A 57,067-nucleotide genomic window follows, 5' to 3' on the forward strand; every position below is an offset into this window, starting at 1 on the left:
CCCGGAAAATTGACTAAGGAAGAGTTTGAGGTTATTAAAACACATCCAAAAGTTGGTGCAGAGGCGATTAAAGATGTAAGTGGCCTTGGAAACAATATAGAGATAGTGAAATTTCATCATGAGAGATGGGATGGTAAAGGATATCCTAATCAGTTGAAGGGGAGTGAAATTCCTTATCTAGCAAGAATTGTCTCAATTGCAGATGCTTTTGATGCAATGACATCTTCTCGATCTTATCGGTCAGCCCTACCTGTAGAAGAAGCTTATAGACGTATAGTCGAGGGTAAAGGAACTCAATTTGACCCTGAGATGGTAGATTTATTTAAAAAAGTTTTTTCTGAGTGGATTATTTTTCACGAAAAATATGAATGGGAAAGTAACTTTCCTCTTAATAAAGCCTTTTTAAGAGAGGAGGTGACATTATGAAAATCCGTAAGTTAAAAAAAATAAGGACTACCTGCTGGTGGTGCTTGATTAGACCTTAAGTAATAAACGGGAGGGGATGTAGGTGTAACTACATCCCTTATAATAGCTAATTGAGGCGTGGTTTAATGAATATATCATATGAGACTCAAGTGTCGTTGAATCCCTTGAAAATTCGTGAAGAATTAAAACACTATATTGTTGAGGATGAAACCACGGGAAACTTCTACGAAATGCCGAGAGTTTGCATTGTTGCCATCGAGTTAATCAACCAGGGAAAACCGATGGAGGAAATTGAGAAATCCTTGATTACTGGGTTTCCGGACGAAGATATTAATTTTTTGGAGTTTGTAAACCAACTGATCGAACTTGAACTCGTAAACGAAATTAATGGTGAACCTATAATTAGATGCGTAGCCTCAAAAACGCATTCTGGCTTCACCTGGATCCCACAAACCCTTGGCCAGTTCTTCTTCAATTCAATCTGTTCAAAGTTGTACATCCTTTTATTTATGGCAAGTACAGTTTTGATCCTGTTCCAACCGGACTTATTCCCACGCTACTCGGATCTATTTGCGTTTGATTTGATGTTTCAAAATGTCCTAGCCTTGCTTGTGATTAGCTTCTTCCTTGTAATCCTCCACGAATTCGGTCATGTCCTTGCGGTCCGTTCGGAAGGTTTGCCGGCAAAGATAGAAGTGGGTAACCGTTTGTTTTTTGTTGTGCTGGAAACAGATATGTCCCAGGTGTGGAAATTGCCGGCTGAAAAGCGCAATAAGCTTTATCTTGCCGGGATGAATTTTGATCTTGCAGTATTGTTCCTGGCATTGGCAGCCCAGCTTTTTGCGAGTGATAATACCATAACTATGGGATTGCTGAAGCTGGTTGTACTGGACACGTTTATCCGTCTTATTTACCAAACTGCCGTATTTATGAAGACAGATCTTTACTATGTCATTGAAAACTTAACAGGCTGTTATAATTTAATGGAAAATGGGCGCAACTTCTTGGCGAAATGGCTGCCTTTTCTGAGAGTGCCAGAAACAGAGACCTTCGCCGGAGAAGAGAAGTTCGTTCGCAGATACGCCTATTTCTACCTTGCAGGCATTCTGCTCACACTCATCATCACCGCCTACTATTACATCCCGCAAATGATCTTCGCGGTGAACGAAATCATGCTTCCGGGATTCTTGGAACCAATCACCAGCATTCGTTTTTGGGATTCGGTTGTCTTTTTGCTGCAAATAGTGTTAGTTTTGGGTTTATTGCTATATTCATGGACAAAGAAATATCGTTATAGCAGTTAAAAAGACAGCCGGGTGGCTGTCTTTTAATTTTGGTTCAGTATGATTTAACGTAATCTATCAAAATTTCTTTATACTTTTCCAGCGATTCTAGCTCAATGTATTCGTCGTCTCCATGCCAGTTTGCTCCGCTTGGACCGAACTCGATTGCCGGGATTCCGTGTGCTGCGAAATACTGGGTGTCTGCTGCTCCGTGCTGGCCGAATATCACTGCTTCACCAGCAATATGTTTTTCCAAAACGGGTTTCAGCTGGGTGATGAATGGATCATCCTGTTTTGTCGCCACAGGGATTCCCTTCAAACCGATGGTAACTTTAGCTTCTGATATCCCTTCGATTTGCTGCACGATCGAAGCGGGATCTTGTCCAGGAAGATAACGGATATCAAGGGACATGACACAATGATCAGGTACCTTATTAAAAACTTCGCCACCGGATATGATGGCAAGATTAACAGATGGTGATGGATAAAACTCCGAGCTTTCTTTTATAAAAGGCAATTCAAGCAGTTTTTCGTAAACTCGATACGCCTTGACAATCGCATTATCGCCTTCCCACGGCCGGCTGCCATGAGCGGATTTTCCGGTGACTTCGACTTCTAGCCTCAATACACCTTTTGCCTGCAGGGCTATCCCCAGCTGAGTTGGTTCAGAGGAGATGACAAAATCCCCGCGATAATCATTTTCTACAAGGTAGCCAGTACAATTCATCCCGCCGATCTCTTCGTCGGAAACAATCTGCAGCTGGATTTTTACCCCGATTTTTTGATTGCGCAACTCTTTCATCGCGACCATCATCGCAGCAACTCCAGCTTTCATATCAGCTGCGCCTCTGGCGTAGATTCGGCCATTCTTTTCAACGGGTACGAATTGCTCTTTTTTCCCGCTGACCACATCAACATGTCCGTTGAACACAATCGTTTTATCTCCTTCGCCTATCTCGCAGACTACCATTTTATATCCATTGTTTTCAATCAAACTCGGCTGCAATTCATGCTCAATCAACCATTGTTTGCAAAACTCGACCGCCTGATTGGCACCTTCCTTCGTGGAGCTGTCAATCAGGATCAATTCTTTCAATAATTCCTTCATAGCACAAACACTCCTTGAAAAGGTTCTACTTAACATTACCACACTAGTATATTTTCAATCTCAATAATATATGGCAGTGCCTTATCAGGATATATTTATTTTAAATCATTCGAATGGGAATATAGTTATAAGGGTGTGTATTTAAAATAGGGTGAAATAGGCCTAAATGCAAGCGTTTTTATGACAAAATGTTTAGAAAAATCAGGTCTATCAGTCCATTTCCGATTTCGTGAATCCTACTATAATTAAACACGTATCTACCAATCTAATCACTGAGGAGATGGATTTCTTGAAGAAGCCTTTGCGCAAGATAGGAAAGACTGTTGTCGCCACAACAATGGCATTGTCTGTGTTAGCAGGTCCTGTTTCTTATAAATCATTTGCAGCTGGCAAGCCTGATCAGGCAGGGAAGCATGAAGTGCAGCTGCGTATTATGGGAACAACAGATATTCATACAAATTTATATAACTACGATTACTATAAAGGAGTGGCGGTTCCGGACTTCGGCCTGGCTAAAACAGCTACTTTAATTAAAGAAGCAAGAGAAGAAGAAGCTGGGAAAAACAGCTTGTTATTCGATAATGGTGACCTGATCCAGGGAAATCCGCTCGGCGACTATAAAGCCAAGGTTGATGTACTTGAAGATGGGGAGATGCACCCTGTCTTTGAAGCTATGGAACTATTGGATTATGATGGTGCGACAGTTGGAAACCACGAGTTTAACTATGGATTGGAATACCTTGATGAAGTGCTGGATGACGCACCAATGCCGTATGTAAATGCGAACGTTTACAAGTATGATGGCGATGACAATCCTGACAATGACGAGAACTATTTTAAGCCTTACACGGTCTTTAATAAAAAGGTAACGGATGCAAATGGCAAAACCCAGGTGATTAAAATTGGGGTTGTCGGTGCGGTGACACCGCAAATCGTTCAGTGGGACAAAGCGAATCTTGACGGGAAAGTGATTACGAAAGATATTGTAAAATCGGTAGAATCCCAAATTCCTAAAATGAAAGAAGAGGGCGCTGATATTATCATTGCACTTGCCCACTCTGGAATCGGCGACGAAAAAGTAGTTGAGATGGAAGAAAACGCTGCCTACGATCTGACAAAAGTCGAAGGAATCGATGCCATCATCTCCGGCCATAATCACCTGAACTTCCCAGGCAACTTCATCGGATTGCCAGGCGTTGATGCTGAAAACGGCACAATCAATGGAGTTCCGGTTGTCATGCCAGGAAGCTGGGGAAATCAGCTTGGTGTCATGGACCTTACCATTGTAAAAGAAAAAGGTAAATGGAATGTGAAGAGTTCCAAAGCTCAATTAAGAGCTGTCTATGATAAAACGACTAAGACAGAGTTGGCGAAACCCGATTCAGAAATTTTAGAAGCGGTAAAAGAAGATCATGAAGGTACGGTGGAGTATGTAAACCAGCCGGTAGGCAAAACGACTGCCGATATCAACAGTTACTTTGCTTTAGTCCAGGATGACCCATCTATCCAAATCGTTACGAATGCACAAAAATGGTATGCTGAGCAAAAAGTAAAAGGCACTGCAGATGAGAATCTACCAATTCTTTCAGCAGGAGCTCCTTTTAAAGCAGGCGGACGCAATGGTTCAGAGTACTATACGTATATCCCTGAGGGAACAATTGCAATCAAGAACGTAGCAGACCTTTATCTGTATCCAAACACAGTGGCTACAATCAAGGTGACAGGTGCGGATGTTAAGGAATGGCTTGAAATGTCTGCAGGACAGTTCAACCAAATCAACGAAAATAAAACGGATGAACAAGAGTTAATCAACACTAGCTTCCCAACTTATAACTATGATGTCATCGATGGCGTAACTTACGAAATTGATGTTACCGAACCAGCAAAATATGATAAGGATGGCAAAGAGGTTAATCCTGATGCAAACCGTATTAAAAACCTGCAATATAACGGACAGCCAATCGATCTTGAACAGGAATTCCTTGTTGTAACGAATAACTATCGTGCAAACGGCACCTTCCCGGGTGTCAGAAATAAAACGGCAGTGGAAATGTATCCGGATGAAAATCGCCAGGTAATCATCGATTATATCAGTGAACTGGGAACAATTGATCCATCTGCAGATAATAACTGGAGCTTTGCAGGAGTAGAAAAAGAGCTTAATGTAACATTCACCTCTTCACCTGCTGCACAAGAAGCGCTTCCGGAGTCAGGTCTGATTAACTATGCTGGAGATGCTGCAGATAGTTTTGCTAAATACCAGCTGCACCTGCCAATCGAGCTTCAGCTTCTGGGGATCAATGATTTCCATGGCCAGCTGGACACTTATAACTCAAAAATCAATGCAGGCGGTGTTGAATACCTCGCTGCATATTTGAAAGAACGTGAAGCGGAAAATCCTAATACATTGATGCTTCATGCAGGCGATGCTGTTGGAGCAAGCTCCCCGGTATCCGCTTTGCTTCAGGACGAGCCTACTATCAAAATCTTGAACGAGCTTGGTTTTGACGCAGGTACTGTCGGCAACCACGAGTTTGATGAAGGTGTAGATGAAATGCTGCGCTTGATCTATGGTGGAAGCCACCCAAAAACAGTGGAGAAGTATGGCGTTTTTGAAGGTGCCAAATTCCCATATGTTGCAGCTAACGTTGTTGACAAAGCTACAGGTGAGAATATTTTAGATCCGTATACAGTAATTGATGTAAATGGAATTCCAGTTGGAGTCATCGGTGTAGCGTTATCTGATACCCCAAACATTGTGATTCCAAGTGCAGTACAGGATGTGCAATTCACCGACGAAACCGAAGCAATCAACCTCTATACTGAGGAGTTAAAGGCGCAGGGTGTTGAAACAATTGTTGTTTTAGCGCATAACCCATCTTTTTCAAAAATGGATGGATCTGATGCTGGTGAAGAACTTGTTGAGATTGCTCAAAATGTAGATGATGAAGTAGACGTGTTATTGGGCGGGCATAACCATGCTTTTACTAACACTAAAGTTGACGGCAAACTTGTCGTTCAGTCTTATTCTTCAGGTACTGCTTTTTCAGATGTAGACTTATTGATTAACCCTGTAACGAAAGATGTTATGGTAGGCAGAGCAGAAATCGTCACAACATACCGGGATCAAATTGAGCCGGATGCTGAAATCAAAGCCATGCTGGACACTTATGTAGCAGATGTTGCACCAATTCTGAATGAAGTGATCGGGACAGCATCAAACCGTATCAGCCGTGATACAAGTGCTTCTGGTGAATCTGCAATGGGTAACCTCGTGGCAGATGCAATGCGTTGGGAGACAGGAACTGATTTTGCCTTCATGAACTCAGGCGGGGTCCGTGCTGACATTGATGCAGGTGAAATCACGTGGAAAGAAGCTTTCACCGTTCAGCCATTCGGTAATGATCTTGTAAAAATGAATGTGACTGGTGAAGTCATCAAGACATTGCTAGAGCAGCAATGGGGCAGTAAAGTCCGTATCATGCCAATTTCAGGCTTGAAGGTAACTTACGATGATTCAAGAGCTGCCGGAGACCGTATTGTGTCGATAACGAAGAATGATGGAACACCAGTTGAAATGGATCAAACCTATTCAATCACAGTCAACAACTACATGGCTGGAGGCGGGGATGGATATGCAATCCTTGCGACCATTACTGACAAGACAATCGATGTAGTCGATTTGGATGCATTGGTCAACTATATCAAGGCTCACGGTGAAGTGAATCCGCAAATTGAGGGTCGTGTAACGAAATTAAATTAATAGTTTAGAAGGGGAGCGCAATATTTGCTCTCCTTTTTTTGCGTAAACCACTATTTTCCTGATAGTCCATTTGAATCAAATTTAGATACACGAAGAAAATTTCCCAATATAACGCTTTATTAAAATAGTTTTATTGACACTTCTTTTTGAGATGGAAACAGGATGATAGGCTCATTTTTATTTTAAAAGTGAGCTTTTTTATTAAAAACGAGTAATTTTATAGGTAAATATTATTATTTTATAAAAATTTACAATATTTCAAAACCTTGCTACAATTTCAATCAGATTCTTCTGAAAATATGAAAAATCGAAACTTGGAAAATAGCAGGGGGTTATCTTTTTGAAGAAGAAAAGTTCGTTGAAGGTTCTATCCAGCGTCGCGGCAAGTGCTGTCTTCGCATCAACATTATTTGCGGGTTCGTTTGCTGGGCCAACTGCAGCACCCAAGAGTGTGGCAGCTGCGACAGCTCCTGAATCTGCACCAATAGACTTGAACATTGTTGACCAGGATCGCCTGGCAAAGGCTTTGCAGGAGCGAGGCCTGATTGCGAAAGGTGCTTCACCTGAGGAAGTCAATAAAGCGGTAACAGAATATATTAAACAGAAGCAGGGAGCAAAAGCAGGCAAGACAGATGATCACGCTGCTGAACATGAAATGGCAAAGAAGTCCAAGGACTTTTTGACAAAGCAAAAGGACAAGCTGACTAAGCAGCTTGAAAAAGGGCATGACAACTACAAAACGGGCAAGCCAACTGGATATGCGAAAGTAGATCCTGCGAAACAAGCTGCTTACAATGGTACAGTCAGGGAAGATAAGGTTCTTGTTCTTCTGGCTGAATTTGCAGACTTCAAGCACAATAACATTGAGCAAGAAGAAGGCTATATGTATTCAGACGACTTCAGCCGCGAGCATTATGAAAAAATGCTGTTCGGTGACGAAGAGTTCACATTATTCAATGGTGAAAAGGTTCAAACGTTCAAGCAATATTACGAAGAACAGTCTGGCGGCAGCTACACAGTTGACGGACATGTTACGGACTGGGTGACGGTACCTGGAAATGCAGCAGATTATGGTGACGACAATCCAGAGGGCGGACATGATAACCTGAATCCTAAAGGACCGCGTGACTTTGTAAAGGATGCATTGAATGCTGCTGTTGAAAACGGCCTTGATCTTTCTCAGTTTGATGAATTCGATCTTTATGATTTAGACGGCGACGGAAACCAGAACGAACCGGATGGACTCGTTGACCACTTGATGGTCCTTCACGCTGGTGTTGGCCAGGAAGCTGGCGGCGGCAAGCTTGGTGACGATGCTATTTGGTCACACCGCTGGGTATTGAATGGAGTCCACAGAGTCCCTGGCACTGAAGGAACTGCTCAAGTACCTTACTGGGGCGGATCAATGGCTGCCTACGACTACACAATCGAGCCTGAAGATGGAGCAGTTGGTGTATTCGCACACGAATTCGGACATGACCTGGGTCTTCCAGATGAGTACGATACACAGTACACTGGACAAGGTGAGCCGGTTGCATCATGGTCGATCATGAGCGGAGGCAGCTGGAATGGAGCAGTAGCAGGCACAGAGCCGACAAGCTTCTCTCCACAGAACAAGGAGTACTTCCAAAAGATCATGGGCGGCAACTGGGCTAACATCACGGAAGTGAATTACGATGAAATTGACGAAAATGGTTTATCTGTTGTTATCGACCAAAGCGTAACGAAGTCGAAGAATAACGGTATTGTAAAAGTTAATCTTCCTAAGAAGAAGGTAAAAGGCATTGAGCCTGCTTTCGGTGAAAAGTACTACTACAGCAAAAAAGGTGATGACCTGCACACTGCATTGGAAACGCCTGTATTTGACCTGACAGCTGCAACGACAGCAACTTTCGACTACAAAGCATGGTATGAAGTAGAATTCGATTATGACTATGTATATGTAAATGCTGTGACTGAAGACGGCACGGAAGTTCAATTGGATCTTATCGGCGACGAAAACACTGCTGGCGGCATGGAAACAACTCAAGGGCAGTGGGAAGACAAGTCTTATGACTTAAGCCAGTTCGCAGGACAGAAAGTGAAGCTTGTGTTTGATTATGTAACAGACGGAGGACTTGCTCCTGAAGGTTTCGCAATGGATAACCTTAGCCTGACTGTTGACGGCGAAGTTGCTTTCTCTGACGATGCAGAAGGCACTCAACAAGTGACTCTTGATGGTTTTATTTCTACAAACGGTTTATTTGATAAAGACCACTACTACTATCTTGAGTGGAGAAACTACGCTGGTGCTGACAAAGGCTTGATTGAAGGCCGCGGCGTGAAGTACAACACTGGTTTGGTTGTCTGGTATGGTGACGACAGCTTCACAGACAACTGGGTTGGCGTCCACCCGGGCGAAGGCTTCATCGGGGTTGTTGACTCTCATCCAGAAGCAATCGTCGGCACGCTCAATGGACAGGATTCTGTAAAGAGCAGCACACGCTACCAGATCTCTGACGCAGCATTCTCACTTGATAAGGCACCTGCCTGGACAGTTGATTCTCCATCACGCGGAGTGTTCGATTATGAAGGCCTTCCAGGTGTGGCAACATTTGATGACTCACACAAGTACATCAACGAACTGATCCCGGATGCAGGCAAAAAGCTGCCTAACTACGGATTGAAGTTCCAGGTCATCGGCGAAGCGAAGGATAACTCAGCTGGTGCAGTTTGGATCCATAAATAAGATTTAGGTTTTGAAGACATCGGGCGAATTCTCGCTCGATGTCTTTTTATGATATTCGGAGACAGCACACGCTCGATGTCTTTTTATGAATTGGAAAAAATCGCTCAGAATTCCCAACTCGCCAATAAAATAGGAATTTCGCCAATATAATAAAAATTTTCGCCAATAAATCTGTAGAATCGCCAATATAATAAAATTTTCGCCAATAAAGTTGTGAAAACCGCCAATAAAACACAATCAGCCCAAAACAATCTATAATAAAAAGTGCAAAACGCCAATTTTCAGGGGAATACTGGACTTATAATCGTGTTTTAGCTAGTATCAATACTAGAATGTTTAACTGAAGGAGAAAATCATGTCAGAAACTCAACAAATTATCGCACAACTACAACCGTTCCTGCAGCAGGCCTGGGAGAAGGCCGGATTCGAGACGATGACTTCTGTCCAGACGACAGCAATTCCGCTAATAATAGAAGGAAAAGATGTTGTCGGAGAGTCACCGACTGGTACTGGTAAAACTTTAGCGTACCTGCTTCCTGTTTTAAATAAAATCGATCCTAAAATGCAGAATACACAGGCAGTCATCCTTGCTTCGTCGCAGGAGCTTGTTATGCAGATCCTGTCCGAAATCCAGAAATGGGGCGAAGGCAGCGGAATCAAATCGGCAAGCTTGATCGGCGGTGCGAACCTGAAGCGCCAGATTGACAAGCTGAAAAAGAGCCCGCACATCATCGTCGGAACTCCAGGGCGGACGAATGAACTGATCAAGCAGAAGAAACTGAAAATGCATAAAGTCCATACAGTCGTCCTAGATGAAGGCGATCAGCTTCTGACCCCCGAGCATAATGAAACGGTAAAAAGCATTGTCAAGTCGACACTTGCTGATCAAAGACAGCTTCTGCTATTTTCAGCCACTCTTCCAGAGACTGTCGAAAAATCAATCAAGAGATTGGCGAAGGATCCAGAGATCATCAATGTCAAAAAGGACGAAACGATCGATGCTGCCAAAGTTGAGCATATTTATTTTCTCAGCGAGCAGCGTGACAAGATCAAAGTCCTTGAGAAGATTGCCCGCCTGGATGGAACCAAGTCACTTGTTTTTATTAAGGACATCCCTAACCTGATCATCACTGCCGAAAAACTGAAATTCAAGGACATCCATGTCGGCCAGCTGCACAGTGAGCTCAACAAGCAGGATCGTCAGCGGTATTTGAACAAGTTCCGTGATGGCAACAGCGAAATGCTGCTTGTCACCGATATCGCAGCACGCGGATTGGATATTAAAGGTGTCACACATGTCGTCCACTTCGATTTCCCGAGGGAGCAGGACCAATACGTCCACCGCTCCGGACGCACAGGCCGATTTGGCGCGGAAGGAACCGTTATCTCGATCGTCAACGAACGTGAAGAACGCGATATGAAAAAATACTGCAATGCCCTAAATATCACTCCAGTGCAAAAAGAATTTTACGGCGGTAAAATTGTCGACCCAGAATAATGAGTTGAAGCTATAGGATCTACTTCTATAGCTTTTTTACTGCAAACAAAGGGTTTTTTGAAAAAGAGTCAGAATATATATTCCGTAGATTATTTTGAAAGGCTATGAAAAAGCGGCTGTTATCACCAGCCGAATTCACATAGCCTTTTTGAAAGGAAATGTTGAACGTGAAAAATCCACATTTGAATACATTGATGGCAGAGTGGCTGCCGGAAGCGACGATTGATGAGATGCAGGAGAAAATGGAGAAGGGCGAGCTGTCTTCCCATGATCTTGTTCTGATGTATCAGGGCCGAATCGCGGCTTTTGATGAAACAACCAAATCAGTGCTTGAGGTGAATCCGGATGCCCTTCAGATTGCGGTTTCACTGGATGCTGAACGAAAACAGAAAGGTCCCAGAGGCCCTTTGCACGGTATTCCGGTCCTTGTAAAAGATAATATCGATACAAACGATAAAATGCATACTAGTGCTGGATCGCTGGCATTAAAGGACTCCTTTGCGCAGAAAGATTCCTTTGTCGCTGCAAAGCTAAGGGAAGCAGGCGCCGTCATTCTTGGCAAGACAAAAATGACAGAGTGGGCAAACTTCATGGCGAATGGCATGAAGAGCGGATACAGCTCCCGCGGTGGCCAGGTGCTGAATCCGTACGGTCCAGGGAAGTTTGATGTCGGCGGCTCGAGTGCAGGTTCCGGCGCTGCAATTGCCGCTAATTTGGCTGCGGTTGCGGTCGGAACAGAAACAGATGGCTCGATTTTAAATCCTTCTTCCAAAAATTCATTGGTGGGCATCAAGCCGACAGTCGGACTTGTCAGCCGCAGCGGCATCATCCCGATTGCCCACACTCAGGATACAGCCGGCCCGATGGCGAGAACTGTAAAGGACGCGGTTTACCTTTTGGAAGCGATTGTCGGCCAGGATCCGCAAGACCCGGCAACGATGGTCAGCTTTCCGGAATTCAGTCACGACTCTCTTTTCGATGAACATGCACTAAAAGGAGCCAAAATCGCTGTTGTCAGGGAAGAGTATATTGGCAAGTGGACCCAGGAGCAGGAGCATATTTTTCAAAAAGCGGTTGAAAAACTGGAAGAGCTGGGCGCAGAGATCGTTGAAGCAGAAATCCCGGCGGCGAAAGCAACCTGGGGCTACAAAGTTTTGAGCTATGAATTCAAAGCGGATCTGAATGCTTATCTGAACGATCTGGCACCGAATGTTCCAGTCAGGACGCTTGCTGACGTGATTGCTTTCAATTATGAGCATGGTGAGAAAATGCTGAAATACGGGCAGGAAGTGCTGCTCGAATCGGATGCGACAAGCGGGACACTGACCGAGGCTGAGTACCTCGAAGAGCTCGAATACAATCTTTATATGGCAAGGGAGCAGGGAATTGACTATGCATTGAAAGAATATGGAGCGGATGCGGTGCTGTTCCCGATGGATGGCTCAACAATCGGCTCAAAAGCAGGGTACCCATCCGTTACGGTCCCGACTGCTTTTACTGAAGATGGAGAGCCAGTCGGCATCACCTTCACAGGTACCGCCTTCAGCGAACCATTGCTGATCAGGCTTGCCTATGCATACGAGCAGGCAACTAAGGTGCGTCAGGCGCCTGAACTTAGAATAAACGCCGGAGAAAAAATCCATACTACTTCATGAATCCATCAAAAGGAGCGAGGTAGAATGGGTAGACAAAAGCTTGGCAACGGAAACGCCCAGCGCAACAACAACAAGAAGAAGGGCAACAATACACCCGAAGAACTAGTCGAATTCACAACAGGCCAGAAAGAAAAGAAATTCAACAATCCGATTGATTGACAGCAAAGTGCCCCGGCGATTCTTCGCCAGGGCACTTTTTAAAAATTGTCCTCATTCACAAGGCTGATGCCGCCTTATTAATGTCCGCTGCTCCTATCAAAGTTGCTTCCTGAAACGTCGGCGACATTTTCAATGGCGACAAGCGCATTTGGATCGATTTCGTTGACAACTGAGCGCAGTGTGGACAATTCGATCCGGCTGACGATGGTGTAGATGATTTTCTTTGGTTCACTTGAAAAAACACCCTGGCCCTGGATGTAGGTCATGCCCCGGCCTAATTGTTTTAGCAATGCTTCGGCGATTTCTTCAGGAACATCGGAAATGATTGTGACGGATTTTAGCTCCTCCATCCCTTCGACGACGACGTCGATCATCTTGAAGGCAATGAAATAGGTGATGATGGAGTACATGGCCGTTTCCCAGCTGAACACTAGCAGGGCGGCTAAAATGAAGATGAATAAGTTCATGACCATGACAATCTGACCGACAGAGACGGTGCGCTTTTTGCTGACAAGGATGGCGATGATTTCGGTTCCATCCAGTGCGCCGCCTGCCCGGATGACCAGACCAACCCCTGTTCCAAGGATTACCGCTCCGATGATCGTTGCTAAAAATAAATCATCCGTCACAGGTTCAAAATGGTGTAAATAAGCAGTAGCGCCGGATAAAATAATGACTCCATATAAGGTGCGGAGCGTAAATTTCAATCCCATTCTCCGATACCCGATATATAGGAAAGGAAGGTTAAACACTAACAGGAATATACTCATCGAGATGTTCGTCAGTTCCGCTGCGATGATTGACAGCCCGATGACCCCTCCGTCAAGGATCGCGTTAGGAACAAGGAACAGATCGAGCCCGAATGCCGCGATAACCGCGCCGATTGTGATCGTCACAAGCTGTATGACCTCTTTGATTATTCTTTTTTTCTTCGTTGTTGCCACTAAAGATCAAACCCTTTTCTATTAAGAATGTTTTCGCATTGATTGTTGCTTTTCGTTATTAATCTATCAACCGCATTTTGGCTAGCTTCGAGGGGCCCTTTTCTAGCAGATCCTTAACTGAAAAAGCATAAGAAAACGTAAAAATTCATAATCTGATTTTTACGTTTGACTATGAAAGCAACAAAGTTTACGAAAAGAGACTCTATAAAAACTCTACTATTAATTAGTAATGTATGTACTATACTTATTGTATCAAACATTAAAGCTAGCTGGTATTTTTTCATTATATATCCATGATTAGTAAAACCGGTAAATGGGGTAATGAGAAGGGGGAAGTTATTTGAAATTACGGAGGGGCTTTTTTTGGCTAACAATACTCAAGCTAAACATAAATCAAATAATCAGTCAGATTCAAAAAATAAGAAGAATCATCAGACTGGTAAAAATAAGAGAAAGTCATATATGAGAACTAACCCTAAGCCGCAGGAGAATGAGGAAAACAGATTGAAGCGGGCTGATGAAAGAAATCAAAAGCATGATGGTAATAAAGGAAACGAAAATGGGAAGCCATCACATCAATCAAAAAAAGAGAAGGGCAATTCTTCTTCAAATCATTTAAAAAACGATAAAAGCAGGTCTTCCACCCAACAGGCCGGCAATGGCAGTGGAAAAGCATCTTCCAATCAATCCAAGAATGGTAAAGAAAATGGCAAACCAGCCTCAAATCAATCGATAAACGGCAATGGGAATAAGGGTGGGAATGAAGGCGGCAAGAATTCATCAAACAAAAATCCTGATTCAGGAGCGAAAACTTCAGAAGACCAAGAAGTAAAGCATAAAGAGCAATCCAGTAAGTTCGAGACGGCCTTTAACAGGATTCACAAAGCGCTTAAGGAAATGGTAAAGGGAACGGACAGCGATGCGTTCGTGGAACTGCTGTACTCTGGGTATAAAAATCATTCATTGGTTCGTAAATATAAAAGTGAACTGCATCAGTTTGCGAAGCTCCGCAATGCGATTGTCCATGAGCGGGTGAACGCAGATTATTATATTGCCGAGCCGCATATCGAGGTGGTCGAACGGATTGAGGAGATCGCAAGGGAGTTTGAGAAGCCGCAGACGGCACTATCAATCGCGACCAGCCCGGTGTTTTACTATTACGAGGATGCCTATCTTAAAGATGTTCTAAAGGTGATCAATAAGTTTGATTTTACACGATTCCCTGTCTACGACAAGGATGATAAGTATGTTGCCTTGCTGACTTCAACGGAAATCATCCAGTGGCTGGCGAAGCATTTTTCCGACAGTGTGGTCCATTTCGAGGACGTGCGTGTAAAAGAGCTTTTGACGAAGGGGAAAAATTACTTTGTGACCTTTGTGGATGAGGCTGCATCACTTTATCATATTGAAGAATTATTCGAGCGATACCATACAAGAGGCAAGAAACTGCAGGCAGTCATCATTACGGAAACGGGAGACCGCCACGGGAAGCCAATTGGAGTGATAACGCCGTGGGACTTGCTTGACAGCGATCCGGAAGATTGAGCAGCCAATCTGCCAGCTGTCTCCAGCGTGAATCCAGTGTTTTCAGTGTGTGAACTGTCATTGACGATAAACCAGGGATGCTGATATACTTCAGCTATCTAAACTATTTTTAAACCCGAAATAACTCTTATCAAGAGCGGCGGAGGGACAGGCCCTGTGAAGCCCGGCAACCATCGTTTAAAATGAAAGGTGCTAATTCCTGAAGATTGCAGTCTGAAGATAAGTGAGGCTGACTGTAACCTCTCCTTATTTGGAGAGGTTTTTTATGATTATTTTTTCCATACTACAAATTCTAAAAGCAGGTGACCAAATGGCGAAAAAATTTGAAACGGAAGTCCTTCATTCCATACATAAGAAGCAAACAGAAATTAAGAGCAAGGCGACACCGATTTATCAGACATCAGCATTTACTTTTAATGACCTTGATGAGCTGGAGGGCTTTTATCAGGGAGAGGGAAATTATTTATACTCAAGAGTTGGAAATCCGAATACGGATGAACTTGGTCAATCCATAGCGGCACTTGAACTTGCGGAAGACGGGGCAGCAGCTTCCTCTGGTTTAGCTGCGATTTTAGCTGGTGTCCTGGCAGTGGTGAAGAATGGCGATCATATTGTTGCGGCTGATGATGTTTACGGCGGCAGTTTTCATATGCTGAAAGCTGAATTGGAGCGCTTTGGAATCGAAACAACGTTTGTCTCGTTTGCAGACCTAGAAAATGTAGAGCAGGCCATCAAATCCAATACGAAACTTCTTTACACAGAGTCCATCACGAATCCGCTCCTCCGTGTTGAAAAATTGGAGGACGTAATTGCGCTGGCTAAGAAAAGAAATCTTACTGTATTAGTTGATAATACGTTCGCTACACCGCTTCATGTCCGCCCGTTATTGCTAGGAGCCGATCTTGTCGTCCACAGTGCCACGAAATACATCGGAGGCCACAGTGATGTTACCTCTGGTGTTATCGTTGGCAAGAAGGTATTGATAGCAGAAGCGCGCGCAAGAATCGTGAATCTTGGTGCGAACCTCAGCCCGTTTGAAGCGTGGCTGACTTGCAGAGGGTTGAAGACCCTTGCTTTAAGAATGAAAGCTCAATCGGAAAATGCCAGGTTGCTGGCTGACAGTCTGAAGGAACATCAGAATGTTTCAAAGGTATATTATCCATTTTCAGAAGGTGAAAAAGGTTTTGGTGCCATCGTAACAATTGAACTGGCAGAACACGTGGATACAGACAGGTTTTTCAAATCGCTTGGTTGGATAAAGATTGTGCCTACACTTGCGGGAGTAGAAACGACTGTCTCCCATCCGCTGAAAACCTCCCATCGCGCGCTGCCTCCAAAGGCTCAGGCAGAGCTTGGCATTACGTATCGACTAGTCAGGATTTCAGTGGGAATCGAGAATAGCCAGGATATTATCGAGCAATTTGAAGCAGCACTGACTGAGGCTGGAAGTTAAAAAATTTCGGGTTGCTTCGAATTTAACTAAAAAGTCTCTCGGTTTATCATATCAGCAGTTAATCGTTCGACATAAGGTTTACGCCTCCTGTGTGTGGGTATTTTTATAGGGACTACTCGTCTAAAGGAGGCTTTTAATATGTTTGAACATGAAAAACATCTTGTTGGAGTATATGATAACGAGCAAGACGCAATTCAGGCTGTTGAGGACCTGAAAAGACAGGGATACTCAACCGATGACATTTCTGTAATCAGTAAAAACGAAGATGAGGTTCACGATGTAAACGAAGCTACCGGTACAAAGACTGAGGAAGGTCTTGCTGCAGGAGCGGCAACAGGCGGCGTATTAGGCGGCCTTACTGGATTATTGGCAGGCATCGGCGCACTTGCGATCCCTGGAATCGGTCCAATCGTAGCTGCGGGCCCAATCGCTGCGACACTTACTGGCGCTGCAGTAGGCGCAGGTGCAGGCGGTTTGGCTGGAGCACTGATCGGAATGGGTATTCCGGAAGATGAGGCAGAACGCTACGAAGGCTATGTAAAAGAAGGCAAGATTCTCGTTGTTGTCGAGCGCGACGAAAACAGAGTTGGCCTGAATAATCGTACTACAGCGATTGATGGCACTAGGACTGGAAACCCAGTTGATGCACCGCTGACTTCGGACAACCCTGCCAACACTCGTTTTGATAACACACGCGACTTTTAATAACCATGCCATATAAAAAGGCTGCCAGATCATTCTGGCAGCCTTTTGGCATCCTACGACTTACTCTTTCTCTCCGTATCCAACAAATCGATCCGACTGGCGTCATCGTAATTGAAAGCGGATGTGATGAAGAACATCAACATGCCGCCGATTATACCGAGACAAATGACAAAACCAATGGTCATCACCCAAAGATAGCCCATAATTCGCATTCCTCCCTTGATTAATCTATATGCAACGTGTTTGTGATGTTTTCTTATGAAAAAATAATAAAGTATAATTTCTTGGATTATTCTCATCCTATCAGGTGAGGAGGATGGAAAATGTTCAAGAAAATAATATTAGCTCTGCTTTTAATGGTAATGGCCATCCCGACTGTTTCGTTTGCCCAGCAAGTCCACACAGTACGGCCCGGGGACACTCTATGGAAAATTTCAGTCAGGTACCAGGTTGGACTTTCCGAAATCATCGCCGCCAACCCGCAGTTTAAAAATCCAAATTTGATTTATCCTGGCCAGAGGGTGAATATCCCTACAATAAGAGCAACAAAAAGTATCGAAAGCCAGGTAATCCAGCTTACAAACCAGGAGCGCGCCAAGAATGGCCTGAAGCCACTTGCTGCTGACTGGCAGCTCTCCAGGGTCGCCAGATATAAATCAGCAGATATGAGAGACAAAAATTATTTCTCCCATACCAGTCCCACATACGGCAGTCCCTTCACGATGATGAAGAGCTTCGGAATCAATTACCGAAGTGCTGCCGAAAACATTGCAGCCGGCCAAAGAACACCAAATGAAGTGGTCCAATCATGGATGAACAGTCCTGGGCACCGGAAGAACATCCTTAGCCCTGCGTACACCCATATTGGTGTCGGGCATGTAACCGGCGGCAACTATGGTCACTATTGGACGCAAATGTTTATTGCAAAATAAATAGTACGAATGGAAATAACCCAGTTAATGGAGACTGGGTTATTTTTTTGGTTGCCCCAGAATTGAATGGTCCGGTATCAAGCTAAGCCTCAGGTCCTAGTGCAAAATCAAGCTCAGGCACGTTATTGAATTTTTGCCAGAAAGGTAAGATGTAATCATAAGAGATAAGGAGGAATTGAACATGAAAAAATTTGGTTTACTGGTTGCCGGTTCCATTGCAGCCATGGTGCTGATTTCAAACCTTGGCCCGCTCGTCGGACTTGGGGTCAGCCTGCTGGTGCTCTACTTCGTCGTCAAACAATTTTTAAAGACAGATTCAACTGCCGCAAAGATCGGCTGGGGAGTCGCCGGCTTCGTCATCTTGATGGCGACAGCTTCTAACGTCCCGGCTATCCTGGGAATCGCAGCTGCTTATGTCCTGTACCTTGTATACAAGAACTGGGATAAAAAAGAAGATGTGATTCGCGAAGATAACGATCCTTTCGTCAACTTTGAAAAGCAGTGGGCACAATTGAATAACAAATAAAATCATCAATATCAAAAGGAGAGATAGTAAATGGCAAATCTATTAACAAGAATCAAAAACACGGTAATGGCAGATCTTCACGAGGCACTTGACCAGAAGGAAAAGAAAAATCCGATTGCGTTGTTGAATCAGTATCTTCGCGAATGTGAAGCGGAAACTGAAAAGGTCAGAAAGCTGCTTGAGCGCCAGGGACAGTTGAAGGAACAGTTTGCCCGTGAACATCAGCAAGCACTTGAAATGGCCGAAAAACGGAAGTATCAATCAGAGGTGGCGATGAGAGCCGGTGAAACGGACCTCCAGGAGTTTGCACAGCAGGAGCAGGTGCAGTATGAAGAGCGCGGAGCCAGGCTGAAGGAAGCAAAGGAAAATGCGGTCAAGCAGCAGCTCGAGCTTGAGCGGAAGTATGAAGAAATGAAGCATAAGTTAAAAGACATGCACATCCGCAGGCTTGAACTGATGGGCCGGGAAAATGTAACACGCGCCCACCATAGAATGGACCAGGTGCTCGATAACAATCAATATTCTGACCAAGCTTATTCAAGGTTCGCAGACATGGAAAACTACCTTGACCAACTCGAGGAGAAAGTGAACAACAGCTATAATCGCAATACAATTGACAGCAGGATTGCCCAGCTCGAAAAAGAGTTCAAAAATAAAGAAACACATACTATTTGATAGGCAAAACATGGTATTCTATAGAGGCGCAGGCAGCTGCGCCTTTTCGGATATTACCTCGAAAAGACTTCATAATAAAAATCCTCTATCATATATTCCATTTTTAAAATAAATCTAGGGGAAGGGAGGAAAACAGCATGTTGAACAACATGAAAAATGATTATGTCAGCTGGATTGTGATTACTGGACTTATATTGCTTTTGCTAGAAGTGTCATTTTTTAACGAAGGACTGATTTTCTCCCTTCTGGCAAGCGGAGCGATGGTCTACTTCGGACGCTCCTTGATGCCGAAGAAATCTGGGAAACTGCTATTCTGGGCAGGTTTGTTCTTTTTGCTGAGCAGTGTTTTCAGCATGATGACGTTCAGGTTTTTTCTATTAGCGGTACTGATCTATCTTGCCTATCAATTTGCACAGTCGAAAAAGAAGCCGGAAGTGATCACGCCAGTTTTACAGGAGCCTGAAAAAGAAAACAGGAAGGAAATGCTGGTCGAAAAGCCTCCTCTTTTTAAAAATCGTTTGTTTGGACATCAGGAAACGCCTTCCCATGTGTATGAGTGGAACGATGTCAATATCCAGACAGGGATTGGCGACAGTGTCATCGACCTGAGCCTGACAGTGCTGCCGAAGGGAGAAACAGTGGTTTTCATCCGTAATGTCATTGGCAATGTAAAAGTGTATGTGCCATATGATTTGGAAGTCACTCTCAGGCATTCGTCAGTCATTGGCTCTGCTGAAGTGTTTGAGCATGAGGAAGGAAGGGTGCTGAACCAGAGCCTGTATGTGCAGACTCCTGGCTATGACGACGCTGAGCAGAAAGTGAAAATTTTCACCTCGATGCTTGTCGGTAATATCGAGGTGAAACGCATATGACGACAGCGATGCGCCAAATCTTATGGGGATTGACTCTAGGAATTATTTTATTCATCGCCGTGACTTTGTCTTTTGTGCTTGTTTTCCCTGTAGCAAAGCTTTCTGATTTATGGAACCGTGAGCTGATGGATATTCCTTTCATCATTTTTACCTTCAGCATTAGTGTTGTGTTGGGTGTCGCGTTTGGTATGGCGTCTGGGACATACTGGCGAAAACAATTTGGGACGGTTGATAACTGGCTTTTTCAGCTGGAGGAAGGACAGGAGCCCGAAATTGAGTCGAATCAGACATACGCAGAAATTTCCTCGATTTCAAAAAGAGTAGGGAAGCTTCATAAGCAAATCTCTGAAAAAGCGATGCTGTCACAGCGGCTGGCGACTGAAAAAGCAGAGGAACAAGAGTCGCGGATCCAGGAGATCATTTCACAGGAACGTAACAGGCTGGCGCGTGAACTGCATGACTCTGTCAGCCAGCAGCTTTTTGCGGCATCGATGCTGATGTCTGCGATCAATGAAACAAAGGGCCCTTCCGAAGACCGGGAAACAAAACAGCTGAAGATGGTCGAGGAAATGATCCATCAATCGCAGCTCGAAATGAGGGCGCTGCTTCTGCACCTGCGTCCCGTTGCCTTGAAGGGCAAATGCCTGCAAGAAGGAATCGAAGAATTATTGATCGAATTAAGGCAGAAAGTCACTATGGATATCAAGTGGAAGGTCGAGCCATTCCCGTTGGATAAGGGAGTCGAAGACCATTTATTCCGCATTCTCCAGGAGTCTGTTTCGAATACGCTTCGCCATGCAAAGGCGGAAGAGCTCGAAGTATTGTTGATCAAGCGCGATGATAAAGTGATCATGCGTATTGTCGATGATGGTATTGGTTTTAACGTAGAAGAAGCAAAAGCAGGATCATATGGCCTCCAGAATATGCACGAACGTGCGGGGGAAATCGGCGGGACATTGAAGATAGTCAGTGTCGAGAACAAAGGGACCAGGCTTGAAGTCAAGGTTCCAATTTTAGTGGTGGCGGGTGAGAAGAATGATTAAAGTTGTGTTTGTAGATGACCATGAAATGGTGCGGATTGGCGTTTCGTCGTATTTATCGGCCCAGCCGGATATTGAGGTAATCGGCGAGGCGGATAACGGGAAGAAGGGTGTCGAGATGGCGCTCGAGCTGCGGCCGGATATCATCCTCATGGATCTGGTCATGAAGGAAATGGATGGTATCGAGGCGACAAAGCAGATTATCGAGCAATGGCCTGAAGCGAAAATCATCATCGTGACAAGCTTCCTTGATGATGAAAAAGTATACCCCGCGCTCGAAGCCGGGGCAACGAGTTATATGCTGAAAACCTCGAAAGCCAGTGAAATCGCTAATGCGGTAAGAGTTACATACTCAGGCCAGCCAGTGCTCGAGCCAGAAGTGACGGGAAAGATGATGATGAAAATGCGCCAGAAGAACAACGTCGAGCTGCATGAAGAGCTGACAGAGCGGGAAATGGAAGTCTTGAAGCTGATTGCCGAGGGAAAGACCAACCAGGAAATTGCCGATGAACTGTTTATCGCTTTGAAAACGGTGAAGACACATGTCAGCAATATCTTAAGCAAGCTCCAGGTCCAGGACAGAACCCAGGCAGTCATTTATGCATTCAGGCATTCTATCGTAAAATAACAAAGGGAGGTGCACTGTATGGAGCCGTTTTTTGGTTTGTTTGGCCTGTTTGGGATATTGCTTTCAATCGGTCTGCCTATCGTTTTAATAGTCCTTTTTGTCATGCTGGTCACCAGCACAAAAAGACAGGAAGCATTGTTGACGGAGATCCTCACGGAGTTGAGAAGGAAGGATTCAACTCAGGATCATTTTGATCAATAAAACAAAAAGGCTCTTTTCTCAAACTTTGTTGCTAGGATGGAATGACCTATTTTTCTTCGCAAAGTTGACTCTTTTGAGAGAAAAGAGCGTGCAAACTTAATACCGACCTGCAAAATGGCCTTATATTACGTTGAAATCGGCTTTAGGATTTTAACAAAAATCTTTCCGAAAACAGCCAACAAAAAAGAGGCCAATGGCCCCCGCTAATCTAATTCGCTTTTTTGTCGATTACATCTAATTTCATAAGCATTTCGCTTAGCGCTATGGATATGACTTCCCGTTCCTCAAACTCATTTGGATAACGGGAAGCGCTATTTATATAGTCATGCTTTTCAGCTAACTTTTCCTTTATCTTTTTACACATCCAGAGCTGGTAATCAGAAAGTTCCAGTTGTCTCAGCATTTGTCACCCACTCCTTCATTAGTTATCCCTTACCCGTGAGCCAAGCTAGCTTAAACGCTTTATACAAAACATTATTGTTCTGGGAAAAATTGAAAAAAGTCAGTGTGAGAGACCAGACATGGAATTAATCAAACCTGTGATTAACAGAGATAAGTTATTAAATGAGGCAGTAACGCTCAGGAACAGTGGCTGGCGCTGGTTGGTTTTAACGGGGAGAAATTGTGGCTGAAATAGGATATGGCAATTGGATTGTGATCAGCAGAAACAAGGGGATTTGCGAAAGAAGTCTGCCATTTACATATGTGGCCCGTTGTTCCTTTCCTCGCCAAAACCGGGAACATATCCTTTGTTTATATGCCCGGTTTTACTGGTCCTTCATGAGACCGGGAACATATCCTTTGTTTATATGCCCGGTTTTACTGGTCCTTCATGAGACTGGGAACATATCCGTTGTTAATGTGCCCGGTTTTACTGGTTCATCATGAGACCGGGAACAAATCAGGAAAAACTTGCTAAAATAATAATGGAATTGTAAAATAAAACTAACTATTATTGAACGGAGGTGAGGAGAGATGATCAAGACTGTTTTTGTACGCGGATTTTGGAATGAATTCCTTTATTTTTGTCGTGCAAAATTTGCTGTTGCAGCTGCCAATGGGATACGTATGTCCTTTTTTAACAGCTCAATATCAAATACAAACGGTAGGATCATCTCTTTTCCCGCTTAGGAATATGTTTCGGTGAATGTGGAGGGCAGGCTAAGTCTCTCTTTGCATTCAAGGAATCCAGAAGCCAGGAGCAGAGCCATCTGCCCCTGGCTTTTTTGTGCTTTTAAAACAAACCGGGCGGCGTCAGCTGAAAAGGGGGATCGTTAATAGGAGGAAAAAATGATGATAGCATGCAGTATTAACCATATAAGCAAAATGTACGGAGGCAATCTGATTTTTGAAGATTTGTCTTTTGAAATAAGCGAGAAGGACAGGGTCGGGCTGGTCGGACCCAACGGTTGCGGAAAGACAACGCTGATGAAGCTGATCGCGGGCATGGAAGAAGCGGATCAAGGAAAGATACATTGGAAAAAAGGTTTGAACATCGGCTACCTGGCCCAGATTCCTGTTTATGAGGAGAGGATAACCGCCAGGGGAGTTCTGGAAACAGCCTTTGACGAGTTACTTGAAGTTCAGGCGGAGATGAAGCAGCTTGAAACCAAGATGGCAGAAGCCGGCGAGGATTCGCATAAGCTTGAAAGGCTGCTGGCAAAATACGGAGTTCTCCAGGAGAAGTTTACTCTCGGAGGCGGTTATGAAATGGAAGCAAATATTGACCGTATTGCCAACGGCTTGAAGATTGAGGGCATGCTTGGTTCGAATTTTAACAGCCTTAGCGGCGGTGAGAAAACGAAGGTCGGTCTAGGGCTGAGTTTGCTGAGGAATCCAGATTTATTGCTTCTCGATGAGCCGACAAACCACCTTGATATCATGGCGGCTGAGTGGCTGGCTGAGTTTCTGAAAGAATATGATGGTACCGTTGTGATTATCTCGCATGACCGTTATTTCCTTGATGAAACAGCGACAAAAATCCTCGACCTTGAAGATGGAGAAATTGACCTCTATCATGCCAATTACTCCGGGTTCATCAAGGAAAAAGAAGCGAAATTACTGCGGGAATTCCAGGCATTTGAAGAGCAACAGCGAAAAATCAAGAAAATGAAAGAGGCAATCAAGCGATTGCGTGACTGGGCGAATAGATCGAACCCGCCAAGTGCGGCTCTCCATAAAAGGGCGACGAACATGGAGAGAGCGCTCGCCAGGATGGAGAAGCTGGACCGGCCGATTTTAAACAGGAAGAAAATGAATTTCGAACTGGATACAGGTGCGCGAAGCGGGAAGGACGTACTCGTTTTTAAAGATGTGCATAAATCATTTGGAGATAGACAACTTTTCTCGAAGGTTAATCTTCACCTTCACTATCAGGACCGTGCGGCGATTGTCGGCGAAAATGGTTCGGGTAAAACAACGCTGCTGAAGTTCGTCCAGGGTGAACTTGCACCTGACCAAGGAGAAGTCCGAAACGGAAGCAATGTCAAAATCGGTTACCTATCACAGCATATGGAGCTTTCCAGCCAGGACGGCACCGTGCTAGATGCGTTCCGGAATGAGGTAGTCATGAATGAGGGAGAGGCCCGGAATGTGCTCGCCGGTTTCCTGTTCTATGGTCCGGATGTCTTTAAGAAAGTTTCCCAGCTGAGCGGCGGCGAACGAATGAGGCTTCGTCTCGCGCAGTTGATGCACCAGGATCTCAATTTCCTGATTCTAGATGAGCCAACCAATCATCTGGATATCGATTCACGAGAAGTACTGGAAGAAGCGCTGGCAGGGTTCGAGGGTACGCTCCTGGCCGTCTCCCATGATCGCTATTTCTTGAATAAGCTATTTGATAGGGTTTACTGGCTGGAGGGCGGAGAGCTGACGGAAATAGAAGGCAATTATGACCGGGCGAGAGTGAAAATGGCGGAGAAGAGGAAGCTGTGGGAGGCTGCAGCTCCTGCACATGCGGAATCTGTAAAGCATTCAATCAGGCAAGAAACAGTCAAGGAAGCTGTTATAGATGAAGAAGCTCTGTTTGAGGAAATCGAGAGTCATGAAAAATCAATTGACGAGCTTGAACAGCAAATGGCCATAATGACCGATCTCGCAAAGCTCCAGGAGCTTCATGCTGAAAAAGAAGTTTTAGAGTCAAAAAGAAACCAGCTGTATTCAAAGCTTGAGGAAATATCATGATAGTTGAAGAACTGCTTATATAAGCAGTTCTTCCTTTATTTTACTGGAAAAAACATGCTGTAATTTCCAATTCGCTATAAAAAGGAGAAAGTCGCTATAAAAAGTGAAAAGTCGCTATAAAAAACAAAAAGCCGCTATAAAAAATGAAAACTCGCTATAAAAATAAGAATTCCACTATATTTAAAAGGAACTCGTTATTAAAATAAGAAATTAGCTATAAAGAATAAGAATACCGCTATAAAAAAATGAAACTCTGTATAAATAATAAGAATATCGCTATAAAAATAAAACTTTCCGCTATTGAAATGTAATCCTTGTTATGAAAACTCGCCAAACAGTGGAAGATGACTCACGCATACACCTCAAAATTTACCCTTTCATATTGTCCGGACTTGTCTCATATGTTTATAGGAGTAAATGAGACAGGATTGGGAGAGAAGCTATGAATACTTTTTTAAAAGGGATGTCTATCCTTGTGGTTGCTACTTTTCTTGGAGAAGTGGTGGAGTTCCTCGTCAATATGATTCTCGCAAGGGAGCTTGGGGAAAGCGGGATGGGGCATTACATGACGATATTGCCGACGATTTTCCTGATCATGATGCTCGCGAGCTTTGAGCTGCCGGTGTCGATTTCAAAAATGATCGCGGAGAGGGATGAGTCTTACCACCGGAGCATGATCAAGCATGCCATCAGGCTGGCGGTAGTATTCACTGCGGTTTTGCTGATTGCGGCTGCTTTTGTGCTTCCAATCATTCCTGTGTTCAAGGATTATCACCCACTGCTTAAATGGGTCGTCCTGTCACTGATACCGGTTATGACAATCTCCGCTATCGCCAGGGGATTTTTCATGGGAAAACAGGATATGGGAAAAATCGCAATTTCCCATTTTATCAGAAGAGCTGTTCAGCTTCTGCTGCTCTCAGCGGTTTTTCAGTTTTTTGAGTTTGGGAGCGAAACAGCTCTCCTTGTTGCCTTTTGCACACTGGCGGGAAGCGAACTCGTTGTCTTCCTTTATCTATTACATTACTTTGTTATGTCTTACCAAAGGATTAAAAGTGTTCCGGGTAAGCATGTAAGCGGGCGAGAGGTGAGAAAGAGTCTTGTCGAGGTTTCCGTGCCGACGACCGGCTTGAGAATTTTTCATTCGCTGACACATGCTGTTCAGCCGTTTTTGATAAAGTTTGCGATCGTCAGCGCAGGGTTATCATCCGAAATGGCAACGGAACAATTCGGGATGATGGCGGGAATCGCAATGACGATTGGATTTTTCCCGGCGTTTATAGCCCATTCGTTCCTGATCATCCTGATTCCGACTGTATCGAAGGCTTATGCGGAAAAAGAGTTCTTCAAGCTGCAAAAACTGCTTCAGCAAGTAATGCTGCTGACATTGCTTTATGGATTGCCAGCTGTAACGGCTTTTTACTTTCTGGCAGAGCCTCTGACCAATACTTTTTTTCATTCTAAGCAGGCAGCAGTATTTTTACAGCTGCTTGCGCCATACTTCCTGTTCCACTACTTTACTATACCGATGCAGGCTTATCTGATCGGACTTGGATTGGTGAAGGACGCCTTTATTCACTCTGTTTATGCTACGATTGTTACCTTTTCCCTTATTTACCTCTTGGGCTCGAGACCCGAATGGAGGATGGAAGGGGTCATCGTCGGAATGAATACGGGGAGTATGGTCATCTTACTGCTGCACTACCTGACGATTTGCAAAAAAATCGGCATTACCTGGCTGGCTAAGAGCCCGATTAAAGATTCGAGATTTTAACAGGAAAACAAAGAACTTTCGCAGAATTAATTATACAGCTTAATTTTTCAGGAGTGATGAAGTGGAAAAAGTATTGCGCGGGCACCATCTCCTCTGTGTGCATGGTTTCCGGGGGATGGGCTACAGCCCTGAATTTGTGAAAAAGATGGAGAGTATCGTAAAAGATATACGCGACCCTGAGCAGGATTTTTACATAAAGGTGGTCGCTGCGTTTGATGACGCATGCATGTCTTGTCCGCATAGGGGGCTTGAGATTTGTGAGGCGAGTGAGGGTTCGAATGAACATGTGCTGACGATGGATGGGAATGTCATTCGTCATCTGGGGCTGGTACCGGGAGAACATTATCTAAAATCTGAGCTTGTCCAGTGGACGGCGGAAAAGGTTGAACCAGATGACCTTGATATGCTTTGCAAAAACTGTTCATGGCTGCAATACGGAGTGTGCAAAGAAGGAATTGCCAAGCTCAGAGAAAACAATAAATGCCTGACTCGCGGTGGATGAACCAAACCATCGGGTCAGGCATCTTCAAATATTTCTTCTATCCGGGGGTTGTTGCCATATAAAATAAGTTTATCGCCAGGCTCCAGTTTGGTATCATATGCTTTGTTGCGGATATTGATTGCGCCTCTCTTGATGAATAGGAGCATGACATCATCCTCTTTGTCCACAATTTCATCGAACGTCCTATCCGCATATCGGGAGTCTTCTTTTAGAGCAATTTCCCTGACCTCATCATCATCGTCCATCAAAAGGACATCACTGATTGGCAAATCTGCTAACTCGTAATTCTCTTTTAATTCACTTTTCATCTTTTGGCCGATCTTCTTTTGTACTGTCGGCGCCTTTAAAATAAATAACAATGCTAAAAGTCCGACAGCAACATAGGCTATTTCCATGGTATAAAAGCTATCAGATAAAAGCTTACTTATAGCAGAGATGATGACTGCCAGCGAGAATGCCCCAAACAAAATCAGGAAAGCCCCCAGTTTTCTTCTGACAGGATGATCAATGATCAATTCGGATTCACCGGTCGTGAATCCAGTGCCCGTTAGCATCGAAATGACCTGGAACCGGGCGATTTTCCGGTCAAGGCCGGTTGCCACAAATATGGATGTGTTAATCTCAATCACTGTAAAAACAATGAACAGATAGATGAAAATGAATAGGATACCCATAACCTCCATCCCCCTCGCCCTATATAGTATTGATCGACGAGGTGTGAATTAAACAAAAATAGACCGGGGAAGGCTTTCCCCGGACATTTTTATCGCTGTTCTTGTAAGTTCTCGTTGTAATAGTTCACTCCGTACATAGAACCTTCACTGACCATTTTGTTGTCTTCGACATCATTTGGGTCTGGGTTGCCGGCTTTTTGTACTGGCAGCACATCTGTCTTGGATGGCATGACTTTTTCTTTTACCTGGGTGGCCATCTCGGTAAGTTTTGCTTTATTTTCAGGCTTCATTGCCATCCATAATGCTGCGGCTCCTACACCTAACATGACTGCATTTTTTGCTTTTGCTTGCATATTTATCCCTCCTATTAATGATTAATTTATGCTTTTGTCTATACTCTTTTTTACCCTCTCTATAAAATTCAGAAACATTTTTAAAATGGTAGGTTTGCCAAGTATTAGAATCGAATCGTTTCAAGCTGGCTGATAAAGGGAAGAGTAGTAGTTAGTTGAAAAACATAATGAAAGGTCTGAGACCATTGAAACATATATTTAATGAAAAAAGATGGAAATGGTATGATTTCCAACAGAAAGATGAGGAGAAGATAAAGGAGCTTATCTCACAAAGTCCCGCTAGACGAGAATGGTTGGAAAATATAAAAGACCGCAAAGCAAATCTCCTTGACCTGAATACCGAGACTAAGGGAGATGAGTACATTTGGGGCTCTCTTATTTATCAGCAGGATATCGAGGAGAAAGGAGAGAAAAACATTTTTCATTTTTACATCTGCGAAGACTTCTTTATAACGGTGGATTTTGACTTTTCCATACTTGATGTTAGTGATATTGGTGTTCACAAACAGATGGAACAGGCCGAAAATGCAGTTGAAGGCTTTTTCATTCTCCTGGGTAAAATTTTAGCGAGCTATTTGAAAAAGATCGATGCCTATGAAGAACGGCTTCATGAATTATTATGGGAAATGAAGGAACAGAACAACCTTGAAATCCTCGAGAGAATCTATGAAAATCGCCATGAGCTCCTGATATGGAAAAATCTAGTTATTCCGATTGTTGAGTTAAAATTCATCGCAGAAGAGGCATATGGAAAAGGCGTCCACGAACAGGCAGAATTCAACCGCGTTGAAACCCGTGTAGAGCGCATCAGGATGTTACTGACAGAATACCAGGAGGCAATCGATACAATGATCAGATTAGAAGAAGTCGTCTCGACCCATCGCGGAAATGAAATCTTTAAGACCCTGACTGTCATAACAATCCTGTTTACGCCAGTAACAGCTTGGGGAGCGGTATGGGGAATGAACTTCAAGTTCATGCCGGAGCTTGAATGGAAATTCGGCTATGTATTTGCCGGTGTGTTAATATTCGCTACAACAGCAGGCCTATACTATTATTTGAAGAAAAAAGGCTGGATTGGAGATATCCTGAAAGTGAAAAAGAAGAACAGATTCTTTGGATGACGTTCGATAAACTGCTTCCTAGTGTTTAGAAAAATAAAAGCATGGACAGAAAAATCGCCCGGAGAGCGGGCGATTCTTTTATTCAGCCAATTTTACAAGCATATGTGCAAGAGCATGCTGTTGTTCTTTTGTGCCAACCTTCCAAAGCTCCTGCAGCAGCTGCTCCTCTTTGTTTCGCGGTGTGACATTATCAGCAAGGTAATCGGCAACCTTTTCCGCCGTTTTCGCAAGCTGCTCCTCATCAAGCCCCGCTGTTTTGCCAAGCTTGATCCGTTTGCTTAAATAAGTCCTGAACTCATTGAAATCCCCAAGGATCTCATCCGCCTGCTGCGTATCCATCCGTTCCAGGGTCTCATCCACCTTGCTAGTATCGACTTCGCCATCTTTATGGATCATATGGTCTTTTTCCATGTAAAAAACCTCCTTGTGAAAGATATATATTAAATACCCTGATGGCCGAATCTAGTAAACCTGGAGGAGCACATTCAGAACTAGATAAAAAAGGGAAAATACTAGAGATAAATTTTTCCTGGCGCGAATATCTGGTGAGGGGTGATACTTTGGGGCTCTTTTCGCTTATGATAAAGAGAGCTGTTCTAGTTTCAATAAATTTTATAAAGGAATAAAACTAGGTCCTTCGTTGTTACCGAAATCACCGCTCCGTTCCGGTTTCGGGCAAATGCTGGTGAAGTAATTTTCACTAATCTTAATAGACATCAAAAAGAAAAAATTCCAGGTGCCGAATTTTTTTTGTTTTGTAATTCAATTTTTGTTGAAAAGAACTTTAATCAAAAAAGGTGCGGGCCGCTGGGCCTGCACCTTTTTTGAGTCCGACATACGGACGATGGGAGGAGTAATTCTGCTGTTGCTATTCAATTTGCGATCTGGGGTAAATCGATTTTAAATGTATCGATTTAAGACCAGCGTGCCTTGAGACAGCAGCGCAAATCTTCCTCCGCTTGCATAGCCAATGACGTATTCCGAAGTCGCCGTAAAGTCTTCCACTTTAACCAGTCCCTTCATAACTAGTATTGGCGTTGCTCGTATCCTGCGGACTTACTTAGAGGAGTGCTCTGCTCAAGCTATTCAAACAATGTGGTCAATCGATGTTAAGTCCATCGATTCAAAACCAGCGTTCCTTGAGATAGCAACGCAAATCTTCCTCCGTGTGCTAAGCCAATGACATTTTCTGAAGTCGCCGTAAAGTTTTGCACTTTAACCAGTCCCTTCTAGGTTTTGTATTGGCCTTGCACTATACATATACCCGCGTGAAATCACAGAAAACTTAATAAACTCAATTAAAAGTTGGCATTAAATCCAATAATAGGAAGATTAGATTTGTTTTTGTTCCTTAAGAAGATCGCGGATTTCTTTTAAAAGCTCTTCTTTTACATCAGGAACAGGAGCTGCAGGCTTGGCCGCTTCTTTTTTTCGATAGTGGTTGATGATTCTCACAAAGATGAAAATGGCGAAGGCGGTGATGAAAAAGTTGACGACGGCCTGAAGAAACGAACCATATGCTATTACTTTGTATTTAAGATCAGAAAAGTCAGCGCCAAAAGTAGCCAGTCCTACAATCGGCATGATAATGTCATCGACAAGCGATGAAACGATTTTTCCAAATGCGGCCCCGATAATGACTCCGACAGCGAGATCCAGCACATTGCCTTTAAAGGCGAATTTCTTGAATTCATTCCACATCCTAATGTTCCCCCTAAGGTTTATATCTCTTATATTCTGCGAGATTGTGAGGCAAAAAGCAATAGGGCCTGCTCCCATCAGGGGAGCAGGCCCGAGTTTTACTGAATCAACCTCATTTTCAACGCTTTGACGGCTGCATCGGTCCGGTTTTTCGCATCGAGTTTTTGGATGATGGCTGAAATATAGTCACGTACAGTGTAGGAACTGAGGTGGAGTGCGTCAGCAGCTTCATTGATGGAAGCACCTTCGGCAATCAGCTTGAGCACCTCTCGTTCACGGATAGTCAGGACGGCACGCTGGACGCCGAAAAGCTGGACGGCATCCTCATAGTACTGGTTCAACAATTCACCGCCATATTGTCCGAATTTGATAAGAGCGGTCAGGGTCTGGTTGTTGACGGTAAATGATTTGTGTTCTCCGCGGTCAAGCAGTGCAAGACCAATCAGTTTATTTTCAGCAGGAACATAGATTGGCAGGACAACCAATGATTTCAGGCAATAATCATGGACGTATTTTACAGGCAAAATTTCAGCTGCATCTTCGATAAAAATTGGTTTGGAATGGCTGAAATGCTTCAAGTATTTCGTAAGCAGCGGAAATTCGGCAATACTCTCCTTGATGTGCTGCACAGAGCCTGTATTGACGTTATGGGCATGAACGCCGACTCCGCTGTGCTCCCCGGGGGAATAGATGAACAGGGCGCAGCGTGAAAATGGCAGGTAATCAACCAAGCCCTGGGTAATCATTTTAACAGCTTCCGAAGCGCTTTGGGAACGGATCAGCCGCTGCTGGAACAGAAGGGTAGCATCCTTCCACTCAAGTTCACTTTCCAGGTGATTCAGCTTCATTTGTTTCAGATACATTTTTCGAAAAGTTTCCTTTTGCGCCTCTGTCACAGTCTCCGCTTTATCTTTCACGCAGATTAACAGTGTTTCCGTCAGGCATGGTATCGTGATAATTTGAGGATGTTCCTCTCCTGGTGACAACAATCTGGAAAGCGCCATTGACAGGTCTGATGCATGCTCAGCTTGAAGCCCCTCGCATATGGTGACCAGCTGTTCATTTACCAAAAGGTCATCGGCGCAAACGATTTTGTTTACTTTGCATTGGGATTTTTCATTGCGGATGACCGCAAGCCAGTTACTAGGAACTGCACGCAGGCTCAACATCATCTTCAGCCATTTATCATCCTGGTATTCCAGCTGCTGCGTCCGCAGGACCTTGTCGAGGATTCTCGTGAAAAAGACCTGTACCGCCTGGTGCTCGAGGAATCCAGCATTCCTTTTCTTTAAGACTTTATGAAATAAGTTCTCAACTGCGCTGATCAGAAAGATGGCGTCAAAATCATCGACGAATTCAGGGTGGCGTTTTTGCCACCTTAGGACTAATAACTGGATGAAATCATTTGAAGATTCAAAAGTGGTCCGTGAAAGGTTGTTGAAGCCATAGACAATCATGCTCTCAAATTCAGATACAAGATTATTTTGCCAGGCTTTCATGTCCTTCTTTAAATGTAGCCATTCTTTAAGAAACGGTTTCTCGCATTCTTTTAAAAGAAATAAACCTCTAATGGCCAAATCCTCAATCTTATGTTCCATCAGGCAACCTCACTCTCAAATTCTGGTAAAATAACATTCGTTTAAAAATTCAGAATTATGTCTGTCGCTTCTTTATACCCCGACACTTAACGGGGTTAACAAGTTGTTAACGATTTTTTTCGGAGTTGTAGGCTTGATTTTTCGGGGATATGTTATTAACAAGAATTAATTTTGAATTTTAAAAATATTTTAATGGAGGTGGCTTCCTTGAACGGAGCTGTCGTAATGGAAAGCAAGACGAATAAGAAGGTTTTTTGGGGTGCGCTGGCAGCTGGACTTCTTGCGCTTGGAATCTTACTGGTGTCGTTCGGTGTATCAGGTGTAGCATATGCAGTCCCGATTGCGGGTGTAGGAGATTTTTATGTTGAGTTCGATAAGCTTGAAGGTGAAGGCTACAAGTTCTACCCAAAACTTGGTGAAACGAGCAGTTCAGACGCCGCGCCACAAGGTACCAATATCATTAAAACCCTGACTATCGACAATCTGCAATTATACAAGGATTTTCAGGTTGGCGGAGACTGGATCCGCGTTAAAATCCAGGCATCGAAACCTGTACAGATTTCAGGACTTCAGCATGATGCTGGCTTGATTGAAGCAAATGCCAAGTTCCAAAACCTTGTGCTAGAAGAAAATAACAGCACGGACTGGACAAAGCAATTCCAGCAAACATCGAGCACCATTATCCTGGAAAATGCCAAATTGAAGACTCATTACTTATTCCAGGAAACGATCAATATGGCTGGCATGAAATTGACGGTGAAAAAAATCGATAAGAAATAATCGAGGTGACAGGCATGGTTTTTAAAAAATGGAGGCACACGAGGCCTTTTTTTGGAGCAATTTTGACCGTGTTAAGCGGACTGATGATTTTATGGGTACCATTGAATCTTTATCTAAGCACCTTTCTTCCAGGATCGGTAGCCGTCATCGGCTTGTTGTTTGGCGGCCTGATCACACTGATGGGACTGATGTCCTTCTTTTTGCCGAGTGCCTCTAAAGCGCTGGGCATCATCGTCATCTTTTTATCCATAATATCGGTCATCGGCGCTCTGGGCGGCTTCCTTTTTGGAACGATATTCGGTATCATCGGCGGGGCCTTGCTGACAGCATGGCGGATGGTGCCTGCGGAAGAGTCGGCAGGAGCACCTGTCGCGAATGCCGCTGCGCAGCCAGCCAAAACGGGATAAAGGGGAGAAGAAATGAAGAATCGTATATTTTTAGTAGTGATGTGCCTTCAGCTAGCTGCATTGTCATTCTTCCCTTTTATTGAAAAAACGAATGCAGCAGGCACTGATGCAGAGGGATTTATAATCCAGGCTGATCGAGTTGTTGGCGAAAATATGAAAGCGATGATTATCGCCGGCGAGACCTCCGGCTCAAGTGCCAGGCCAATGCTGCGGATCACCTACGACTCAGCAAAGATTTACGGCATGAGGCTGACAAAACAGTTCAAGACTTCGGGAGGGACGGTTAGCCTCACAATGAAAGCAAGCGGCCCTGTTCATATTAAAGGGATGCAGGTCGATGCCAGCGCCATTTCATTCCAGGGAGCATGCGTGCACGCGGCAAAAATCATTCCGAATGCGGCTCTTGAAGGCGTGACGATGGTCGCCCATTCCATGAATGCAGCCAACAGCAGCCTCGACCAGTTAAAACTCCAAACAGTAAATGGTGATGGCGGAGTACAAAAGCCAGGCAAATTGGAAATTTTACAGGAGCTTGGGGCAATGCCTTTTGGACAGATGAAGAAGGAAATCGAGAAAATCACCAGCGGCCAGCTTCCGCTAACTTGCGAAGGTGCTACTGAGGATGAAGTGGAGGAAATAATAGGGGGGGTTACCGAGCCAATCGATGACTTGCTTGATGAAGTAACGGACCCGCTCGATGAAACAATCGGCAAAGTGACGGATCCGCTTGCTGACACAATTGGCAAAGTGACCGATCCCCTCAAGGATACAATCGGAAAGGTGACAGACCCGCTAAAAGGGGTGAGCGATCCACTGAAAGACACAGTTGATAAGGTAGTAACTCCTGTTGAAGAGACAGTCGGCAAAGTGACCGAACCTGTAAATGAGATCGCCAAGGATACGACGGACACGGCAAAAAAAGTGACAGAGCCTGTGGCTGAGCCGGTGAAGGAGACCGTGGATGAAACAGCCAAAACAGCGTGCGAAAAGCTGGAGGCGGCAAATGGCGAGATCACAAAAGAGCTGGCCTTGGAATTGATCGATAAGGCGCTGGCCGAAAACAAAATGCTAGATGAATTATGCCCGACAGACGCAACGTTGACAGATCAGCTTGAAAAATGGTCAGAAGGGCTTCTTGATTCTCTCGGACTTCTGTCACTTCTCGGATTGAAGCCAAGCGAGGAAGAACAGCTGAAGAAGATGAGGGAGGCTATTTTAAAAGAGCCTGATGGTTCTATAATTGATTTCTAACTTTTACACAGCAAAGGCAGAGGATGGCTCCTCTGCCTTTTTAATATTTTATTGCGAATGACTTATAGGTTTCGGTTTTCTCTGTTTCGTTCACTTCAATATGGTCAACAGTGGAGAAAGGATTGCCCCTCCGTACTTCATCGATGAACTTTTCAAGGTCAGGTCTGGAACCAGAAGCAAGGATTTCAACGCCGCCCTCCTGCAGGTTCTTCACCCAGCCAGTAATGCCAAACTGGATCGCCTTCATTTGAGTATAATACCGATACCCCACACCCTGAACCTCACCCGTCACAATAATTTGTAATTGGATCAAGACGTCGCCCCCAGATAACAAATAGGTTAACAATATATCTAATGTTATATGTAATGATTGCTTGGTAACTTCATTATAGCACAGTGATATCTGGTGCATAAGGGAAAAGGAAGTTTATATTTTGGTTAATGTAGTTTCGAAACGAACTAGCAGGCAGCAGAAACTGGGCAAGTAAGGAGAAGGGGTGGATATGGTGGCAGAGTTAATTCTGGACTAAGACAGGATTGGTTGCAAAAGCAGAAAAGCTGTCAAGAAAACGAAGGAATTAAGACAGGTTTGAGTGCGAAAGCAGAAAAGCTGTCAAGAAAACGAAGGAATTAAGACAGGTTTGAGGAGGTTAGAGTAAAAGTTGTCAGAAGTAAAGCCAAGTTCGGGCGGGTTGGAGAGGAAGAGAGCAAGAGCTGTCAGGAGCAGGTCTCACTTCTGTAATTGAGATTTCCCGAACACGTAAAAAACAGCCGAACAGAGTGAAATGTCCGGCTGTTTGCTTATACATTTCCAATCTTACAAAGCCCAGTCTCCATTGCGGAACACTGGCTCAGCAGATCCATCTGCTGTGATGCCGTCGATGTCCATTTTATCGGAACCGATCATGAAGTCTACGTGCGTGATGCTTTCGTTCAGGCCGTTTTCAGCCAGTTCTTCTGAAGACATCGTCTTGCCGCCTTCTACGCAGAATGCGTAAGCACTTCCGATTGCGAAGTGGTTTGACGCGTTTTCATCAAACAATGTGTTGAAGAATAATACATTTGATTGAGAAATCGGCGAGTTGAATGGTACAAGGGCAACCTCACCAAGATAGTGTGAACCTTCATCAGTCGCCACGAGCTGCTTCAGGATTTCTTCGCCTTCTTCTGCTTCAACGCCGACGATTTTTCCATTTTCAAAAGTGAGCTTAAAGTTGTCGATGATGTTTCCCCCGTAGCTAAGCGGCTTAGTGCTTGAAACATACCCGTTCACGCCAGTTTTTAACGGAACTGAGAAGACTTCTTCAGTTGGCATGTTGGCCATGAACTCGTTGCCTTGCTCGTTCACGCTGCCAGCGCCAACCCAGATATGCTTTTCTGGAAGCTCGACTGTCAGGTCTGTACCTGGTGCTTTATAGTGAAGCTTCTTGTAACGCTTGCTGTTCAGGTAATCAACCTTTTTATGAAGAGAAGCATCATGATCTTTCCATGCAGCAACCGGATCTTGTGTATCCACACGGACTGCTTTGAAAATTGCATCCCAAAGCTTCTGCACAGCTGTTTCCGCAGTTTCCTCAGGGAACACCATTTTTGCCCATCCTTCAGAAGGAGCGGCAATGACTGTCCAGCTTACTTTATCGGACTGTATGTATTTACGGTATTTTGAAAGTGCGGTACCAGCGGCTTTTTGGAAGTTGGCGATGCGCTCAGACTTCACACCTTTCAATAAGTCAGGACTAGAAGAAACGATTGACATGAAAGCAGCGCCGTTCTCTGCAAGGTCTTCTACTTCGCGTGCGCGCCATTCAGGATATTCCGCAAACGCCTCATCTGGTGCAAGGTCGTACTTCGTCCTGTTCACAACATCATCATTCCAGTTTACTACAACATTTTTAGCGCCGGCTTCGTACGCTTTTTTCACAACAAGACGGACAAACTCTGCAGAGTCAATCGTTGTATTGATGACAAGCGTTTGGTCCTTCTGGATGTTAACGCCAACCTTGACAGCAAGGTCAGCATATTTTTCTAAATTGGTTTGAAAGTCACTCATTTATTTCGCTCCTTTTCTGAATCTTCTTTTACATTGTAACGATTTTATAGGAAAAAAGAAACTTAAGTCATTCGACTTAACTAGACATTATAGCGCCGTAAATGGACGCTCTTTACCTGTCTAAAATTGCTAGCCTATCAAACTAGCATCAAGGCAGCAGCGTAGGGTAAAATAGAGCGGTATAAAAAGGGGTATAGGAGGTTACTAAGAGATGAAATTTGATGTAGTTTTATTGCGGTTATCAGCGATCTATGCTTTCATTGGTGCATTCCTCGGTTCGCATATGGCTGGTGCCGGCAGTTATGCCATCCGCCCGGTCCATGCACATATACTGGTTGTTGGCTGGCTTAGTCTGTTTGCTTTCTCAAGTTACTACCGTTCTTATGTCGTGCCCAGAACTTCAAAAATAGCATTATTTCATGTCTGGACAGCAATCATTGGGAGCTTCGGCTTGACTCTGGGCATGTGGCTTTATAACGTGAAACCATTCCCGCTGCCAGAAACTTTCACCATGGTGTTTTATATCGTCGGCGGATCCACTTTGCTTCTCAGCTTCCTGCTATTTGTGTTCATGACCTTTAAATATAGCGAGGCAAAGGTGAAATAATAAATAAAAATCCATGCAGCATCCGCTTCTGCATGGATTTTTTATGTGTTTGGAATTTTTAATAGACTTCATCATCCTATGTTTGTACTTTCTAATTGATATATTGGCTAAAATCCAAATATATCGACCACTTTTTGCGATATATCAGCTAAAATCTAAATATATCGACCAACTTACTAATTCATTCATACTAAAATCCGTATTTCAATTTAATAATTTCGCTCAAACACCGGCAGCCTTCTTACTGTCATACATCCGGAACATCACCCAGAACAGTACCGCGCTCAAAAAGGCGAGAATGCTGAGGATGGTGAACGTCCAGCCGTAACCGATCCAGACAGTGAGCGGGATGCTGATCGGTGCAATCGTCCTGCCTATCGTATATCGCAATGAAGCGGCGGCAAAATACTGGCCGCGCATTTGTTCAGGTGCCAGGTTGGAAATGAAGGTTTGCTGCAGCCCGGCTGTCATCAGCTCAGCCAACGTGAACACAGCCATTGCTGCAATTAAGCCCCAAATCCAATTTGTCGCACCGAACATCAAAATCGCCACAGCATAAATGAGCGAGGACAATACAAACACGTTTCGTTCGCGGAAACGGGTCACCCATCTTGTTACAACGACAGTAAAGAGGGCTACCAGCAAGCCATTTTCAGAAAGAATCACTCCGAAAGCCTGCTCGCCATTGACGGTGAATACCTTGCTGCCAAGTTCAAGCACGGTTTGATTATGCACTGTATCCTTTGTGTAAACAGGGAATAGCAAATCAAGCTGCATGAATGTTTGCGCCGCTAAAATCCCTGCGATAATGAACATGAGAAAAACCTTATCCTGGATAATGACCTTGTAATCAGCGATCTGCTCTTTAAGGAAGTCATACCATTTCCCATTTTCCGCACGTGCCTGCCTTGCTGAAGCAGGTACTGTTTCACGCGTCCATTTTGCGAGGACTAGCGCAAGCAGGATGGAGATGATTGCGACCGCTATCATTAATTCAAACCGGTACTTGACATAAAAAATGGCTCCGAGAATCGGGCCGACAACAACAGCAATATTGATCTGCGTATAAAAAATCGCGAATACACTGCTGCGGTCTTTTTCAGGGACCACGTCCGCAACCATCGCCTGGCTGGCCGGCCAGTAAATAGAGCCGAACATCCCGACGAGCGTAAAGCAGATGAACCCGAGCAGCGGCGAGGTGAACCATGGTGAAACCGCATAGGCAAAAACAAGAAAGGCAATTCCCTGGCCAAAAGCTGAAATCACCATCATCCGTTTGCGCCCGAACCGGTCGGCGGTATACCCGCCCATCAAATTGGCGAATACCGAAAAGACCTGGGATAAGACGAGCAGGAAGCCCGCGTTGCCCTTCCCGAAACTTTCCGCAAAATAAATCGTTAAAAACGGGAAAAACATCCAAAATGTTATATTCATTAAAGCCTCGCCAAACAAGCGAATCTTCAAGTTTCGATCCCAATCCCTAATCCTCATGATGTTACTCCTTTTATCTAAAAGCTGTTTTCGCATTGAGTGTTGCTTTACGTACATATACTAAAATCTCGCTAAAAAAGGTGTCGGGGCTCTTTCCGAGGAGACCTCTGAATCAAGATTGCTTTAGTACTCGTAAAAACCAGGTGCCGGTTTTTACTTTTGGTTGAGAGAGCAACAAGGTTTGCGAAAAGAGCCTATATCTTTGAATGACAACCAACGAATATCATACTACTCCCAAGGAATTTTTTACAAGTTTAATCTTCAATAGTTTGCGTTTAACATGCTATCGATTAAAAAAAGCGGCACGAGGGCCGCTTTGGGTATTACTATAGAGTTTTAATCTTTATCTTCCATTGCTGCCTTCAGCAAGTCTCCAAGGCTGGTGCCGAAGTTTTCCTGGGATGGCGAGTATTTTTCCTTCAGCTTGCGTTCTTCACGCTTGGATACGCCTTTATTCTTTCTATCCTCTGCCTTTTCAACGACATTGCAGCGGCGGCACTGGAAGTAGGCGCCTGCCTTGCCGTTGTGGATTTCCATTCGTTTATGGCACTGAGGACAGCGTCTTTGTGAAAGCTTTGGATCCTTATGCTTGCGGAAGCTGCACTCGGGGCTTGAGCAGACAAGGATGCGTCCTTCCTTTGTCTTGCGTTCCTTCATGAATTCACCGCACTCAGGACATTTCGAGCCTGTCAAGTTATGGGCGCGGTAGGTTTTATCGCTCGTCTTGATTTCGGATACAAGCAGGGCCGTCTGTTCACGGATCCGTTTCTTGAACGCCTTCGGATCACCTTTTCCGCGGGCGATTTCTTCAAGTTCCTTTTCCCATTTTGCCGTCAGTTCAGGGGAAGTCAGTTCATCATTCACCAGGTCGATGAGCTGCTTGCCTTTTTTCGTTGGATACAGGCGGCCGTTCTGTCTTTCCACGACCTCTGACGATATGATACGCTCAATGATCTCCGCACGCGTTGCCGGAGTGCCGAGCCCGAATTTCTCCATTTTTGCCAGGATATCCGATTCTGACAATCGAAGCGGCGGTTCGGTCATTTTTTTATTCATGCTAATCTGGCCAACTGAGTAGCTCTTGCCTCTTTCAAGATGGCCCAAAGATTGTGTACCTGCATCATCCTCGTCTTTCCCGAGAACCTTTTTAAAGCCGCTTTCAATGATATTCGTTTCCCGAGCTGACAGTGATTCCCCTTCGACATCGAAATTAGCATGGATTACTTCATACTGATAAGCCGGGTAAAATAAAGCCAGGAATCGGCGGACGATCAAATCATACAGCTTCCGTTCATCCGGTGATAAATCGGCAAGGTGAAGCCGCTCCTCTGTCGGGATGATCGCATGGTGGTCGGTTACTTTTTCATTATTGAATACCCGGCGCGCCTGAACTTTTCCTTTTTGGGCAAGGGCAGGCTTCGCTTCGTCACGATAGCCGGACATGATTCCCTGCAGGCGGTCCGCCATTGTCGCTTCCATATCGGTCGTTAAATAGCGCGAGTCCGTACGCGGATAGGTGACGAGCTTATGCTGTTCATACAATCCCTGCAGGACATTGGATGTTTTCTTTGCCGAAAAGCCAAAACGCTTATTGGCGTCACGCTGCAGTTCCGTCAGGTCATAAGGAAGCGGCTGAGGTTCTGATTTTTGTTTGCGGTCCAGCGATTGCAGCAAAGCCTTCTTATTGGTTAGCTTCTTTTGAATTTGTTCTGCTTTTTCCTTTGAAAATATCCGTTTTTCGCCATTATGCTCCCATTCAGCATTCAAAGAGCCGACCTTCGCCTGGAGTGTCCAGTATTCCTTAGGCACGAACTTATTGATTTCATCCTCGCGCTCCAGAACCATGGCGAGTGTTGGTGTCTGGACACGGCCAGCAGATAAAGGGTCCTTGAATTTCGTTGTCAATGCCCTTGAAACATTCAAACCAATCAGCCAGTCAGCCTCTGCACGGCAGACAGCAGATTCATACAAATTCTCATACTGCTTGCCAGGCTTGAGGTTTTTAAAACCGTCCTTGATGGCGCGGTCCGTCTGTGAGGAAATCCACAATCGCTTGATTGGTTTCTTCCAGTTGATGCGCTGGAGAATCCACCTGGCGACCAGCTCACCCTCACGCCCGGCGTCGGTGGCGATAATGAATTCACCGACATCCTTGCGTTCAGCAAGGTGTTCAATGGCTTTGTATTGATGGCTCGTCTGCTTGATCACCTTCAATCCCATTTTATCCGGGATGATCGGCAGCTCCTCAAGCTTCCAAACCTTATATTTTGGGTCGTAATTCTCAGGCATTTTCAATTCAATCAAATGGCCGAGCGCCCAGGTGACGATATATTGATTTCCTTCGAAATAGCTTTTATGACTTTTATTGCAGCCAAGTACACGCGCGAGTTCACGGGCAACACTTGGTTTTTCTGCAAGTACTAATGATTTCATGATTGCTCCTTTCAAAACACAACAATTTTACGTATGCTTTACTTAGTATAAATGAAATAGGAGATTTTTTGTAATGGGGGAGACCATGAGCGACTATATTAAAGAAATCCGCGCACTTATTGGCAGCAGGCCTCTCATTCTGGTCGGTTCCGCTGTGTTTGTTTTCACTAGGGAATATGAAGTATTGCTGCAGCTAAGGACTGATACAGGCAGGTGGGGAATTCCGGGAGGGGCGATGGAACCTGGAGAAAGCTTTCAGGAAACGGCACGCAGGGAATTACTCGAGGAAACAGGTCTGCATTTAAAAAGGCTGAAATTTTTAGAAATGGTTGCCGGGGAAGAATACTATTTCCGATATCCTAATGGCGATGAGATATATAATGCGATCGCTTTGTATGCCTGCGAGTATTGGGAAGGCGAGCTGAAGATGAATGATGGGGAGAGCAAGGACCTGCGCTTTTTCCCGTTAAACAGCCTGCCTTCGTTAACAGAAAGGCAAAAGCTGATTATAAACAAAATAAAAGACAGCGGATTCTTGCCTGAATTCAGGCATATCAATCTTAATGTTATTATGGAGTGTGCCGAGGTGCTGGAGCTGCAGAGAAAATCATACAAAATAGAAGCAGATCTAATCGGCACAGATGAAATCCCGCCGTTAAAGGAAACATTCGAGCAGCTTCAGGATTGTGGAGAAACCTTCATTGGCTATTATATGGAAGGCAGGCTTGCTGGGGCGCTCTCTTTTAAGAAAGAAGGGAAAGTTATCGATATCCATCGGATGATGGTTCACCCTGACTTTTTCCGCAGAGGTATTGCCAAAAAGCTGATTTTTCAATTAGAACAGATTGGATACTCAGAGATGCTCGTTTCAACAGGTGCAGACAACAAGCCGGCAACAAAGCTTTATGAAAAACTAGGCTTCAAGCGGCAGAATGACTCAGTTGTAGGCAACGGACTTGTACTTGCCCATTTTAAAAAACGACAGGGTTAATTCAAAGCAAGAAGAAGGGCCTGGCACTCTGCCTGGCCCTTAACCTTTTATTCTTTAATATAAACCGCAGTACCTGTAGCGATGCACATCATCATGCCTTCCCGCAATGTTTCAAAATCGAGGTCGACACCAATTATGGCATTTGCACCCAGGCGGCGGGCTTTATCTTCCATTTCTCGAATCGCAATTTCGCGGCCCTCGGCAAGCTTGTTCTCATAGGCCGAACTTCTGCCGCCAATCACATCGGTAACACTTGCAAGGAAGTCTCGCACGACATTGGCTCCCATAATTGCTTCCCCTGACATAATAAAAAGCAGGTGTACATAACGTACGCCTGCTTATTTTGCGCTTTCAATCCAGAATGGTTTAGGGTTCCCTGGACTGGTCTTTGCGTTCTCATCAGAATCAATGACAATATCCTCAAAAATCTCCCGTAGGAGAATTTTGCGTTCTTCATCTGTAGACATGTCCCAGAGACGGGGAAAGTTCTCTATAAGTTGTTCCAATTCTTCAAATGAATATGCAACTGGGGAAGGGGAGTCTTTTGTGATTCTGTCCTTCAGTTCTTTTTCTTTTTGTCGGAGTAGCTGAGTTTTCGAATTGAGCTCCTCGATGTCGATTAAGTCATTGATAAACATCATTTTATATTTTTCCATTGTTCGCTGAATAGTAGCTAACTCTATATCAACTTCGTCCTTTGATTGAGCTTCTGACTTCTGAATAATATTATCAGGTTGAATCCAGGCATAAACCAACTTAGAAAAAGATTTCATTAACTCATCTGTCATTCTGTCTTCCTGGATGCTGGGCATACTGCAGGAGCGTCCCTTTGTCTTATTGCTGCATCGATAGAATTTAACAGTTCTTTTGGGATTCTTATAATGGTAAGAGGTACCCTGCATCGGAGCGCCACATTTTCCACACTTGAGGATAGAAGTGAAGTAATAGCCCCCAGTCATTCCTCGACCTTTGGATTCCTTTCTTTGATCCAAAAGTGCCTGCAAATCCCAAAATTCATCCTCGTCGATGATTTTCTCAATATCAGCATCGAACAGCTGCTGTTCTGAAAGAGGGAGGCGAAGCTGATGTCTTTCGTTGTTGAATCTGAATTTACCGATATATACGGGATTTTTAGCAATGTATTGGACAGTGTATCCAGCCCACTCAGCTCCCTTGCGAGTGCGTGAAGTTTGATTCAGAATCCTGGCTATCCGGTCCATTCCCATGGTCCTGGCCATCTTGAAAATTCTCTGTACAATCTTCTTTTCTTCTAGTACTACTTGAAACTTTCCGTTTTTCTGTATGTATCCATAGGGAGCAGTACCTCCCAGCCATTCTCCAAGGTTCGCCTTTTTGAGCATCCCCATTTTTACTCGCTCGCCTAAATTTTCCCTTTCCCACTGAGCAAGAGCAGCAACCAAGGTGATAAACAGCCTGCCTGTTGCGGTTGTCGTATCATAAATCTCTGTAGCGGATTTGAATTTTACTTCATGCTCATCAAATTCAGCCAAGAGCCTGTAGAGATCGAGCACTGACCTGGTTAAGCGATCAAGACGATATACCAGGACAACATCAAACATACCGGATTTTAAATCGCCTAGTAATCTCTGAAGTTTTGGCCTCTGCAGGTCCTTGGCAGAGAATCCTTCATCCTTATACATTTTAACTACTTCCCAGTCCTGGGAAGTGCAGTAGGCAAGAAGGCGTTCTTCCTGCGCGGCAATAGAGTAACCGTGTTTTGCCTGTTCATCGGTACTAACACGGACATAAATGGCAACTCTCAAGATTTTCCCTCCTAGTGTTTAATTGAGGATTTATTTGCAGGGTTAAATTCAGGCGGATCCTCATAACCTTCTACCACGGCAATAAGCTCTCCATTAATCTCTTGTATACTTTCAATGATAGGTATTTTTACAACATTTCCTTTCTTGTCTTTTCAGCATCAATTGCTTCCTGGAGGGGCATCTGTATAAAATTTTCCTTATTCATTTCTTTACATCTCCAATCTGATTAAAAGCATTTATCTTACTCCAAAATAAATTTAAGCGTTGCTCTGCAAATTCCAAGGTCACAAAAAATGTATTAGCAATAAAGTAGATTGCTTGTTTTTTATTCTCTGGGATTTGTAGACTCAGCAGCATAAAAGTCGGAACACAGAAATGGTAAGCAAATAGATTCGCCTGATATTCCTGAAGCTCAACAAATGGCTTCGGCATGGCCAGCTGGTTACCTGCGTGTCGCTCCAAATGGCACACCTCATGAGCAAATTCCTGCCATTGCTCTTGGGGTGACAATCGCACGTCTATGATGACTGAATCGTTATAGAAACGACTAGAAATATCCCTGTAAATGACTGAATAGCCAAGTCGATTTGCTACGGTGTGCAAATCCAATTGGTGAGGTTGATAGATGTCGATTCTTACATAAAAACTCTCAATCCAATCCTCTAATAAAGATGTATTATACTTCATTTAACCCTCCGGTTGGGAACGTATGTTCTGTTTATGTTATAATAAAAATGCCTAGAATTCCAGACAGTTTTTTTAGCGAATTTTAATTATCTATTCTAAATAGGAAAGCCTAATGGTAATATTTAAATGAACAAAAAATTGGAGTGAAACAAATATGCTAACTGATTTTGATATCAGAGCAAAATTAATTGAAAAAATCCATAAAGAAAATCAAGGTAAACACTATCGTGTTATTGAAGAACTTGGAATCTGTGATGGTTTAGCCAGAGCAGATATCGCAGTTGCTAATGGGGTATTACTTGGTTATGAAATAAAGAGTGATCACGACAGCCTGGAGCGTTTACCGAATCAGGTAATATGCTATGACAAGACATTTGATAAAAACACCATTATTGTAGGTGAAAAATTCGCTGATAAGATTCATGAATTTGTTCCAGACTACTGGGGGATTGAAGTTGCTTACATCAATCGTTTCAACCACGTCTCTCTTAAACGAATAAGAGCGAGTCGCAGAAACCAACACATTGTTGCCACCAACCTTTTAGACCTACTTTGGACCCCTGAAATAAAATCGTTTTTAAAACAAAATAAAGTTAGGGGTTATTCTAATAAAGACAAAGCAGGTCTCAAAGAACTGGCAACTTCATTTATCCCAATAAAAGATTTAAAAGAATTTACTCGAGAAACACTAAAAACTAGGACTGGGTGGAGAGAAGATCTACTATAAACGTAATATGGTGATTAGTTCCAATTGAACGCCATGTTGTTAGGTTACCTGATTTGGTAGACTCTCCGCTTGCTTTTTCGTTTATTTCATTATCTCCCCATGAAAAGTCTTTACCGAAGTAGTATGGTGACTCGACAATTTTTTGACAACCAACTTGTACCTTATCAATCTTGAGTCCACCTTTTTTATTTGTATCCCCTTTGTAAACCACATAATGGTCCCCAGTTGAGTAACGGATATTGAAAGATGGCTGTATACCCACTATAAATTCAAAGAAACTCCAGTGGTTAACTGCGTAGTCTGCATATACAAGTGGAACGTTCAATTTATTTAAATGCGACTTAATTTTTTCATATATCTTTGACTCCACTCTAGGAAATGTTGTTAAGTCGTAACGCTCTACATCCATGGTATTGGGAAATGAATTACTTGCAAATATGACTCTTCTAAAACTTTCAATACCTTCAATTGCGTCAAGGGCACCTTTAATTAGGAATGTTGCTTCATTTATCTTTGAAGGATCTATAAATTGAGCATCAATTATGATATCCGTCTGAGATAAGTTAAGCTCAGAAATTCGTTCAGTGAACATTGTATCAAACATGTCGTCCAATATTTCCTCAAGAAAAAGCCTTAAAGCAACACCATTTAGTGAATCCTTTTGCAAAGTAGTCACTAGTTCATCGCTATCTGCTAACTTAATCACTGGTATAGCATGATCCTTGTTGCACTTTCCCAACAACCCCAAATAATCATCATCTGAAGTTTCTTCCCATAACTCAGGAGATACATCCAAGAAGAATGGGCGGTCTCTCCAAAAATCTTCAACTCCACAGAATGATCCCTTTGCCATTACATCTGGCGTGACTTCTAAGAGCGGGACTACTTTGTCTTTAACACTTGCATTTAAGGTGAAGAGTGCATCTTTCTCGCCTTGTTTACATTTTAAAATTGGAACATATAACATATTAAAACCCCCATAAATATAGTTTTATATATTAACAGGTTAGGTAATAAAGTTATTCTTGATGTAAGTCCTAATTATCCTGGAAAGCGTTAGGTAATTCCAATTAGTTACCATCAAATATATGTTCGATTAAATGTTTAAAAGAAAAGCCCAAGGACGGGCTTGTCACTTTTATTATTTTAAATTTGCGATTGCATAATCTGCTTCTTCTTGCGTGAATTTTTCACCAGCTTCAGAAGTCAGCTGATCTCTTATCGCTTCAGGCGACATACTCATTGTTTCCTGATAACTTCTTGCTTTTGCTAAAGCGTTTTTCTTAAAATCTGCTTTGATGTTGTCAATCGCGTACTGTGCCTCTTCTTTGGTGAATTTCTCGCCGGCCTCAGAGATAAGTTGGTCATATATTCCTTGTTTTGACATTTGCATGTCATCTGAATAGGACTCAGCTTTTTTTAACGCGTTCTTCTTCCAATCATATTCTAGTTTACTCATTGCATACTCGGCAGCTTCTGCTGAAAATTTTTCACCATATTCAGAGGTTAATTGCTCAGAAATGGCTAATTTGGACATGTGCATAGTCTTTGCGTACGATTCAGCTTTTTTCAAAGCGGACTTGTGTTCGCTAGGAACATTATCCTCAGGCTTTGTTTCTTCTTTCTTAGTATCTTCTTTTTTTGTTTCCTCTTTATTTTCTTCTGGTTCAGCAGAAGCTGTTTCTGATTTTGTTTCTTCTGTGCTGGCCTTCGTTGCTGCTGGTTCAGCTGAATCTTCTTCTCCTCCGGTAGCCATCCCACCGATAATGAGAATTGCAATAACCCATACCCACCACTTTTTGTAGAATGGTTTTTTTACTTTTTCTTTTGCCATTTTGACTTCCCCTTTTTTGTATTGTATTAATAGATATTTTTCTAAGGACTTTTTACTTAATATCTATTGCCTTAGTAATCCTAGAGTCTAATTAACTCAAAGTTTGTACCCTTTGATTCGATTTATAAGCTTCCACCATAATTAGAACAGCCGATATGATGTGCATGATCATTCCAACGAAAGGAATCCAAGCCAGTAACGAGGTTATGAGTCCTAAGATGTTCCCAGCTTTTGCTTGTCCTTCCCGTGCTGCAAATACAATCGTTACAATATGTAGGATTGCCATGATCATTAATGGGGTCCAGGCCATTGATATAACAATCGCGCCCCCGAGTACTGGAATACCAAGCAAGGCTTCCAAACCACCTGATACCCACTTTAAAATTGTTGATACTTTCATGTAAACCTCTCCCTAAAATGTAGTTTATATGTAATTCAGGGTAAATAACCCAGTGTTACCGAAAAAGAAAACACGCAGTGCGTGCTACTTTCTGTCTCTATCCTTAATAATTTCCCAAATTTTTATTAATTCAGCAATCTTCTCTTCTGGGGCACTCATCAAATCTTTAAAGAAAATCTGGGTCTTGGGGTCCAGAATTTCCTTCCACATTTCATCGCTCGAGCCTTGTTGATCTTCGCCAGTTAAAAGGAAATCTATACTTACTTCATACAAAGTTGATATTGTCTTCAATGTTTCATAGTCAGGCTGGCGTTTATTTATCTCATAATGAGCATAAGTTCCTCTAGACATACCTAGCTTTTTTGCGACATCTTCTTGAGTCCAACCTTTGCTATTTCTTAATTTCTTCAATCTATCCCCTAGCATATTTTGTCCTCATTTCAATCTATTTGTCTAAATTATACAGTAGCATAATGCTACATTAAAATATTTGTAGCGAAATGATACAATAATAGTTGACTGTAGCAAAACGCTACTGTATATTAATACTTAAGAAGTAGCGAAACGCTACAAAAAATAGAGGTGATATCGTGAAACCAAGAATCTGGCTTCAAGAAAAAAGGATCGCTGCCAACCTTACGCAGGAAGATGTTGCAAAGGGAGCTCAAATAAAAAGGCCATATTATTCCCAAATTGAATCCGGTGCTAGGCGACCAAGTGTTAGTGTAGCCCAAGAAATAGCAAAGGTAGTGGGATTTGAATGGGTACTTTTTTTTGAAAACAATTGTAGCGAAAAGCAACAAAAATCAAATTTAGCATAAAAGGAGGTTCAACATGAGTCCAAAACAAAAGGAACAAATTGTAAAACAAATCATCTCAGTTCTGTCAGAAAACAACATCAGTTATGCAGATGTCCCAGCGATCATCAAAGAGGTACAGCTTGAGTTAAGCGAAATGTGCCAGCAGCAAGTCATTCAAATCAACTAATAAGAAGGAGGATCCCGACGTGAAAAAAGACTTTCAACCAGTTGTCATTACTCCGGAAAAAGCAGAACGTATAAAAACTGTCGTGGAGAGGATTCTCTCCAGGCATACCGGTAAGCAAATAAAAATCATCCTCAAGCATGAATCAAAATCTGATAGAAAAGCAATCTAGCATCTACAAAAATATTAGCATTTTATTCCAATGGAAAATGGTAGAAAGGAGGTGTTGAGTGATGCCGAATGGTAGAGCCACGCTGGCTGCCAGAACGGCCCGGAAAGAAGCCGGTATCACACAACTAGAAATGACATTCGATGAATATTACGGCTCCCGGGAATCGATTTCCCAACAGGAGAACGGCCGTTACCAAGTTCAGCCAGAATTGACCAAGTACTACACCGAAAAACATAACAATCCATTCGTTGCGATGGAAGCAGCTGCAGAGTATATCGGTTGGGGTCCCATGAAACTTGATGGAGACGCAGCCGACCTACATAGGATGACTGTCACCATGAAGACAAAGGAAGAGCTTGAAGAAGCTATCCTATCCATTAGGAAGGCTTCAGAAAAGCTCACTGTGAATCCTAGATGCATCGAACGTTTGGATATAGAAGAAATTGAAAAATCTCTCCTGGAGAGCATCGATGCAATCACAGCACTAAACCATTATGTCGCGGTTGTATGCAAAGAGTACGGAATATCATGGGTGAAAGTTTGGACCCAGCACAAAGTGAAGTTAATACAGAGGAGGTTCATCAAGAAATGAACAGAGACCAGTTTTTACCCAACGATGCAAGAACAGTAACAAATGAATACAGGGCATCTTGGACCAACATCAGCCGGGTGGAAGAGAACTTGATGAAAGGTGATTTAAAAGAAGCAAAACTCGCAGCTTCCAATCTTCTAAGTTCACTAAATGAACTGGAGAAGCTTCATAAGAAGAAAGAGGAAGTTGATCAGCAAATTAGCAAGCTAAATTATTTGCTTGGAAGAAATTCACTAAGAGGCCTGGTGGTGAGAATACATGCGAACTAAAGCAGGGGATTGGTTGAAGCTTTCAAAAACGGAGAAGTACCTTTTGCTCAGGAATAAATCTAAAAAGTAAGGAGGTTGCGAAGTGAAGAAAGCTGAAAAGTTTGACCAAATGATTGAACTGGTTATCGAGGATCAAATAACAAACGAAACAGCAATAGTCTTCTGGGTAGGAATACAACAGGAAATTGAATTGGCTGAAAAAACCGGGAAGAAAACAGTTGATGTAAATGCCATTATAGGAAGATTTGAAACAGCAGTTAACTACGCCAAAAAGAAAAAGCAGTGAGTGCTGGTGGGGACCGAACAACTCACTGCTCCTATGGAAAACTAAGGGTCAACAAATATTCTATCATCATCCTGATGATGCGGCAAATTTCATTTTTGCCGTCCTGGGCCGGGGTCTCATCCCCCTTTTCAATTGCCATTACCCCGACCTGGGACGGTGCAAATGAAGCACCAATACATATAGAAGGGAGGTTCAAGTATGTGTGATCATCCTATCATTGAACAAATCGAGCGGACAGGCTATCCGAATGCGATGGATCAGCCGGAGCATAACGGGACGGATTACTTCGGCTATGAAATTCTCGAAGGTGATGACATCGTGATTGATGGAGAAGAAATGATTTTGAAGGACAACCTTGAAGATTATTTATCCGATGTCTATGGATTGGAATTCACAACTGCAAAATAAAAGACCCCCTGTTCGCAGCAGGAGGTCAGCCATGTTGAAAAATTAATTTAATGTCATTGTAGCATACCTATCGATGACGGTAAAGGGAGGGCAAATAGATGACAATGAACCAAAATGCTATTCCTACTCATGAAATGAGTCGTTATGAATGGCTTCAGGAACGCACTAAAGGAATAGGCGGTAGTGATGCTGGAATCATCCTTGGATTGAATAAATACCGTACAGCATTTGAACTTTGGCTTGAAAAAACAGGCCAGGTGGAACCGATTGAAGTAGATAATGAAGCCGTCTACTGGGGAAACGAAATGGAAAACGTTGTGGCCAAAGAGTTTGAAAAAAGAACAGGTAAAAAGGTTAGGCGGACTAACTTCATGTATAGCCACCCGGATTATCCTTTCATAAAGGCGAACATCGATCGGCTGGTTGTCGGTGAATCAGCGGTCTTGGAATGCAAAACAGCATCAGCATACCTAGCAAAAGAGTGGGAAGCAGATGAGGTTCCTGCAACCTACCTAGTGCAGTTGCAACACTATCTTGGTGTGACCGGCAAGGAAAAAGGATACATGGCGGTGCTGATCGGCGGCAACAAGTACATTTGGAAGGAAGTCGAGCGTGACGAAGAACTCATTGAAATGATATTCAAAGCAGAAAAGCATTTTTGGGAATATCACGTTCAACAATTTAATGCACCAGACTTGGACGGATCTAGTGCGGCCGAGCAGTACCTGAAAGAAAAGTATGCGAAAGCTGAAGCAAACAAGGAAATTGTTCTACCAGGTGAATACAAGGACATGATTGTCCAATATGAAAAGGTTAAGGAAGACGAAAAACTCATCAAGACAGCCAAGACAGAGATTGAAAACAAACTGAAAGCTGAACTGAAGGATGCGGAAACCGGCTTGACCGATACCTATGTAGTGTCTTGGAAAAACCAAATACAACAGAGGGTCGACTCAAAGGCTCTGAAAGAGAAATTCCCTGATATCTATAAGGAAGTCATTAAGAAAACCAGCTTCCGTAAATTCGCTATAAAGGAGATAAAATAATATGGCAGCTATCTCAAGGAAAACAGCTATCGGTTCTTTAATTGAACAGTTTTTGGATGATAACGAGGGTGATATTTCTCCAAACTTGTACTCGAATTTGGAGTCCCTTGCGGAGGAAGTGGATGATGCTGCCAAGGACTTACATGATGAAATTGACGAGCTGCAGGACAGGGTGAAGGAACTGGAAGAGGAATTGGAGGCGGTAGAGTAATGGCAACAAATTCAGCATTGAAAAATCAATTAGCAAATAAACAAGGTTCAGAGGCGAAGCAGGTCTCTGCTCAGTCTCTTGGCCTTAAGAATCTACTTAATACACCGACTATGCAAAAGAAGTTTGACCAGGTCCTAGCTAAGAAAGCACCACAATTTATGGCGTCTATCCTGAATCTATACAACGGGGATCCAAACCTACAGGCAGCCGAACCGATGTCAATCGTGTCCAGCGCGATGGTAGCTGCAACCCTTGATTTGCCGGTGGATAAAAATTTAGGTTACGCCTGGATTGTCCCTTTCTATGATACGAAAAAGGGGGGTAAATTTGCACAGTTCCAACTCGGTTACAAAGGATATATTCAGCTGGCATTGAGGACAGGCCAATACAAATCGATAAATGTCATCGAGGTCCGTGAAGGTGAACTAGTCAAATGGAATCGCCTCACTGAGGAAATCGATTTGGATTTGGACTCAGCCACAAGTGAAAAGGTAATCGGATACTGCGGATATTTTAAATTGGTTAACGGTTTTGAAAAGACAGTTTACTGGACCCGTGACCAGGTGGAAGTACATCGTATTAAACACAATAAAATGAAGAATAAAAAAGATCTCAACAATGTTTGGCGCTCAGATTACGATGCAATGGCCATGAAAACAGTTCTTCGTAACATGCTTGGAAAATGGGGTATCCTCTCCATCGAGATGCAAAAGGCTATGACGGAGGATGAGAATTCGGAACGTGAATTAAAAGATATCACGGACGAGGCAGAAGAAGTTGAAGCATCGGAACCAAATCCGGATATCATAGATATTTCTCCCGAAGAAGATGAACAAGCAGAAACAGTCGAAGGAGAAATCATTGATAAGAAGCCAGACAAGGAAAAGAACAAGAAAGATAAGATGTCAGCACAAGATTCAATGGACATTGAATTCGAATGATTAACAGCAACCATACAAATGTCCTCCTTCCAGCGTGGATCTGGGAGGAGGCTAAGGATAAGGAACGCTTGAAAAAGCTTGTACTAGAGTATATGCAACGATACCCGGATTATACCGTCAAGAAGGTTAAAGATAGATTTGCGGTTTGTGAGAGAAGATAGGGAGGGGGAGAGAACAGCATGAACTACATTAAGGAGCTTAACGCATTCTATGATTGGCTCGAAATAAATGAACTGTCTCCATCAGCAATTAATTTATGGTACGCCTTGATGCACATAAATAATAAGGCTGCATGGGCAGAAACATTTACGGTGGCCGAATCGGTGTTATGCGTGAAGACAGGATTGACAGATCGAACCCTTCGAAAAGTAAGAAATGAACTAAAACAAAAAGGCCGGATAGATTTTATATCCAGAAAAGGTGGGAAGGCGCCCATTTACAAACTCCTATCCTTCTATTCTACGGAAAATAATTCCGTGCATCTAATACCTACGGAAATAAATTCCGGGGATAGTGCCGGGGATAGTGCCGGAGGTAGTGCCGGAGATAGTTCCGCATTAAATAAACTAAACGAAACTAAATTAAACAAAATAAAAACAACTGCTGCTTCACGCACGAATTACGCGGATGAATACACTCTCTGTTTTGGTGGACATCCTAGTCCCATTCAAATACAGGAAATTAACAGTTTTATAGATCAGGATGGGTTGAGTATTGAGGTCGTATGTATAGCGTTTAAAAAAGCAGCTGAGGTGGGAGCTAAGTACCCCTATGCAAGGAGCATACTGAACAGCTGGGCCAATAAAGGCATAAGAACTATTGCTGATGTTGACAATGAACAAGCTACCCATGATTTACATAAACATCAACAACGCAATAGACCAAGAAAGGGAACATCGTCACGTACTGAAGCCCTGCCAGAATGGTTCAGGAAAAAGGAAAATATAACCCCTCCTGCATCAAATGAGGAGGACAATGAAAACTTTGAAATTGAAAAAGCCAAATTGGAAGAAGAGCTTAGACAGTTCAAAAGAGTTAAATAAACGAGGTGAAACTATGGGAATTCTTTATGACAAAGTGAAACTTAGCCATGCCTCATTGAAGCAGGGTTTCATTGCCCAGCTGCTTGTCAAAGGCATTACACATGATCGGTATGGGACAAGCATTCAAGACCTTGGATATTACGAACTTCGACAGGAGCTTGCAATGGCTGAATTCAGGAAGGTAAATACGGATAGTTCGGAAAACGGATTTTTTAGGAGGTAAATCAATGATCTGCCCAGTATGTAATCGGCAATTAAAAAGCCAGAAAAGTATTGCCCGCGGCATGGGCCCGGTATGTGCTCGTAAACTAGAAAACTCAAAGGACAATCACGACGAAAACCAAATGAAGTTGGAGCTGAAGGATGGCAGTAAATAAGTTCGGCAATCGGAAGGTGTTAGTGGATGGCATAAAGTTTGATAGCGTAGCGGAAGCAAAATACTACGAGCAGCTGAAATGGCTGAAGCACGCAAAACAAATTAAAGGATTCAAGTTGCAGCCTCGGTTCGTCCTCCTGGATCCTTACAAGAAAAACGGCAAGACAATTCGTGCCATTCACTACGTAGCAGATTTCAAGATTCATAACCTGGACGGCAGCATCGAAATTGTGGACGTGAAAGGACATGAAACTAAAGATTTTCTGATCAAGAAGAAGCTTTTCGAACATCGATATGATTACACGCTGAAGGTCGTTACTTTGGATGATTCGTTTGGATGGATTGAGCTGGACCAACTGAAGAAACTTAAGAAAAAGAAGGTCAAGCCCAAGCCAAAGGCATTCACCAGAAGGAGGCGATAGGGGATGTTGCAAGGTGTTTGTGTGGAAACAGGCCAGACAACCACACTGGTGGAGGGAATGCAATATTATCTCTTTCCAAAGGGACAGAAGCATTATCTAGTCTCCAAGTTTCCTAATGAAAATGCACATATGGGTTGCTATGGATCAGAGTATTTCCAGCTAGTTGAAAAGGAAATCTGGCCAGAAGAGCCGACTGTTAAAGATATCAGTTTGGATCCTGAGAGGATGTATAAAGCCAGGTTAATCTGGAGGAGAGAAGGTTACAAAGACGCCGAACTGAAAGAATACTTTCTCCGGCCAAAAATGTCACATGCCTATTTTTATCTTGATGAGCAATTAGAGCGGTTTTGTGGGTGCTTCCCACTTCATTGGTTCAGTGATTTTGAAGAAATTGAGGTTGAACCGATTAATGAGGAAATCGAGCTGGAATTTACGGAAAGTGATCACTTTTCAACTGAATGTGTACTGAAAGAAGTAGTTTTTGAACAGTTAAGCTTATTTTAGAAAATCTAATACTTCTTAAATTAGATCGGAGGAACTAAGGGTGAAACAACAAGCAATCGAAAAAATACAAGGTGAAATGAACGGTAACGGCCATAATCTATACATCCAAGTTGTCGGCAATTTCCTTTTACAGCATCTTGACGGGGACCAAGGTGCTGCTGAGAAGATTCTGGCCAAGGACAAGAACATCATAAAATCCCTCGAGGCAATGAGAAAGGCAGCGGAGAAAAAGAAGGTCGGGAACATGGCCGTGCTGACCGATGCTGAGGGCTTTGCAGTGGTATTGAAGTATTTCGGGATAGATGGACTGCCGGTGAATGTAAAAGCTTCTGCAGTGCCTCCTGTGAAAACAGAAAAACCATCAAATGACTTCAATGTCAGTCTGGATGACTTCTTGTGAGAGGGGCGCGATGAATATGGAATTAAGCATTCTGGAACGTGATGAAATTCTTTCGCACTTTCCGGCAGAGGTTAGCTCCAAGATAGTTGATTACGCAAATGACGTCGCATTAAAAGACAGTAGGTACCTGTTCATCAGAAGAAGTGGTTCTGGACAACAATACGGTTACTGTACACACTGCAGAAAACAAAGCAAAACCGATGATCTGAAACATAACGGTTTTTCAATCTGTCCTGCTTGCTCCTTGTATTGCCAAGTTAAATCACATGGAAGGGGAAGGAAATATCTTAGGGATGATGCCTACTTTGTATGGTATGAAAAATCGATTTCTAATCCGAAGTCTATCACAGCCCGTGGCATCCATGTTAAACGGGATTACTCCGAGAGCTATCACGATGTTGAGACAAAATTCCGAGTCACGGCCCTGTATCTTTTTGAGCCAGGTCAAAGCCGGATGATTGAAAACTATTATTGGAATGAGACTTATTGGAAGAAGAGAAGTTCTATCATTTCCGAGAGCAACACTTCATTTCAAAACTATCGGTGCTTTTGTTCACATGCAAGCATTAAAGAAGCAGTTAAAGGTACACCATTTCAATACAGTACGTGGGAAGAGTATACAACCTCCTACCCAGTCAATGATATGCTAAAGTTTTTCGATTTAGCAGCAAAGTATCCATGCATCGAATATCTTACCAAGTTAGGGATGGATCGATTAGTGTGGGACAAGTTGCTTGGCCGTAAAACATTTAACGCGATAAATTGGCGAGGAAAAACTATTAACAAAGTACTGAAGCTTTCCAAGCAGGAGTTAAAAGAGATTAGGAAGTATGGGCATTCAGTAACCCCTTATTCTTTGTTCCTGCTACAGCAATCCAAAAAAGATGGTTCAAACTTTTCCATTACGGAAGCGTTAGAGTT

General features: G+C 43.4%; 63 protein-coding genes, 2 pseudogenes and 1 riboswitch (2 of these 66 only partly in view). Of the genes and pseudogenes, 46 read left to right on the plus strand and 19 right to left on the minus strand.

What is annotated here, in order from left to right; translation table 11 throughout:
* Positions 1-426 carry the end of an HD-GYP domain-containing protein gene (locus tag J7E35_RS12460; RefSeq protein WP_214780187.1) on the plus strand. The gene continues 765 nt to the left of window position 1, outside the view, so only the last 426 of its 1,191 coding nucleotides appear in the window; its start codon lies beyond the left edge, outside the window; it ends in the stop codon at positions 424-426.
* A 125-nt stretch (positions 427-551) separates the two neighbouring features.
* On the plus strand, positions 552-1,730 hold the full coding sequence (locus J7E35_RS12465) for a hypothetical protein (protein ID WP_214780189.1): 1,179 nt from the start codon (positions 552-554) through the stop codon (positions 1,728-1,730).
* A gap of 34 nt (positions 1,731-1,764) precedes the next feature.
* On the opposite strand, the gene J7E35_RS12470 is transcribed toward J7E35_RS12465, so the two are convergent.
* Positions 1,765-2,817 (minus strand): M20 family metallopeptidase, encoded by a 1,053-nt coding sequence (locus tag J7E35_RS12470; RefSeq protein ID WP_214780191.1) that lies wholly within the window; start codon positions 2,815-2,817, stop codon positions 1,765-1,767.
* A gap of 280 nt (positions 2,818-3,097) precedes the next feature.
* On the opposite strand from J7E35_RS12470, the gene J7E35_RS12475 reads away from it, so the two are divergent.
* From J7E35_RS12475 to J7E35_RS23495, 5 genes are all read left to right on the plus strand, one after another.
* Positions 3,098-6,580, plus strand: a complete 3,483-nt coding sequence (locus tag J7E35_RS12475; RefSeq protein ID WP_214780627.1) for a bifunctional 2',3'-cyclic-nucleotide 2'-phosphodiesterase/3'-nucleotidase — start codon at positions 3,098-3,100, stop codon at positions 6,578-6,580.
* Between the two features lie 340 nt (positions 6,581-6,920).
* Complete coding sequence (locus tag J7E35_RS12480) at positions 6,921-9,308, plus strand: immune inhibitor A domain-containing protein (RefSeq protein ID WP_214780192.1); 2,388 nt, start codon at positions 6,921-6,923, stop codon at positions 9,306-9,308.
* A 355-nt stretch (positions 9,309-9,663) separates the two neighbouring features.
* Positions 9,664-10,806 carry a DEAD/DEAH box helicase gene (locus J7E35_RS12485; protein WP_214780194.1) on the plus strand — a complete coding sequence of 381 codons (1,143 nt, stop codon included), beginning with the start codon at positions 9,664-9,666 and terminating at the stop codon, positions 10,804-10,806.
* Between the two features lie 167 nt (positions 10,807-10,973).
* Positions 10,974-12,461, plus strand: coding sequence for an amidase family protein (locus J7E35_RS12490; RefSeq protein ID WP_483297663.1), 1,488 nt, complete (start codon positions 10,974-10,976; stop codon positions 12,459-12,461).
* A 24-nt stretch (positions 12,462-12,485) separates the two neighbouring features.
* A complete protein-coding gene (locus J7E35_RS23495; protein WP_023625781.1) occupies positions 12,486-12,620 on the plus strand; it encodes a hypothetical protein in 135 nt (44 codons plus the stop codon).
* A 77-nt stretch (positions 12,621-12,697) separates the two neighbouring features.
* On the opposite strand, the gene J7E35_RS12495 is transcribed toward J7E35_RS23495, so the two are convergent.
* A complete protein-coding gene (locus J7E35_RS12495; protein WP_214780198.1) occupies positions 12,698-13,564 on the minus strand; it encodes a YitT family protein in 867 nt (288 codons plus the stop codon).
* 363 nt (positions 13,565-13,927) lie between these two features.
* Between J7E35_RS12495 and J7E35_RS23285 the strand changes: the two genes are divergently transcribed.
* The 10 genes from J7E35_RS23285 (at position 13,928) to J7E35_RS12545 (ending at position 22,141) form a co-directional block, all read left to right on the plus strand.
* Complete coding sequence (locus J7E35_RS23285; protein ID WP_251040937.1) at positions 13,928-15,109, plus strand: CBS domain-containing protein; 1,182 nt, start codon at positions 13,928-13,930, stop codon at positions 15,107-15,109.
* A gap of 124 nt (positions 15,110-15,233) precedes the next feature.
* Positions 15,234-15,335: riboswitch (SAM riboswitch) on the plus strand.
* Positions 15,336-15,419: 84 nt separating this feature from the next.
* A complete protein-coding gene (locus J7E35_RS12505) occupies positions 15,420-16,562 on the plus strand; it encodes a trans-sulfuration enzyme family protein (protein ID WP_214780200.1) in 1,143 nt (380 codons plus the stop codon).
* A gap of 138 nt (positions 16,563-16,700) precedes the next feature.
* A complete protein-coding gene (locus J7E35_RS12510; RefSeq protein ID WP_214780202.1) occupies positions 16,701-17,267 on the plus strand; it encodes a YflT domain-containing protein in 567 nt (188 codons plus the stop codon).
* Positions 17,268-17,590: 323 nt separating this feature from the next.
* The gene (safA, locus tag J7E35_RS12515; protein ID WP_214780204.1) at positions 17,591-18,199 is read left to right on the plus strand and encodes a SafA/ExsA family spore coat assembly protein; all 609 of its coding nucleotides are present in this window, start codon (positions 17,591-17,593) and stop codon (positions 18,197-18,199) included.
* Positions 18,200-18,380: 181 nt separating this feature from the next.
* Positions 18,381-18,725, plus strand: coding sequence for a lmo0954 family membrane protein (locus J7E35_RS12520; protein ID WP_214735722.1), 345 nt, complete (start codon positions 18,381-18,383; stop codon positions 18,723-18,725).
* Between the two features lie 30 nt (positions 18,726-18,755).
* Positions 18,756-19,400, plus strand: a complete 645-nt coding sequence (locus J7E35_RS12525; RefSeq protein WP_214780206.1) for a PspA/IM30 family protein — start codon at positions 18,756-18,758, stop codon at positions 19,398-19,400.
* Between the two features lie 137 nt (positions 19,401-19,537).
* The gene (gene liaF, locus J7E35_RS12530) at positions 19,538-20,272 is read left to right on the plus strand and encodes a cell wall-active antibiotics response protein LiaF (protein ID WP_214780208.1); all 735 of its coding nucleotides are present in this window, start codon (positions 19,538-19,540) and stop codon (positions 20,270-20,272) included.
* Entirely contained in the window at positions 20,269-21,315 is a 1,047-nt protein-coding gene (locus J7E35_RS12535; protein ID WP_214780210.1) for a sensor histidine kinase, read from the plus strand. Before liaF ends, J7E35_RS12535 begins: the two co-directional genes overlap by 4 nt.
* Positions 21,308-21,940 (plus strand): response regulator transcription factor, encoded by a 633-nt coding sequence (locus tag J7E35_RS12540; protein WP_214735718.1) that lies wholly within the window; start codon positions 21,308-21,310, stop codon positions 21,938-21,940. The genes J7E35_RS12535 and J7E35_RS12540 overlap by 8 nt, the downstream gene beginning before the upstream one ends.
* An 18-nt stretch (positions 21,941-21,958) precedes the next feature.
* A complete protein-coding gene (locus J7E35_RS12545) occupies positions 21,959-22,141 on the plus strand; it encodes a hypothetical protein (protein ID WP_214780211.1) in 183 nt (60 codons plus the stop codon).
* Between the two features lie 208 nt (positions 22,142-22,349).
* On the opposite strand, the gene J7E35_RS12550 is transcribed toward J7E35_RS12545, so the two are convergent.
* Positions 22,350-22,544, minus strand: a complete 195-nt coding sequence (locus J7E35_RS12550; RefSeq protein ID WP_192469657.1) for a hypothetical protein — start codon at positions 22,542-22,544, stop codon at positions 22,350-22,352.
* 572 nt (positions 22,545-23,116) lie between these two features.
* On the opposite strand from J7E35_RS12550, the gene J7E35_RS23500 reads away from it, so the two are divergent.
* From J7E35_RS23500 to J7E35_RS12565, 4 genes are all read left to right on the plus strand, one after another.
* A complete protein-coding gene (locus J7E35_RS23500) occupies positions 23,117-23,272 on the plus strand; it encodes an RAxF-45 family protein (protein WP_285289108.1) in 156 nt (51 codons plus the stop codon).
* A 162-nt stretch (positions 23,273-23,434) separates the two neighbouring features.
* Positions 23,435-25,324 (plus strand): ribosomal protection-like ABC-F family protein, encoded by a 1,890-nt coding sequence (gene abc-f / locus J7E35_RS12555; protein WP_214780213.1) that lies wholly within the window; start codon positions 23,435-23,437, stop codon positions 25,322-25,324.
* 442 nt (positions 25,325-25,766) lie between these two features.
* Positions 25,767-27,098, plus strand: a complete 1,332-nt coding sequence (locus J7E35_RS12560; protein WP_214735715.1) for a polysaccharide biosynthesis protein — start codon at positions 25,767-25,769, stop codon at positions 27,096-27,098.
* 115 nt (positions 27,099-27,213) lie between these two features.
* Entirely contained in the window at positions 27,214-27,600 is a 387-nt protein-coding gene (locus tag J7E35_RS12565) for a DUF1284 domain-containing protein (RefSeq protein WP_251009548.1), read from the plus strand.
* A gap of 14 nt (positions 27,601-27,614) precedes the next feature.
* Here the strand turns inward: J7E35_RS12565 and J7E35_RS12570 are convergent, their stop codons facing one another.
* Both J7E35_RS12570 and J7E35_RS12575 read right to left on the minus strand, forming a co-directional pair.
* Entirely contained in the window at positions 27,615-28,274 is a 660-nt protein-coding gene (locus tag J7E35_RS12570) for a TrkA C-terminal domain-containing protein (protein ID WP_214735713.1), read from the minus strand.
* A gap of 89 nt (positions 28,275-28,363) precedes the next feature.
* Positions 28,364-28,627, minus strand: a complete 264-nt coding sequence (locus J7E35_RS12575; RefSeq protein WP_214735712.1) for a hypothetical protein — start codon at positions 28,625-28,627, stop codon at positions 28,364-28,366.
* 167 nt (positions 28,628-28,794) lie between these two features.
* On the opposite strand from J7E35_RS12575, the gene J7E35_RS12580 reads away from it, so the two are divergent.
* On the plus strand, positions 28,795-29,751 hold the full coding sequence (locus J7E35_RS12580; protein WP_251040964.1) for a magnesium transporter CorA family protein: 957 nt from the start codon (positions 28,795-28,797) through the stop codon (positions 29,749-29,751).
* Between the two features lie 78 nt (positions 29,752-29,829).
* Here the strand turns inward: J7E35_RS12580 and J7E35_RS12585 are convergent, their stop codons facing one another.
* The 3 genes from J7E35_RS12585 to J7E35_RS12595 all read right to left on the minus strand — a co-directional run bounded on the left by J7E35_RS12585 (position 29,830) and on the right by J7E35_RS12595 (position 33,050).
* Positions 29,830-30,162: a DUF3243 domain-containing protein gene (locus J7E35_RS12585; protein WP_192469650.1), complete on the minus strand. Its 333-nt coding sequence runs from the start codon at positions 30,160-30,162 to the stop codon at positions 29,830-29,832.
* Positions 30,163-31,083: 921 nt separating this feature from the next.
* Positions 31,084-31,452, minus strand: a complete 369-nt coding sequence (mscL, locus tag J7E35_RS12590) for a large-conductance mechanosensitive channel protein MscL (protein ID WP_214735709.1) — start codon at positions 31,450-31,452, stop codon at positions 31,084-31,086.
* A gap of 98 nt (positions 31,453-31,550) precedes the next feature.
* Positions 31,551-33,050: a response regulator transcription factor gene (locus tag J7E35_RS12595; RefSeq protein ID WP_214780220.1), complete on the minus strand. Its 1,500-nt coding sequence runs from the start codon at positions 33,048-33,050 to the stop codon at positions 31,551-31,553.
* 171 nt (positions 33,051-33,221) lie between these two features.
* Between J7E35_RS12595 and J7E35_RS12600 the strand changes: the two genes are divergently transcribed.
* From J7E35_RS12600 to J7E35_RS12610, 3 genes are read left to right on the plus strand one after another with little or no spacing between them, the layout of a single operon-like run.
* On the plus strand, positions 33,222-33,830 hold the full coding sequence (locus J7E35_RS12600) for a DUF6230 family protein (protein WP_214780222.1): 609 nt from the start codon (positions 33,222-33,224) through the stop codon (positions 33,828-33,830).
* A 14-nt stretch (positions 33,831-33,844) separates the two neighbouring features.
* Complete coding sequence (locus J7E35_RS12605) at positions 33,845-34,237, plus strand: DUF6114 domain-containing protein (protein WP_214780223.1); 393 nt, start codon at positions 33,845-33,847, stop codon at positions 34,235-34,237.
* Between the two features lie 12 nt (positions 34,238-34,249).
* A complete protein-coding gene (locus tag J7E35_RS12610; protein WP_214780224.1) occupies positions 34,250-35,488 on the plus strand; it encodes a hypothetical protein in 1,239 nt (412 codons plus the stop codon).
* A 40-nt stretch (positions 35,489-35,528) separates the two neighbouring features.
* Here J7E35_RS12610 and J7E35_RS12615 read toward each other — a convergent pair whose 3' ends face one another.
* Positions 35,529-35,801 carry an acylphosphatase gene (locus J7E35_RS12615; protein WP_192469644.1) on the minus strand — a complete coding sequence of 91 codons (273 nt, stop codon included), beginning with the start codon at positions 35,799-35,801 and terminating at the stop codon, positions 35,529-35,531.
* Positions 35,802-36,305: 504 nt separating this feature from the next.
* Entirely contained in the window at positions 36,306-37,538 is a 1,233-nt protein-coding gene (locus J7E35_RS12620) for an aminopeptidase (RefSeq protein ID WP_214780225.1), read from the minus strand.
* 211 nt (positions 37,539-37,749) lie between these two features.
* Here J7E35_RS12620 and J7E35_RS12625 point away from each other — a divergent pair, with 211 nt between their 5' ends.
* Positions 37,750-38,145, plus strand: coding sequence for a hypothetical protein (locus tag J7E35_RS12625; protein WP_214780226.1), 396 nt, complete (start codon positions 37,750-37,752; stop codon positions 38,143-38,145).
* A gap of 222 nt (positions 38,146-38,367) precedes the next feature.
* Here J7E35_RS12625 and J7E35_RS12630 read toward each other — a convergent pair whose 3' ends face one another.
* Positions 38,368-39,636, minus strand: coding sequence for an MDR family MFS transporter (locus J7E35_RS12630; protein WP_214780227.1), 1,269 nt, complete (start codon positions 39,634-39,636; stop codon positions 38,368-38,370).
* 336 nt (positions 39,637-39,972) lie between these two features.
* Entirely contained in the window at positions 39,973-42,069 is a 2,097-nt protein-coding gene (locus J7E35_RS12635) for a DNA topoisomerase III (protein ID WP_214780228.1), read from the minus strand.
* 85 nt (positions 42,070-42,154) lie between these two features.
* On the opposite strand from J7E35_RS12635, the pseudogene J7E35_RS12640 reads away from it, so the two are divergent.
* A pseudogene (locus tag J7E35_RS12640) lies at positions 42,155-42,586 on the plus strand (NUDIX hydrolase); the annotation flags it as partial.
* Positions 42,587-42,640: 54 nt separating this feature from the next.
* Positions 42,641-43,060: a GNAT family N-acetyltransferase gene (locus J7E35_RS12645; protein ID WP_214735749.1), complete on the plus strand. Its 420-nt coding sequence runs from the start codon at positions 42,641-42,643 to the stop codon at positions 43,058-43,060.
* A 47-nt stretch (positions 43,061-43,107) separates the two neighbouring features.
* Here J7E35_RS12645 and J7E35_RS12650 read toward each other — a convergent pair.
* From J7E35_RS12650 to J7E35_RS12660, 3 genes and pseudogenes are all read right to left on the minus strand, one after another.
* A pseudogene (locus J7E35_RS12650) lies at positions 43,108-43,383 on the minus strand (YbjQ family protein); the annotation flags it as partial.
* A gap of 15 nt (positions 43,384-43,398) precedes the next feature.
* A complete protein-coding gene (locus J7E35_RS12655) occupies positions 43,399-44,844 on the minus strand; it encodes a recombinase family protein (RefSeq protein WP_214780232.1) in 1,446 nt (481 codons plus the stop codon).
* Between the two features lie 201 nt (positions 44,845-45,045).
* Entirely contained in the window at positions 45,046-45,531 is a 486-nt protein-coding gene (locus J7E35_RS12660; RefSeq protein WP_214780234.1) for an ImmA/IrrE family metallo-endopeptidase, read from the minus strand.
* 154 nt (positions 45,532-45,685) lie between these two features.
* On the opposite strand from J7E35_RS12660, the gene J7E35_RS12665 reads away from it, so the two are divergent.
* Positions 45,686-46,258, plus strand: coding sequence for a sce7726 family protein (locus J7E35_RS12665; protein ID WP_214780237.1), 573 nt, complete (start codon positions 45,686-45,688; stop codon positions 46,256-46,258).
* Here the strand turns inward: J7E35_RS12665 and J7E35_RS12670 are convergent.
* From J7E35_RS12670 to J7E35_RS12685, 4 genes are all read right to left on the minus strand, one after another.
* Positions 46,227-47,225, minus strand: a complete 999-nt coding sequence (locus tag J7E35_RS12670) for a beta family protein (protein WP_214780239.1) — start codon at positions 47,223-47,225, stop codon at positions 46,227-46,229. The two genes, J7E35_RS12665 and J7E35_RS12670, sit on opposite strands and share 32 nt — an antisense overlap.
* Positions 47,226-47,399: 174 nt before the next feature.
* The gene (locus J7E35_RS12675) at positions 47,400-48,092 is read right to left on the minus strand and encodes an Ltp family lipoprotein (protein ID WP_214780241.1); all 693 of its coding nucleotides are present in this window, start codon (positions 48,090-48,092) and stop codon (positions 47,400-47,402) included.
* A gap of 91 nt (positions 48,093-48,183) precedes the next feature.
* Positions 48,184-48,492, minus strand: coding sequence for a hypothetical protein (locus J7E35_RS12680; protein WP_214780243.1), 309 nt, complete (start codon positions 48,490-48,492; stop codon positions 48,184-48,186).
* An 84-nt stretch (positions 48,493-48,576) separates the two neighbouring features.
* Positions 48,577-48,903: a helix-turn-helix domain-containing protein gene (locus J7E35_RS12685; protein WP_251040939.1), complete on the minus strand. Its 327-nt coding sequence runs from the start codon at positions 48,901-48,903 to the stop codon at positions 48,577-48,579.
* 179 nt (positions 48,904-49,082) lie between these two features.
* Here J7E35_RS12685 and J7E35_RS12690 point away from each other — a divergent pair, with 179 nt between their 5' ends.
* From J7E35_RS12690 to J7E35_RS12770, 17 genes are all read left to right on the plus strand, one after another.
* Positions 49,083-49,313 (plus strand): helix-turn-helix transcriptional regulator, encoded by a 231-nt coding sequence (locus tag J7E35_RS12690; RefSeq protein ID WP_214780246.1) that lies wholly within the window; start codon positions 49,083-49,085, stop codon positions 49,311-49,313.
* A 13-nt stretch (positions 49,314-49,326) separates the two neighbouring features.
* A complete protein-coding gene (locus J7E35_RS12695; RefSeq protein WP_214780248.1) occupies positions 49,327-49,479 on the plus strand; it encodes a hypothetical protein in 153 nt (50 codons plus the stop codon).
* Between the two features lie 19 nt (positions 49,480-49,498).
* Positions 49,499-49,648 (plus strand): hypothetical protein, encoded by a 150-nt coding sequence (locus J7E35_RS12700; protein WP_214780250.1) that lies wholly within the window; start codon positions 49,499-49,501, stop codon positions 49,646-49,648.
* Positions 49,649-49,709: 61 nt separating this feature from the next.
* Positions 49,710-50,240: an XRE family transcriptional regulator gene (locus J7E35_RS12705; protein ID WP_214780252.1), complete on the plus strand. Its 531-nt coding sequence runs from the start codon at positions 49,710-49,712 to the stop codon at positions 50,238-50,240.
* Positions 50,237-50,509, plus strand: coding sequence for a hypothetical protein (locus J7E35_RS12710; protein WP_214780253.1), 273 nt, complete (start codon positions 50,237-50,239; stop codon positions 50,507-50,509). The genes J7E35_RS12705 and J7E35_RS12710 overlap by 4 nt, the downstream gene beginning before the upstream one ends.
* Positions 50,510-50,591: 82 nt before the next feature.
* Positions 50,592-50,795: a hypothetical protein gene (locus tag J7E35_RS12715; protein ID WP_214780254.1), complete on the plus strand. Its 204-nt coding sequence runs from the start codon at positions 50,592-50,594 to the stop codon at positions 50,793-50,795.
* Positions 50,796-50,993: 198 nt separating this feature from the next.
* Positions 50,994-51,203, plus strand: a complete 210-nt coding sequence (locus J7E35_RS12720) for a YqaI family protein (protein WP_214780255.1) — start codon at positions 50,994-50,996, stop codon at positions 51,201-51,203.
* Between the two features lie 104 nt (positions 51,204-51,307).
* Positions 51,308-52,249 carry a YqaJ viral recombinase family nuclease gene (locus tag J7E35_RS12725; RefSeq protein ID WP_214780629.1) on the plus strand — a complete coding sequence of 314 codons (942 nt, stop codon included), beginning with the start codon at positions 51,308-51,310 and terminating at the stop codon, positions 52,247-52,249.
* A gap of 1 nt (position 52,250) precedes the next feature.
* Positions 52,251-52,460, plus strand: a complete 210-nt coding sequence (locus J7E35_RS12730; RefSeq protein ID WP_214780256.1) for a hypothetical protein — start codon at positions 52,251-52,253, stop codon at positions 52,458-52,460.
* Positions 52,460-53,401 carry a recombinase RecT gene (locus tag J7E35_RS12735; RefSeq protein WP_214780257.1) on the plus strand — a complete coding sequence of 314 codons (942 nt, stop codon included), beginning with the start codon at positions 52,460-52,462 and terminating at the stop codon, positions 53,399-53,401. The genes J7E35_RS12730 and J7E35_RS12735 overlap by 1 nt, the downstream gene beginning before the upstream one ends.
* A gap of 179 nt (positions 53,402-53,580) precedes the next feature.
* The gene (locus J7E35_RS12740; protein ID WP_214780259.1) at positions 53,581-54,444 is read left to right on the plus strand and encodes a DnaD domain-containing protein; all 864 of its coding nucleotides are present in this window, start codon (positions 53,581-53,583) and stop codon (positions 54,442-54,444) included.
* 13 nt (positions 54,445-54,457) lie between these two features.
* A complete protein-coding gene (locus J7E35_RS12745; protein ID WP_214780261.1) occupies positions 54,458-54,667 on the plus strand; it encodes a hypothetical protein in 210 nt (69 codons plus the stop codon).
* Between the two features lie 4 nt (positions 54,668-54,671).
* Positions 54,672-54,821 carry a DUF6011 domain-containing protein gene (locus tag J7E35_RS12750; RefSeq protein WP_214780262.1) on the plus strand — a complete coding sequence of 50 codons (150 nt, stop codon included), beginning with the start codon at positions 54,672-54,674 and terminating at the stop codon, positions 54,819-54,821.
* Positions 54,808-55,242: a DUF1064 domain-containing protein gene (locus tag J7E35_RS12755; RefSeq protein ID WP_214780264.1), complete on the plus strand. Its 435-nt coding sequence runs from the start codon at positions 54,808-54,810 to the stop codon at positions 55,240-55,242. Before J7E35_RS12750 ends, J7E35_RS12755 begins: the two co-directional genes overlap by 14 nt.
* A 3-nt stretch (positions 55,243-55,245) precedes the next feature.
* Entirely contained in the window at positions 55,246-55,746 is a 501-nt protein-coding gene (locus J7E35_RS12760; RefSeq protein ID WP_214780266.1) for a hypothetical protein, read from the plus strand.
* A gap of 40 nt (positions 55,747-55,786) precedes the next feature.
* Positions 55,787-56,146 (plus strand): hypothetical protein, encoded by a 360-nt coding sequence (locus J7E35_RS12765; RefSeq protein WP_214780268.1) that lies wholly within the window; start codon positions 55,787-55,789, stop codon positions 56,144-56,146.
* Positions 56,147-56,162: 16 nt separating this feature from the next.
* A protein-coding gene (locus tag J7E35_RS12770) for a PcfJ domain-containing protein (protein ID WP_214780270.1) crosses the window boundary here: on the plus strand, positions 56,163-57,067 show its 5' portion. 664 nt of this gene lie beyond the right edge of the window; the window shows 905 of its 1,569 coding nt (coding positions 1-905); its start codon is at positions 56,163-56,165; its stop codon lies off the right edge, out of view.

The organism is Bacillus sp. ISL-45 (genome assembly GCF_018613195.1).
In the GTDB taxonomy this organism is placed as follows: Bacteria; Bacillota; Bacilli; order Bacillales; family Cytobacillaceae; genus Mesobacillus.

Coding starts and splice junctions, on each gene's coding strand:
- J7E35_RS12465 (WP_214780189.1), top strand. CDS start 552: ATGAATATATCATATGAGACTCAAGTGTCGTTGAATCCCTTGAAAATT.
- J7E35_RS12470 (WP_214780191.1), bottom strand. CDS start 2,817: ATGAAGGAATTATTGAAAGAATTGATCCTGATTGACAGCTCCACGAAG.
- J7E35_RS12475 (WP_214780627.1), top strand. CDS start 3,098: ATGGATTTCTTGAAGAAGCCTTTGCGCAAGATAGGAAAGACTGTTGTC.
- J7E35_RS12485 (WP_214780194.1), top strand. CDS start 9,664: ATGTCAGAAACTCAACAAATTATCGCACAACTACAACCGTTCCTGCAG.
- J7E35_RS23495 (WP_023625781.1), top strand. CDS start 12,486: ATGGGTAGACAAAAGCTTGGCAACGGAAACGCCCAGCGCAACAACAAC.
- J7E35_RS12505 (WP_214780200.1), top strand. CDS start 15,420: ATGGCGAAAAAATTTGAAACGGAAGTCCTTCATTCCATACATAAGAAG.
- J7E35_RS12510 (WP_214780202.1), top strand. CDS start 16,701: ATGTTTGAACATGAAAAACATCTTGTTGGAGTATATGATAACGAGCAA.
- safA (WP_214780204.1), top strand. CDS start 17,591: ATGTTCAAGAAAATAATATTAGCTCTGCTTTTAATGGTAATGGCCATC.
- J7E35_RS12520 (WP_214735722.1), top strand. CDS start 18,381: ATGAAAAAATTTGGTTTACTGGTTGCCGGTTCCATTGCAGCCATGGTG.
- J7E35_RS12525 (WP_214780206.1), top strand. CDS start 18,756: ATGGCAAATCTATTAACAAGAATCAAAAACACGGTAATGGCAGATCTT.
- liaF (WP_214780208.1), top strand. CDS start 19,538: ATGTTGAACAACATGAAAAATGATTATGTCAGCTGGATTGTGATTACT.
- J7E35_RS12535 (WP_214780210.1), top strand. CDS start 20,269: ATGACGACAGCGATGCGCCAAATCTTATGGGGATTGACTCTAGGAATT.
- J7E35_RS12540 (WP_214735718.1), top strand. CDS start 21,308: ATGATTAAAGTTGTGTTTGTAGATGACCATGAAATGGTGCGGATTGGC.
- J7E35_RS12545 (WP_214780211.1), top strand. CDS start 21,959: ATGGAGCCGTTTTTTGGTTTGTTTGGCCTGTTTGGGATATTGCTTTCA.
- J7E35_RS12550 (WP_192469657.1), bottom strand. CDS start 22,544: ATGCTGAGACAACTGGAACTTTCTGATTACCAGCTCTGGATGTGTAAA.
- J7E35_RS23500 (WP_285289108.1), top strand. CDS start 23,117: ATGATCAAGACTGTTTTTGTACGCGGATTTTGGAATGAATTCCTTTAT.
- abc-f (WP_214780213.1), top strand. CDS start 23,435: ATGATAGCATGCAGTATTAACCATATAAGCAAAATGTACGGAGGCAAT.
- J7E35_RS12560 (WP_214735715.1), top strand. CDS start 25,767: ATGAATACTTTTTTAAAAGGGATGTCTATCCTTGTGGTTGCTACTTTT.
- J7E35_RS12565 (WP_251009548.1), top strand. CDS start 27,214: ATGGGCTACAGCCCTGAATTTGTGAAAAAGATGGAGAGTATCGTAAAA.
- J7E35_RS12570 (WP_214735713.1), bottom strand. CDS start 28,274: ATGGGTATCCTATTCATTTTCATCTATCTGTTCATTGTTTTTACAGTG.
- J7E35_RS12575 (WP_214735712.1), bottom strand. CDS start 28,627: ATGCAAGCAAAAGCAAAAAATGCAGTCATGTTAGGTGTAGGAGCCGCA.
- J7E35_RS12580 (WP_251040964.1), top strand. CDS start 28,795: ATGAAAGGTCTGAGACCATTGAAACATATATTTAATGAAAAAAGATGG.
- J7E35_RS12585 (WP_192469650.1), bottom strand. CDS start 30,162: ATGGAAAAAGACCATATGATCCATAAAGATGGCGAAGTCGATACTAGC.
- mscL (WP_214735709.1), bottom strand. CDS start 31,452: ATGTGGAATGAATTCAAGAAATTCGCCTTTAAAGGCAATGTGCTGGAT.
- J7E35_RS12595 (WP_214780220.1), bottom strand. CDS start 33,050: ATGGAACATAAGATTGAGGATTTGGCCATTAGAGGTTTATTTCTTTTA.
- J7E35_RS12605 (WP_214780223.1), top strand. CDS start 33,845: ATGGTTTTTAAAAAATGGAGGCACACGAGGCCTTTTTTTGGAGCAATT.
- J7E35_RS12610 (WP_214780224.1), top strand. CDS start 34,250: ATGAAGAATCGTATATTTTTAGTAGTGATGTGCCTTCAGCTAGCTGCA.
- J7E35_RS12620 (WP_214780225.1), bottom strand. CDS start 37,538: ATGAGTGACTTTCAAACCAATTTAGAAAAATATGCTGACCTTGCTGTC.
- J7E35_RS12625 (WP_214780226.1), top strand. CDS start 37,750: ATGAAATTTGATGTAGTTTTATTGCGGTTATCAGCGATCTATGCTTTC.
- J7E35_RS12630 (WP_214780227.1), bottom strand. CDS start 39,636: ATGAGGATTAGGGATTGGGATCGAAACTTGAAGATTCGCTTGTTTGGC.
- J7E35_RS12635 (WP_214780228.1), bottom strand. CDS start 42,069: ATGAAATCATTAGTACTTGCAGAAAAACCAAGTGTTGCCCGTGAACTC.
- J7E35_RS12645 (WP_214735749.1), top strand. CDS start 42,641: ATGGAGTGTGCCGAGGTGCTGGAGCTGCAGAGAAAATCATACAAAATA.
- J7E35_RS12660 (WP_214780234.1), bottom strand. CDS start 45,531: ATGAAGTATAATACATCTTTATTAGAGGATTGGATTGAGAGTTTTTAT.
- J7E35_RS12665 (WP_214780237.1), top strand. CDS start 45,686: ATGCTAACTGATTTTGATATCAGAGCAAAATTAATTGAAAAAATCCAT.
- J7E35_RS12670 (WP_214780239.1), bottom strand. CDS start 47,225: ATGTTATATGTTCCAATTTTAAAATGTAAACAAGGCGAGAAAGATGCA.
- J7E35_RS12675 (WP_214780241.1), bottom strand. CDS start 48,092: ATGGCAAAAGAAAAAGTAAAAAAACCATTCTACAAAAAGTGGTGGGTA.
- J7E35_RS12680 (WP_214780243.1), bottom strand. CDS start 48,492: ATGAAAGTATCAACAATTTTAAAGTGGGTATCAGGTGGTTTGGAAGCC.
- J7E35_RS12695 (WP_214780248.1), top strand. CDS start 49,327: ATGAGTCCAAAACAAAAGGAACAAATTGTAAAACAAATCATCTCAGTT.
- J7E35_RS12705 (WP_214780252.1), top strand. CDS start 49,710: ATGCCGAATGGTAGAGCCACGCTGGCTGCCAGAACGGCCCGGAAAGAA.
- J7E35_RS12710 (WP_214780253.1), top strand. CDS start 50,237: ATGAACAGAGACCAGTTTTTACCCAACGATGCAAGAACAGTAACAAAT.
- J7E35_RS12720 (WP_214780255.1), top strand. CDS start 50,994: ATGTGTGATCATCCTATCATTGAACAAATCGAGCGGACAGGCTATCCG.
- J7E35_RS12725 (WP_214780629.1), top strand. CDS start 51,308: ATGAACCAAAATGCTATTCCTACTCATGAAATGAGTCGTTATGAATGG.
- J7E35_RS12730 (WP_214780256.1), top strand. CDS start 52,251: ATGGCAGCTATCTCAAGGAAAACAGCTATCGGTTCTTTAATTGAACAG.
- J7E35_RS12735 (WP_214780257.1), top strand. CDS start 52,460: ATGGCAACAAATTCAGCATTGAAAAATCAATTAGCAAATAAACAAGGT.
- J7E35_RS12740 (WP_214780259.1), top strand. CDS start 53,581: ATGAACTACATTAAGGAGCTTAACGCATTCTATGATTGGCTCGAAATA.
- J7E35_RS12745 (WP_214780261.1), top strand. CDS start 54,458: ATGGGAATTCTTTATGACAAAGTGAAACTTAGCCATGCCTCATTGAAG.
- J7E35_RS12750 (WP_214780262.1), top strand. CDS start 54,672: ATGATCTGCCCAGTATGTAATCGGCAATTAAAAAGCCAGAAAAGTATT.
- J7E35_RS12755 (WP_214780264.1), top strand. CDS start 54,808: ATGGCAGTAAATAAGTTCGGCAATCGGAAGGTGTTAGTGGATGGCATA.
- J7E35_RS12760 (WP_214780266.1), top strand. CDS start 55,246: ATGTTGCAAGGTGTTTGTGTGGAAACAGGCCAGACAACCACACTGGTG.